46 protein-coding genes and 2 pseudogenes (2 of these 48 cut by a window edge) are annotated in these 57,671 nt (G+C 62.0%); 40 read left to right on the plus strand and 8 right to left on the minus strand.

The annotated features are described in order from the left end of the window. The 4 genes in view from CFE47_RS10145 to CFE47_RS10160 are tightly spaced (at most 13 nt apart) and all read left to right on the plus strand, a layout consistent with a single transcriptional unit that may run on beyond the window. Positions 1–17, plus strand: the 3' portion of a protein-coding gene (locus CFE47_RS10145; protein ID WP_286836664.1) for an amidase. 1,498 nt of this gene lie to the left of the window's left edge; the window shows 17 of its 1,515 coding nt (coding positions 1,499–1,515); the start codon falls outside the window, past its left edge; it ends in the stop codon at positions 15–17. Then, positions 14–1,138 (plus strand): transporter substrate-binding domain-containing protein, encoded by a 1,125-nt coding sequence (locus CFE47_RS10150; protein ID WP_286836666.1) that lies wholly within the window; start codon positions 14–16, stop codon positions 1,136–1,138. Before CFE47_RS10145 ends, CFE47_RS10150 begins: the two co-directional genes overlap by 4 nt. Then, positions 1,135–1,743, plus strand: a complete 609-nt coding sequence (locus CFE47_RS10155) for an ANTAR domain-containing response regulator (RefSeq protein WP_122511183.1) — start codon at positions 1,135–1,137, stop codon at positions 1,741–1,743. The genes CFE47_RS10150 and CFE47_RS10155 overlap by 4 nt, the downstream gene beginning before the upstream one ends. 13 nt (positions 1,744–1,756) lie before the next feature. Beyond that, positions 1,757–2,908, plus strand: coding sequence for an iron-containing alcohol dehydrogenase (locus CFE47_RS10160; protein WP_286836670.1), 1,152 nt, complete (start codon positions 1,757–1,759; stop codon positions 2,906–2,908). A gap of 182 nt (positions 2,909–3,090) precedes the next feature. On the opposite strand, the gene gbdR is transcribed toward CFE47_RS10160, so the two are convergent. Both gbdR and gabP read right to left on the minus strand, forming a co-directional pair. Further along, positions 3,091–4,167, minus strand: coding sequence for a choline metabolism transcriptional regulator GbdR (gene gbdR / locus CFE47_RS10165; protein ID WP_286836672.1), 1,077 nt, complete (start codon positions 4,165–4,167; stop codon positions 3,091–3,093). Further along, positions 4,164–5,573 carry a GABA permease gene (gabP, locus tag CFE47_RS10170; protein ID WP_286836674.1) on the minus strand — a complete coding sequence of 470 codons (1,410 nt, stop codon included), beginning with the start codon at positions 5,571–5,573 and terminating at the stop codon, positions 4,164–4,166. The genes gbdR and gabP overlap by 4 nt, the downstream gene beginning before the upstream one ends. Before the next feature lie 518 nt (positions 5,574–6,091). Between gabP and CFE47_RS10175 the strand changes: the two genes are divergently transcribed. Both CFE47_RS10175 and CFE47_RS10180 read left to right on the plus strand, forming a co-directional pair. Then, on the plus strand, positions 6,092–8,302 hold the full coding sequence (locus CFE47_RS10175) for a TonB-dependent receptor (RefSeq protein ID WP_286836675.1): 2,211 nt from the start codon (positions 6,092–6,094) through the stop codon (positions 8,300–8,302). A gap of 52 nt (positions 8,303–8,354) precedes the next feature. Then, entirely contained in the window at positions 8,355–9,410 is a 1,056-nt protein-coding gene (locus tag CFE47_RS10180; protein ID WP_286836677.1) for an ABC transporter substrate-binding protein, read from the plus strand. A gap of 49 nt (positions 9,411–9,459) precedes the next feature. On the opposite strand, the gene CFE47_RS10185 is transcribed toward CFE47_RS10180, so the two are convergent. Then, entirely contained in the window at positions 9,460–10,194 is a 735-nt protein-coding gene (locus CFE47_RS10185) for a class II aldolase/adducin family protein (protein WP_286836679.1), read from the minus strand. 319 nt (positions 10,195–10,513) lie between these two features. Between CFE47_RS10185 and CFE47_RS10190 the strand changes: the two genes are divergently transcribed. The 13 genes from CFE47_RS10190 (at position 10,514) to CFE47_RS10250 (ending at position 28,593) form a co-directional block, all read left to right on the plus strand. Then, positions 10,514–11,686: an LLM class flavin-dependent oxidoreductase gene (locus CFE47_RS10190; RefSeq protein WP_286836681.1), complete on the plus strand. Its 1,173-nt coding sequence runs from the start codon at positions 10,514–10,516 to the stop codon at positions 11,684–11,686. 110 nt (positions 11,687–11,796) lie between these two features. Further along, entirely contained in the window at positions 11,797–13,578 is a 1,782-nt protein-coding gene (locus tag CFE47_RS10195) for an ABC transporter ATP-binding protein (RefSeq protein ID WP_286836683.1), read from the plus strand. Next, on the plus strand, positions 13,571–15,400 hold the full coding sequence (locus tag CFE47_RS10200; protein ID WP_286836685.1) for an ABC transporter ATP-binding protein: 1,830 nt from the start codon (positions 13,571–13,573) through the stop codon (positions 15,398–15,400). The genes CFE47_RS10195 and CFE47_RS10200 overlap by 8 nt, the downstream gene beginning before the upstream one ends. A 333-nt stretch (positions 15,401–15,733) precedes the next feature. Continuing rightward, on the plus strand, positions 15,734–16,789 hold the full coding sequence (locus tag CFE47_RS10205) for an ABC transporter substrate-binding protein (RefSeq protein ID WP_286836687.1): 1,056 nt from the start codon (positions 15,734–15,736) through the stop codon (positions 16,787–16,789). Between the two features lie 76 nt (positions 16,790–16,865). Further along, positions 16,866–17,912 (plus strand): ABC transporter substrate-binding protein, encoded by a 1,047-nt coding sequence (locus tag CFE47_RS10210; RefSeq protein WP_185710133.1) that lies wholly within the window; start codon positions 16,866–16,868, stop codon positions 17,910–17,912. Beyond that, a complete protein-coding gene (locus CFE47_RS10215; RefSeq protein ID WP_286836690.1) occupies positions 17,912–18,718 on the plus strand; it encodes an ABC transporter permease in 807 nt (268 codons plus the stop codon). The genes CFE47_RS10210 and CFE47_RS10215 overlap by 1 nt, the downstream gene beginning before the upstream one ends. A 9-nt stretch (positions 18,719–18,727) precedes the next feature. Then, positions 18,728–19,498, plus strand: coding sequence for an ABC transporter permease (locus CFE47_RS10220; RefSeq protein WP_286836692.1), 771 nt, complete (start codon positions 18,728–18,730; stop codon positions 19,496–19,498). 14 nt (positions 19,499–19,512) lie between these two features. Then, positions 19,513–20,334, plus strand: coding sequence for an ABC transporter ATP-binding protein (locus CFE47_RS10225; protein WP_286836694.1), 822 nt, complete (start codon positions 19,513–19,515; stop codon positions 20,332–20,334). Positions 20,335–20,444: 110 nt separating this feature from the next. Continuing rightward, a complete protein-coding gene (locus tag CFE47_RS10230) occupies positions 20,445–21,539 on the plus strand; it encodes a sigma-54 interaction domain-containing protein (protein WP_286836696.1) in 1,095 nt (364 codons plus the stop codon). Between the two features lie 517 nt (positions 21,540–22,056). Beyond that, positions 22,057–24,336 carry a TonB-dependent receptor family protein gene (locus CFE47_RS10235; protein WP_286836698.1) on the plus strand — a complete coding sequence of 760 codons (2,280 nt, stop codon included), beginning with the start codon at positions 22,057–22,059 and terminating at the stop codon, positions 24,334–24,336. A gap of 19 nt (positions 24,337–24,355) precedes the next feature. Beyond that, positions 24,356–25,948, plus strand: coding sequence for a GMC family oxidoreductase (locus tag CFE47_RS10240; RefSeq protein WP_286836700.1), 1,593 nt, complete (start codon positions 24,356–24,358; stop codon positions 25,946–25,948). Positions 25,949–25,959: 11 nt separating this feature from the next. Then, a complete protein-coding gene (locus CFE47_RS10245; RefSeq protein WP_286836702.1) occupies positions 25,960–27,369 on the plus strand; it encodes an aldehyde dehydrogenase family protein in 1,410 nt (469 codons plus the stop codon). Positions 27,370–27,402: 33 nt separating this feature from the next. Next, positions 27,403–28,593 carry an MFS transporter gene (locus tag CFE47_RS10250; RefSeq protein WP_286836703.1) on the plus strand — a complete coding sequence of 397 codons (1,191 nt, stop codon included), beginning with the start codon at positions 27,403–27,405 and terminating at the stop codon, positions 28,591–28,593. Positions 28,594–28,699: 106 nt separating this feature from the next. On the opposite strand, the gene CFE47_RS10255 is transcribed toward CFE47_RS10250, so the two are convergent. After that, entirely contained in the window at positions 28,700–30,190 is a 1,491-nt protein-coding gene (locus tag CFE47_RS10255) for an aldehyde dehydrogenase family protein (protein ID WP_286836705.1), read from the minus strand. 244 nt (positions 30,191–30,434) lie between these two features. Between CFE47_RS10255 and CFE47_RS10260 the strand changes: the two genes are divergently transcribed. The 4 genes and pseudogenes from CFE47_RS10260 to tynA all read left to right on the plus strand — a co-directional run bounded on the left by CFE47_RS10260 (position 30,435) and on the right by tynA (position 36,914). Beyond that, complete coding sequence (locus CFE47_RS10260) at positions 30,435–31,757, plus strand: alginate export family protein (protein ID WP_286836707.1); 1,323 nt, start codon at positions 30,435–30,437, stop codon at positions 31,755–31,757. Positions 31,758–32,009: 252 nt separating this feature from the next. Next, a pseudogene (locus CFE47_RS31755) lies at positions 32,010–33,044 on the plus strand (HAMP domain-containing protein); the annotation flags it as partial. Positions 33,045–33,302: 258 nt separating this feature from the next. Further along, positions 33,303–33,899: pseudogene (locus CFE47_RS31760) on the plus strand (methyl-accepting chemotaxis protein); the annotation flags it as partial. A gap of 726 nt (positions 33,900–34,625) precedes the next feature. Continuing rightward, positions 34,626–36,914 carry a primary-amine oxidase gene (gene tynA / locus CFE47_RS10270; RefSeq protein ID WP_286836710.1) on the plus strand — a complete coding sequence of 763 codons (2,289 nt, stop codon included), beginning with the start codon at positions 34,626–34,628 and terminating at the stop codon, positions 36,912–36,914. A gap of 50 nt (positions 36,915–36,964) precedes the next feature. Here the strand turns inward: tynA and feaR are convergent, their stop codons facing one another. The 3 genes from feaR to paaY all read right to left on the minus strand — a co-directional run bounded on the left by feaR (position 36,965) and on the right by paaY (position 39,562). Next, positions 36,965–37,879 (minus strand): transcriptional regulator FeaR, encoded by a 915-nt coding sequence (feaR, locus tag CFE47_RS10275; RefSeq protein ID WP_185710494.1) that lies wholly within the window; start codon positions 37,877–37,879, stop codon positions 36,965–36,967. An 83-nt stretch (positions 37,880–37,962) separates the two neighbouring features. Further along, positions 37,963–38,886 (minus strand): phenylacetic acid degradation operon negative regulatory protein PaaX, encoded by a 924-nt coding sequence (gene paaX, locus CFE47_RS10280; protein ID WP_185710495.1) that lies wholly within the window; start codon positions 38,884–38,886, stop codon positions 37,963–37,965. A 79-nt stretch (positions 38,887–38,965) separates the two neighbouring features. Further along, positions 38,966–39,562, minus strand: coding sequence for a phenylacetic acid degradation protein PaaY (gene paaY, locus CFE47_RS10285; protein ID WP_286836712.1), 597 nt, complete (start codon positions 39,560–39,562; stop codon positions 38,966–38,968). 334 nt (positions 39,563–39,896) lie between these two features. On the opposite strand from paaY, the gene paaG reads away from it, so the two are divergent. The 15 genes from paaG (at position 39,897) to CFE47_RS10360 (ending at position 55,054) form a co-directional block, all read left to right on the plus strand. Beyond that, positions 39,897–40,688, plus strand: coding sequence for a 2-(1,2-epoxy-1,2-dihydrophenyl)acetyl-CoA isomerase PaaG (gene paaG / locus CFE47_RS10290; RefSeq protein WP_286836827.1), 792 nt, complete (start codon positions 39,897–39,899; stop codon positions 40,686–40,688). Positions 40,689–40,691: 3 nt separating this feature from the next. Beyond that, entirely contained in the window at positions 40,692–42,209 is a 1,518-nt protein-coding gene (gene paaH, locus CFE47_RS10295) for a 3-hydroxyacyl-CoA dehydrogenase PaaH (RefSeq protein WP_286836714.1), read from the plus strand. After that, a complete protein-coding gene (gene paaI, locus CFE47_RS10300; RefSeq protein WP_286836716.1) occupies positions 42,202–42,651 on the plus strand; it encodes a hydroxyphenylacetyl-CoA thioesterase PaaI in 450 nt (149 codons plus the stop codon). The genes paaH and paaI overlap by 8 nt, the downstream gene beginning before the upstream one ends. Beyond that, positions 42,644–43,849, plus strand: a complete 1,206-nt coding sequence (gene pcaF / locus CFE47_RS10305) for a 3-oxoadipyl-CoA thiolase (protein WP_286836718.1) — start codon at positions 42,644–42,646, stop codon at positions 43,847–43,849. The genes paaI and pcaF overlap by 8 nt, the downstream gene beginning before the upstream one ends. A 106-nt stretch (positions 43,850–43,955) precedes the next feature. Then, on the plus strand, positions 43,956–45,281 hold the full coding sequence (gene paaK / locus CFE47_RS10310; RefSeq protein ID WP_185710500.1) for a phenylacetate--CoA ligase PaaK: 1,326 nt from the start codon (positions 43,956–43,958) through the stop codon (positions 45,279–45,281). Between the two features lie 176 nt (positions 45,282–45,457). Further along, complete coding sequence (paaA, locus tag CFE47_RS10315; protein ID WP_122486330.1) at positions 45,458–46,447, plus strand: 1,2-phenylacetyl-CoA epoxidase subunit PaaA; 990 nt, start codon at positions 45,458–45,460, stop codon at positions 46,445–46,447. A gap of 15 nt (positions 46,448–46,462) precedes the next feature. Further along, positions 46,463–46,744 carry a 1,2-phenylacetyl-CoA epoxidase subunit PaaB gene (gene paaB / locus CFE47_RS10320; protein WP_007943393.1) on the plus strand — a complete coding sequence of 94 codons (282 nt, stop codon included), beginning with the start codon at positions 46,463–46,465 and terminating at the stop codon, positions 46,742–46,744. A gap of 8 nt (positions 46,745–46,752) precedes the next feature. Next, positions 46,753–47,514: a 1,2-phenylacetyl-CoA epoxidase subunit PaaC gene (paaC, locus tag CFE47_RS10325; RefSeq protein ID WP_286836734.1), complete on the plus strand. Its 762-nt coding sequence runs from the start codon at positions 46,753–46,755 to the stop codon at positions 47,512–47,514. Next, a complete protein-coding gene (gene paaD / locus CFE47_RS10330) occupies positions 47,501–48,025 on the plus strand; it encodes a 1,2-phenylacetyl-CoA epoxidase subunit PaaD (protein ID WP_286836736.1) in 525 nt (174 codons plus the stop codon). Before paaC ends, paaD begins: the two co-directional genes overlap by 14 nt. Positions 48,026–48,058: 33 nt before the next feature. Further along, positions 48,059–49,135 carry a 1,2-phenylacetyl-CoA epoxidase subunit PaaE gene (gene paaE, locus CFE47_RS10335; RefSeq protein ID WP_194938284.1) on the plus strand — a complete coding sequence of 359 codons (1,077 nt, stop codon included), beginning with the start codon at positions 48,059–48,061 and terminating at the stop codon, positions 49,133–49,135. Positions 49,136–49,182: 47 nt separating this feature from the next. Next, entirely contained in the window at positions 49,183–49,491 is a 309-nt protein-coding gene (locus CFE47_RS10340; protein WP_286836741.1) for a DUF485 domain-containing protein, read from the plus strand. Then, complete coding sequence (locus CFE47_RS10345; protein WP_286836743.1) at positions 49,488–51,134, plus strand: cation acetate symporter; 1,647 nt, start codon at positions 49,488–49,490, stop codon at positions 51,132–51,134. The genes CFE47_RS10340 and CFE47_RS10345 overlap by 4 nt, the downstream gene beginning before the upstream one ends. A 31-nt stretch (positions 51,135–51,165) precedes the next feature. Next, positions 51,166–53,220, plus strand: a complete 2,055-nt coding sequence (gene paaZ / locus CFE47_RS10350) for a phenylacetic acid degradation bifunctional protein PaaZ (RefSeq protein ID WP_286836745.1) — start codon at positions 51,166–51,168, stop codon at positions 53,218–53,220. Positions 53,221–53,449: 229 nt separating this feature from the next. Beyond that, complete coding sequence (locus CFE47_RS10355; protein ID WP_286836747.1) at positions 53,450–53,869, plus strand: hypothetical protein; 420 nt, start codon at positions 53,450–53,452, stop codon at positions 53,867–53,869. 6 nt (positions 53,870–53,875) lie between these two features. After that, positions 53,876–55,054, plus strand: a complete 1,179-nt coding sequence (locus tag CFE47_RS10360) for a GGDEF domain-containing protein (protein ID WP_286836749.1) — start codon at positions 53,876–53,878, stop codon at positions 55,052–55,054. Between the two features lie 60 nt (positions 55,055–55,114). On the opposite strand, the gene CFE47_RS10365 is transcribed toward CFE47_RS10360, so the two are convergent. Next, positions 55,115–55,888, minus strand: coding sequence for an NYN domain-containing protein (locus CFE47_RS10365; RefSeq protein WP_286836751.1), 774 nt, complete (start codon positions 55,886–55,888; stop codon positions 55,115–55,117). A gap of 323 nt (positions 55,889–56,211) precedes the next feature. On the opposite strand from CFE47_RS10365, the gene CFE47_RS10370 reads away from it, so the two are divergent. Together CFE47_RS10370 and CFE47_RS10375 are read left to right on the plus strand one after the other, a co-directional pair. Next, positions 56,212–57,300 (plus strand): methyl-accepting chemotaxis protein, encoded by a 1,089-nt coding sequence (locus CFE47_RS10370; protein WP_286836753.1) that lies wholly within the window; start codon positions 56,212–56,214, stop codon positions 57,298–57,300. 43 nt (positions 57,301–57,343) lie between these two features. Then, positions 57,344–57,671 carry the 5' portion of a response regulator gene (locus CFE47_RS10375; RefSeq protein WP_185710514.1) on the plus strand. The gene runs 38 nt beyond the window's last position, so 328 of the gene's 366 nt are visible here — the first part of the coding sequence; it begins with the start codon at positions 57,344–57,346; the stop codon falls past the right edge of the window.

Below are 57,671 nucleotides of genomic sequence, written 5' to 3' on the forward strand. Positions count from 1 at the left end.
AAAGCCTGACGTCATGAGCACCCCTGACTACAAAGTCGGCCTGCTGTTTTCCCAGAGCAGCCTCACCGCTGCCTCGGAAACCACCCAGGCCAATGCCACTCACCTGGCCATCGCCGAGGTCAACGACGCGGGCGGCATCCATGGCCGGTTGCTGGTGCCGGTAGATGGCCACCCCGGCGCCGAGCCTGCGGACTATCGCGACAGCGCCGTGCGCCTGTGTGACGAACACCAGGTGCAAGTGCTGTTCGGTACTCATATGTCGAGCACGCGCAAAACCGTGCTGCCGGTGGTCGAGAGCCGTCGCCGCCTGCTGTTCTACCCCACGCTCTATGAAGGGTTTGAATACTCGCCGTGGTGTTATTACACCGGCTCGGCACCGAACCAGAACTCGGTGCAACTGGCGCGCTATGTACTGGAACACTTCGGCAACCGCGTGCTGTTTGTTGGCGGTTCCTACGTGTACCCGTTCGAGTCCAACCGCATCATGCGCGAGCTGTTCGAACAGGCCGGCGGCGAAGTGGTGGACGAGATCTACCTACCGTTCCACGCCACCGCCGAAGACTTCGAACGGGTGATGCAACAGGCGCGGGCCACGGCACCGGATGCGATCTACTCGACCATCGTCGGCAGCGATATCCCGGCGCTGCACCGGGCCTATCGCCAGGCTGGTTTCGATCCGGCGCGCATGCCCATCGTCAGCCTGGCCACCAACGAGGTGGATGTATTGCGCATGAGCGCTGAAGAAGCCGAAGGGCATGTGTCGGCGGCGCCGTGGTTTTCCACCTTGCAGACGCCCGCCAGCCAAGCCTTCTTGGCGCGTTATCGGGCGCGTTTTGGTGATGAAGCACCGCTGACAGCGGGGGCCGAAGCCGCGTATTTTCAGGTGCATCTGTTCGCCGAAGCAGCGCGGCGCGCAGAGGGTGGGTCTATCGAAGCACTGCGCCAGGCGTTGGCCGGTGCGCAGTTCGACGCGCCCCAGGGCCGCGTGCAGATCGACGCCGACACCCAACACACCTGGCTGTGGCCACGCATTGCCCGCCTGGACCACCAGCGCCGTTTCGAGCTGGTGGTGCACAGCGAGCAACCGGTCAAACCCAGCCCCTATATGGTCGACTACCAACTGGAAGCGCAGCCATGAGCGGCAGCAGCGCACCTTCATTGCTGCGCGAACTCAAGGGCCTGCGCGTGCTGGTGATCCACCCGGTGGACGCCGAAGCCCGCGTGGTGCTGGACCAGTTGCAGCGCATCGGCTGCATCGTCGAGCAATGCTGGCCGGTGCCCGCGCACTTGCCAGAGCACACCGACGTGGTGCTGCTGGCCGTGGAACTCAGCCAGCGCCTGAACACCCAGGCGTTGGTGGAAGGCCTCAGCGAACAGGCGCCGCCGATCATCGCCGTGGTCGGCTATGAGAACCCTTCGATGCTGCAACTGGTACTGGAAACCCAGCCGGCCGCGGTCATCGAGCGCCCACTGCGGCCGTTCGGCCTGTTGACCCAACTGTTGATGGCCCGTGCCGCCTGGCGTGCGCGCATCGACATGCTGGCGCAACTGCGCAAGTTGCAGACCCGGCAACCGGCAGTCTCGAAGATTTCCATGGCCAAGGCCTTACTCATGGCGCGCCACCGCATCGGTGAAAACGACGCCCACCGGCGCCTACAACGGGATGCCATGGCCAGCCGCACCAGCATGGAGGCGGTCGCGCAAACCATCATTGACGCGGGCCTGCCCCCTCAACCTGAATAAGCAGAGGTTTTTCATGCAAGCTTTCAATTTCAGCACCACCGCCCACCTGATCTGCGCCAGCGGCGCTGCCGCCCAACTGGCCGAACATTGCGCTGCGCGTGGCGCGCGCAATGTGCTGCTGGTGACCGACGCCGGCATCCTGCGGCATAAGCTGCTGGATTCGGTGTTGCCCGGCTTTGCCGCTGCCGATATCCATTTGCAGGTGTACAGCGACGTGCTCGCAGACCCCGCCGAAGAACTGGTGCTAGCGGCCACTGAACAAGCGCGGGCCATGGGCGCCGACCTTATCGTCGGTTTCGGCGGCGGCAGCTCCATGGACACCGCCAAGCTGGTCGCTTACCTCGCCCACCCGATGCAGCGCCAGGGCTTGAGCGACATCTACGGCGTCAACCAGGCCAATGGCGCGCGCCTGCCACTGATCCAGGTACCCACCACCGCCGGCACAGGTTCGGAAGTCACGCCGATCTCCATCGTCACCACCGCCACCGGCAAGTCGGGTGTGGTGTCGCAGCAGTTGCTGCCGGACCTGGCGATTCTCGACGCCCAACTGACCGTGGGCCTGCCCGGCCCGGTCACCGCCGCCACCGGCATCGACGCGATGGTGCACGCCATCGAGGCCTACACCAGCAAGTTGCGCAAAAACCCGATCTCCGACCTGCTCGCCCGTGAAGCCCTGCGCCTGCTCAGCGCCAACCTGGAGCTGGCGGTACGCGAGCCACAGAACCTGGCGGCACGCCAAGCCATGCTGCTGGGCGCGTGCCTCGCCGGCCAGGCCTTCGCCAACGCACCAGTGGCGGCGGTGCACGCGCTGGCGTATCCGTTGGGGATTACCTTCCACTTGCCCCATGGGCTGTCCAACGCGCTGGTGCTCAACCCGGTCCTGGCGTTCAACCTGTCCCACGCCAACGCGCTTTACGCGGAACTAGCGCCGTGTGTGCTGAGTGAGCGATTGGAAGAGGGAGATGGCGCGGCGCAGTTCATTGCCGAGATGCAGCGCATCCACGTCGCAGTGGGTTTGCCGCTGCGCTTGAGAGATGCAGGCGTGACCCTGGAAAGCCTGCCAGAGTTGGCCCGCAGTGCGATGCAGCAACAGCGGCTACTGGTGAATAACCCGCGTGAGGTAAGTGAGGAGGATGCTTTGGCGATCTATACGGCGGCGTACTAGACGACCTCGTTTCATTGGCTATGAACACGTTTGAATGTTGGAGCGGGCTTGCTCGCGAATGCAGAGTGTCAGCCAACCTATTCGTCAGCTGACCCACCGCTTTCGCGAGCAAGCCCGCTCCCACAGGGGACTGGCGGTGGCGTTATCCAGTGCCGGGCACAAATCCAATAGGCCGCACGGGTTCAAGACTTCAACCGCTTCACGCTGGCAAACGTCGACTCCCCACGCGCCTGCTCCAAGGGGTTCATCGGCATCGGAACGTGCTGACGATGAATGATTGGCTTCACCACGATGGACCGCTCACTGTCCGTCGCCGAACGCTCATCACTGGGCGGTACGCCGAAGTACTCGCGGTAGCATTTGGAGAAGTGCGGCGTGGACACAAAGCCACACAACACCGCCAATTCGACGATTGAAATGGGCGTCTGCTTGAGCAACTGCCGCGCCCGAATCAGCCGCAGCCGCAGGTAGTAGCGCGAAGGCGAACAGTGCAGGTATTTCTGGAACATGCGCTCCAGCTGCCGGCGCGACAAGGCGACATAGGTGGCCAGTTCGTCCAGGTTGATCGGCTCTTCGAGATTGGCCTCCATCAACGCGACGATTTCCTGCAGCTTGGGCTGCTGGGTGCCCAGCATGTGCTTGAGCGGCACGCGCTGGTGGTCCTGTTCGTTGCGGATGCGCTCGTACACGAACATGTCGGAGATCGCCGCAGACAGTTCATGCCCATGATCACGGCCGATCAGGTGCAGCATCATGTCCAGCGGCGCGGTGCCGCCGGAACTGGTGAGGCGGTCGCGGTCGAGGGTGAACAGGCTGGAACTGACACTCACCCGTGGAAAGGCTTCCTGCATGGCCGCCAACCATTCCCAGTGCACGCTGCACTCAAAACCGTCGAGCAGCCCGGCCCGGGCCAGTACCCAGCTGCCGGTGCAGATGCCGCCCAGGCGCTTGGAATAACGCGCCTGGCTGCGAAGCCACTTGACCAGTTCGCCGGTGACTGTGCCTTGGATACCAATACCACCGCACACAATCACGGTGTCCGCAGACGGCACAGCGGTGATCGAGCCGTCAGGGGTGACCGGCACGCCGTCGCTGGCCCACACCGGGTTACCGTCCAGGCTTGCGGTGTGCCAACGGTACAGTTCCTGGCCCGACAGTTGGTTGGCCATGCGCAACGGCTCCAACGCAGACGCCAGCGAGATCAGGGTGAACTGGTCCAGCAGCAAGAACACCAGGCTGCTGACAGGCCTCGTAGTCATGGCTGCGAGGCTACGGGAACCGACTTGGGTGCGTGCTCGGGTTGCCGCGCGGTGATCAAGCCGATCAACGAAATCATCAAGGCCAGGCCAATGGTCGAGGACACTTCGAAGCGATGCTCGGGTGTCACTAGCATCACCGTCAACGCGGTGCAGATGAAGGCGATGACGACCCAGGTCAGCCACGGAAACAGCCACATCTTGAAGGTCAACTCGACGTTGCGGCGCAGCAGGATCTTGCGCATGCGCAGTTGCGACACGGCGATCACCAGGTACACCAGCAAGGCGATGGCACCAGAACTGGCCAGCAAGAACTGGAACAACCCGGCCGGCATGAAGTAACTCAACAACGTCACCCCTGCCCCAAGAATCGTGCTGGCAATCACCGCCGCCCTCGGCACACTGGCCGCCGAGGTTTTCTTCAGCATCGCCGGGGCGTCGCCGCGCTTGCCCAGGGAGAACAGCATGCGCGAGGCGATGTAGATAGAGGAGTTCATGCAACTGGCAACGGCGATCAATACCACCACGTCCACCAGCAACTTGGCGTGGGGAATGTTCATCAGCTCCAGTGCCCGCTGATAAGAGCCGACCGACGCCAGCAGCGGGTCATCCCATGGCACCACGGAAATCACCACGAAGATCGACAGCACGTAAAACACACCGATGCGCCACATCACGGAGCGCGTGGCACGGGCGATATTCTGCGCCGGGTTGCTGGACTCGGCCGCCGCAATGGTCACAGCCTCAGTGCCGATAAAACTGAACATGATGGTGATGAACGCACCCACCACTGCCGACAACCCATTGGGTGCAAAACCACCATGGTCCTGCATCAACTGGCTGAGCCCACTGGCCTCTCGCTCGGGCACCCAACCCATCAACACCGCGAAGCCCACGCCGATAAAGCCGATGATCGCCACCACCTTGGCCATGGCAAACCAGAACTCGAACTCGCCGTATTTGGAAACGCTGAACAGATTGGTGACCACCAACAAAAAGATCGACAACAAGGCAAACAGCCAAGCGTCGATCTGCGGGAACCACTGGTTGAGGATATGCCCGGCGGCCAGGGCCTCGATGGGAATCACCAGCACCCAGAACCACCAGTACAACCAGCCGATGGTGAACCCGGCCCAGCGACCGATGGCCTGGTCGGCATAGGTCGAGAACGACCCCGTGTCGGGGTTGGCCACCGCCATCTCCCCGAGCATGCGCATCACCAGCACCACCAACAGGCCGGAGAAAAAATACGCCAGCAACACCGCCGGCCCAGCCGCTGCAATCGCATGCCCGGAGCCGACAAACAACCCCGCACCGATGATGCCGGCGATGGACAGCATGGTGACATGGCGCGGCTTGAAGCCCTGCGCCAACTGGGCGTTGGAGTGGTTCGGGGTCGGGCTATTCATTGTTTTCTTATTCTCGGTGATCGACGTAAGGCCTACTGACTGAAGAGTCAGGCGATCATCATTTTTAATGATGGGGTCACCTTACGCGGCCTGCGTCGTCCGAAAATAGCCTGGGAGCGTCATACTTTGGTCTGATATCGTCATCAAAACCGACCAATGCCTGACCGCTATCAACCCATCGCGATGTGTAATGAGCGGGCTTGTCGACTCGTCGCACCGCCCGCCTTGGGGGGCGGTGCGACGATTCGACAAGCCCGCTCACTACAAGCGAGTGCTGCTGTAGCAGCAGCCTCCCAGCAGGTGCTTCCTGGCCAGCAGTCCGTCTTTCGAAAACGATACAGCAGTTCCTCAATCACTATATTTTTTGCATATTTTTCAGATGCTTACGTTTTATTTCGATCATTGTCATTTTCGGTACGTTTGTTGCGATACCCCCTTAAACGGGCTGCCACACAGACCCGACGTTAGCCTTTCGAGAGCTTTTTGATCTCTCTTCAAAAGCAACAATGGGGAGCACTATGTTCAAGCGCACACACGTATCCATGGCCGTGGCCGTCAGCCTGGGGAGTCTTTACCTCGGCACAGCCCAGGCTGAAGAAACCCTCGACACCAGCAACACGTCAACCCTGGAAAAAGTCACCGTCACCGCCCAGAAGCGCGAAGAAACCGTGCAGGAAGTGCCTGCGCCGATCTCGGTGTTGAGCGGCGATAAAATCCGCCAGGCGTCGTTGAATTCCGCCAATGAGATCACCCGCTACATTCCCAACGCCTCGGCGGGCACCACCGATGGCCATGGCCGACCACGCTGGTGGATTCGCGGCTTGGGCACCGGCGACCAGGGCGCCAACACCGTCAGCCCGGTGGGGATCTACATGGACGATGTGTACATCTCCAATATCAGCGCCACCGGCTTCCCCTTGTTCGACCTGGACCGTGTCGAGGTGCTGCGCGGGCCCCAAGGCACCTTGTGGGGCAAGAACACCACGGGCGGCGCGATCAACTTCATTTCAAAAAAACCGACTTTCAAGGAAGACGGCTACTACAAGCTGGACGTGGGCAACTACGCCAACCGCGCCGTAGAAGGTGCGATCGGCGGTGCGCTGGTAGACGACAAGCTCGCCGCTCGGGTGTCGATCCGTCACCAGGCCAACGACGGCTATAACGAGAACAAGGCCAATGGCAACGATCGCGGCGCGCTGGAAGATGATGCGATCCGCCTGCAATTGCTCGCTGTGCTGTCGGATGACCTGGAAGCCAACGTCAACTTCCACAGCCGCCGCTACCACGACACCGGCAGCTCCAGCACCGTGAACTACGGCACCGGGCTGAACGGGAATAACCAGTTCGGCTACCACGTCGACCCCAAGCAAGGCGACGTGTACTACAACGCCAAGAACACCGCGAGCGTCGAGCAGGACGGTGGCAACCTCAACCTGATCTGGCAGCTGGGTGGCCTGCAACTGACCTCCATCACCGCTTTCGAATCGTTCAAGCGCGACGCCCTTGGCGACAGCGACGGCACCCCGCTGGAACTGCAACGTGGCTACAGCTATGCAGACAGCCGCCAGTTTTCCCAGGAGTTTCGCCTGGCCTCCCCCAGCACCGACCGCCTGAACTGGGTAGCTGGCCTGCATTACTTCAACGAAGACCTCGATGCCAAAAACGCCAACGGCACGCTGAACAACACCTACATCAACCGCAGCTACAACCGCACCGCGTACAACCAAAAAACCGAGAGCTACGCGGTATTCGGCAGCGTCACCTACAACTTCACCGACGACTTCAGCCTCACCGGCGGTCTGCGCTGGACCCAGGAGCGTAAGTCCATCGACCTGAACCGAGTCGCCAGCGTGGGACCGGCTACCTTTGGTGCTGGCGACTGGTGGAACCCGGGCACGGTCACCTCGCCGCTGGGCGTCACCGCAGTACAGGACGAGAGCAACACCTGGAGCGACTGGACCTACGACCTCACCCCGCAATACAAGCTGTCGGAAAACGCCCGGGTGTACTTCCGCTACTCCAAGGGTTTCCGCTCCGGCGGCTATAACGCCGGTGTCACCACTCAATCGACGGTGGCCACGGTCAACCCCGAATACCTCACCGCCTACGAATTGGGGTTCAAGTCCGAGTGGTTCAACGGCCGCCTGAACGCCAACGCCAACCTGTTCTACTACGACTACCAGGACATCCAGCTAAACATCGTGACGGCCGTCAACAACCAGACCGTTTCGCGCCTGGCCAACGGTGCGCAAGGCGAAGCCTACGGGGCCGAATTCGAACTGGAGGCGATCCCGCTGGACAACCTGCACGTCAACTTCGGCCTCGGCTTGCTGCACACCGAGTTCACCGACTACACCTCCGGACCCAACGATTACTCGGGCAACAACTTTGTGCGCGCGCCAAACGTATCGGCGGTGCTCGGTGCCGATTACCGCATCCCGCTGAATGTAGGCGGCGCGGTGGTCGTGGGTACCGACTGGGACACCCGTAGCCGCCAGTACTTTTTCACCAACGATCAAACCCAGAACATGCGCAGTGGCGGCTACACCCTTGGCAATGCACGGCTGACCTATGAACTGCCGGGCGATAAAACCGAGATCACCGCCTATGTACACAACCTCACCGACAAGCAGTACCGCAGCCACACCCTGCCGGGCGGTTTCCAAAGCGCGGGCGTGATGTTTGGCGACCCACGCACCTTTGGCCTGTCGCTGACCAGCCGATTCTGATCAACCCTGGTGGCCGACCATCGTCGGCCACTGCCCAATAAGGCGAACCTTCATGAAGCTTTCACGTTTGCTGTCTACTCGGCTGCTGATGCCGGCGTCCTTGGTGCTCGGGCTGCTCGGCAGCCAGTTAAGCCTGGCCGCCGAGCCCTTGAAAACCGTGCGTATCGCCACTGTGGCGTTTTCCAACGCGGGCATAACCACCTTCAACGGCCCCACCTACTTGATGGACAAGGACCCCTGGCTCAAGGAGCAACTGGCCAAACGCGGCATAGAACTGCAATGGGTACCGGCCGCGACCGCGTCGGTGGGTACCTTCGTCAATGAAGAGTTCGCCAACAAGCGCATCGACTTTGCGTTCTATGGCGACTTGCCGACCATCATCCTCAACGCCTCGGGTATTTCGACCAAACTGCTGGCGGCAGGCGGCCTGGGCAACAACGTGTACCTGGTGGTGCCGCCCGACTCCACGGCAACCTCCATCGATGATTTAAAAGGCAAGCGCATCGCCCTGCACCGTGGGCGGCCTTGGGAATTGTCGTTCGCCAAATTGTTGGAATCACGCAAGCTCGGCTTTGATGACTTCCGCATCTTCAACCTCAACCCACAGGCGGGCGGCGCGGCGCTTAGCGCCGGTCGGGTGGATGGCTTTTTCACTTTGAGCGATGCCTATCTGCTGGAAGACAAAAAGGTCGGCAAGATCATCTGGTCCAGCAAAGAGGCACCAGCGGACTGGAAGATGCGCGCCGAACTGTTTGGTGCCAGCGACTTTGTGGCCCAGCAGCCGGAAGTTACCCAACTGGTGGTGGATGCCTATCTCAAAGCGTTGAAATGGGCGTCGGAGGAGCAACACAAGGCTGAATACATCGAGCTGCTGTCGCGCTCTGGACAGCCGCAGAGCGTGCTATTGCGGGAAGTGGAGGGAGATTCCTGGAAAGATCATTTCAGCCCGCTGATCAACGCCTCACTGCGCCAGCATTATCAGGATGGAATCGCCTATAGCCTACAGGCCAAGCTGATCCGCAAGGACGTCAAGGTCGATGACCTGCTCGATAACCGCTTCGTCGAACAGGGCCTCAAGGACTTGAACCTGGAAGGTGAGTGGAAGTAAACCAGCGGCGGTGAGACCCACCCCGCGGGTGGGTCTTGCACCGCGCAATTCAGGCGGCGTTTTCCAGCAGCTTCTTGCCCTGTTCCCACAGGCCGGTCATGTTCCATTGCTGTTCAATCACGCCCGGGCCGAACTCCTTCGAGCCCCCCAGCCCTTCGGCCAGGCCCTGGAACCAGGCGCCTTCTTCGATCAGCAGAATCAGCTTGGCCACCGAGAGGATGTCCGGCCCCCAGAAGGTCGCGCCACCGTTGGCTTCCAGAATCGCCTGCAGGTGCGGGTTGCGCTCAAGGCTCTCGATGATGAACTCCGGTTCCGGCTGACGGCGGTCCACGTAGATCGGCAGTTCACGGGCAAGCGTCACGCGCTGCGACGCGGCATAACGGATCGGCAATACCCGGTGCGCACTGGCCCAGCCGCCCAGCCATGGCGTGTGCACATGGATCACCAGGTTGACCTCCGGACGCTCGGCGAAGACCTTCGCGTAGCGTTTGCCGTTGCCACCGGCTTTCCTGCCACTCAGGGGCGAGCTGCCGGCGATGGATTCGTCCAGGTGCACTTCACCGTCGTAGTCGGCGACCACTGCACGGATCTCCTCGTCGTCAGCCCACGGGCCAGGCGCATGCAAGGCGATCACCAGGCGGGTTTCAGGTACACGCAGGTAAGCCTGGAACGTGTTGGTGGCAGTCAGGGTGCGCGTGTTTTTCAACACGCGGAAAGCCTTGGCAAAATCGCGCTTGGCCTGGTCCAGGTAGGTCAGTTGTTCGGCAGTCAACACGTGAGTCATGGCAAACACTCCAGCTAATCGATTGAGAATGCCGGACCGCAGGCCTGGCATGACATGCGACAGAGCATTTCCTGTGCCACCTGCATAAGCATCTGTTTTAAATGACTTTTTAACGATAAATAACGAAGGCCCGCACAATTTTGCTGCAACACCAGCATGACCTGCTGATCAACTGCTGCTACATCAGCAGTCGCGCCTCTCTGTGCCCTGCAACTCCAGCCCCGCTGGGCTCCAGGCGTTTGGCACAGCCGTTGCAAATGCTCCGATAACGCGGCTCTCGTCCCGACAGGCCCGAGTTTTTTGAACCTGGAGTTTTGCAATGAGTACCGAATTTTTCTGGCGCCTGCCCCTGGGCAGTGACGGGCACCACTTGGCTACCGACAAGAACACCCGTGGCAGCGCGACTCACCGCGCCGGCAATATAGCGCCCGGCCGGCTGCCGAACGGTGAGCCGGATGGCTTCACCTACATCGACTACATCGCCCAAGTGGCCAAGGCTGCCGAAATCGCCGGTTTCGAAGGCGCCCTGCTGCCTACCGGCCCGGAGCCGTGGATTGCCGCCGCAGCCCTGGCGCGTGAGACCCGCCGGATCAAATTCCTGATCGCCTTCCAGGCCACCTGGACCCTGCCCGCCTACGCCGCCCAGCAAGCGGCGATCTTGCAGAACCTGAGTCGTGGGCGCCTGGACTGGAACATCATCACCGGCGGCAACCCGGCGTCACAGCGCGCCAACGGCGACTTTCTGGAACACGACCTGCGCTACCAGCGCACCGGCGAATTCCTCGACATCATCAAGGGCCTGTGGGAGAACGACTCGTTTTCGTACAAAGGCGACATCTATCAACTGGAGAACGGCTCGCTGCCGCGTGGCCTGACCCAGGAGCGCAAACCCAGCGTGTACTTCTCCGGCTTTTCCGACCCGGCACTGGACGTTGCGGCACGGCATGCCGATGTGTATCTGAACTGGGCGGAGCCGATCGACAAGCTCAAGCCGCACATGGAGCGGGTGCGGGAACTGGCGGACAAACAAGGCCGTGAAGTGCGCTTTGGGATTCGCATCGACTTGTTCGCCCGCGAGACCGAAGAGGCTGCGTGGTCGGAGCTGCGGCGCCAGTACGAGCGTATCGATGCCAAGACCAGTGAATTCATCAAGGGTTTTGCCAGTGGCTCGGATTCGGTGGGCGCGGCGCGTCAGACGGCGTATCACCAGAATTCCCAGCGCTTTGAAGACCTGATCATCGGGCCCAACCTTTGGGCAGGGTTCGGCAAGGCCAAGCCTGGACCGACAATTGGGTTGGTGGGCAGCCATGAAAACGTCGCAGAGCGGTTGGTGGAATATCGGGACGCGGGGTTTTCGACCTTCATTCTGGCGGGCAATCCGCACCTGGAAGAAGCGCTGCGTATTGGCCAGGAAGTATTGCCATTGGTTCACCAGCGCCCTGTGGCAAGGGAGTTGGCACCGGTCACGCCCATCAAGCTGAGCAGTGTCTAGCTGACACCCCCTGCGTTCCGCCAGCGTGGTTGGCGGGGCGCCCAGGATCAAAATCAACGCCAGACCAAAAACTCGGCTCCGACGCTTGGCGTCTTTTCAGAAGCGAATCCATGATCAAGCACTACCCGCTGCTACGCAGCCTCCTTATCTATCGCGAAATGCCTGGGCGCTTTGTGTTGACCGGTTTGTTGTTCATCGTCGTCAGCGCAGGCCTGGCGCTCCAGCAGTGGCTGATCGGGCATGCGCTGAATGAAGTCAACAGCGGCCAGGCCGTCACCCGAATCGCCGACGGCAGCCTGGATGCTCACCGCGCCTGGTTCTGGTTGTGGGCGCTGCTCGCCGTGGCGCTGGTACGCGGTGTGGCCCAGTACGCTGGCGGGGTGTTGTCGCTGATTCTCAGCCAGGCGCTGTTGACACGCCTGCGCGAACGCATCCTGGTACAAGTACAGAACCTGCACCTGGGTTATCACTGGGAACATGGCATGGGCGAGATGATCAGCCGCACCACGCGTGATGCCGACAAGCTGCGCGATGCCCTGATCAGCTTCTGGCGCCAGTTGGTGGAAACCCCGCTGATCCTGCTGGCCACTGTCGGCCTGCTGGCTTGGTACGACCCTTGGCTGGCGCTGATGCCATTGTTGCTGACCGGGTTGGGGCTGTGGATTTTCGTGCGCCAGACCGAGCGATTGCTGATCCTGGACCGTGAAGTCGGCGCCGCCTACGACCGCGTCAACCAGAACCTCAGCGAGGGCATTGGCGGTGTGCGGGTGATCAAGTCGTTTGCGCTGGAGGCTGGACGTATTGAGCGGTTCAGCCAGCAAGTGGCGTTTTTTGCCGAACAGGCGCGCCTTGCTTTGGCGTTTGCCAGTTCACGCATTCCGTTACCGCAGGTCATCGTTGCACTCGGCCATGTGTGGATCTTTATCTATGGCGCCACGCTGGTTCGCGACGGGCAGTTGGGTATCGGTGAATGGGTGACCTCGTTGCTGATCGCGACCACTCTGGTGTTTCGCATCGAAGGTATTGGCCGTGTGATGCAGGTGTTCGCCGATGCCCGCGCGTCCGCCGAGCGGATCTGGCAACTGCTCGATACCCAGCCGGCGATCCAGAGCGGCACTCAAGCCCTGTCGCCACGCCCTTTGGGTGTGCGCTTTGAGCAGGTGACCGTCCAGGCACCCGGAGGTGGCCGTAGCATCCTGCGCAATTGCAGTTTCACCCTGGAGCCTGGTGAAGTCGTAGCCTTGGTGGGTTCGACCGGTGCGGGTAAAAGCCTGCTGGCGAGCCTGTTGCCACGCCTGGCCGACGCCCGACGTGGGGCGGTGATGCTCGGCTCCAGCCGCGAGGGCTGGCAGGACGTGCGCTCGCTCGACCTCGACGCGCTGCGCCGCCGCGTGCAGGTGGTGCCGCAGGAGAGCTTCCTGTTTTCCGATACCCTCGCCGCCAACCTGCGCCTGGCCGCACCCGAAGCCAGTGACGAAACCCTGCGCAGGGGCTTGCACCTGGCCTGCGCCGAGGATGTGCTGGAACGCCTCCCCCATGGCCTCGACACCGCACTCGGCGACCGTGGCGTGACGCTGTCCGGCGGCCAGCGCCAACGCATCAACCTGGCCCGAGCCCTGTTGGCGCGCCCCGATATTCTTTGCCTGGATGACGCCACCAGCGCGCTGGACACCCTCACCGAGCGCCGGGTGATCCATAACATTCGCCATCTGCTGCAAGGCGATGGGCATACCACCACCCTATTGATCGTCTCCAGCAAGCTGTCGACCATCAAGTTGGCGGACCGCGTCCTGGTACTCAACGACGGGCACATCGCCGACAGCGGCACCCACGCCGAACTGGTCGAGCGCAATGGCTTCTACCGCGAGCTGCTGGGAGTCGAACATGACTAATCCATTGCCCGGCAAAGCCCTCAGCGACATCGAAATCGAAGAGGCGCTGGCCAAGAAAGGCCTCGATCGCAGCATGTTCAGTCGCCTGCTGCCACTGCTGGGCCCGGTGCGTTCACGCATTTTGGCGGTGATCGCCCTGGAACTGGTGCTGGTGTTCGCCGTGTTCCTACGCCCTTGGTTTGTGCGCGAACTGCTCGACCGTGGCCTGGTTCAACACGGCAACACATGGCTGCTGGATTCGACACTGCTCGGTCTGCTGGGGTTGGGTCTGGCGGCCACCTGGGGCGCACGTTTCGTACTGGCCGGCGTTTCGCAATACATCGCCGGCAGCGCAGCGATTCAGGTGCTGAACGCCCTGCGTGTGCGGGTGTTCAACCATGTACAGGCGCTGAGCATCGGTTACTTCGACCGGACCAAGGCTGGGCGGATCATCTCGCGCGCAGACCGCGACGTCGACAGCCTGGAAGCGTTGCTGATCCAGGGCCCGCCGGAGCTGCTCGGTGCTTTGCTGCGTTGTAGCGTCGCGTCGATCATGTTGTGGCTGATTTCACCGGTGTTCTTCTTCAGTCTCGCAGCCATCGTGCCGCTGTTGTTTTTTGCCACCTGGAGTTTCAAGAAAATCTCCCAGCGCACCTGGGCCAAGGTCGCGGAAAACCGCAGCCGTTTCACCGCGCATCTGGTGGAAACCGTGGCCGGTGCGCGCATGATCCAACAGTGCGTGCAACAGCAACCCAACCGCCTGCGTTATCGACGCCTGCTGGAAGACTTCAACGAGGCATTGATTGGCGGCAACCTGCGCTCCGGTTGGTTTGCACCGTTCACCGGGCTGCTCGCGACACTAGGCATGGCAGTGCTGCTGATGCTCGGGGCCTATGGCCTGGCGCAAGGCCAACTGACGGTCGGGCAAGTCGCCGAAAGCCTGTTCTACGTCATGCTGTTCCTCGGCCCGTTGCAGGAACTGTCGGATCTGTTCGAACGCTATGCCACCGGCTCCGCGTCGGCACAACGGATCTTCCTGCTGCTTGATACGCAGCCGGAAATCCTCGACAGCAGCACCCCGGTCGCCCTGGAAAAAGCCCGTGGCGCGGTGAATTTCGAACACGTGACGTTCGCCTATCAATCGGGCGCAAAGCCTGTGATCGACGATTTCGTGCTGCGCATTCCTGCAGGCGAAGTCCTGGCGATTGTCGGCCCGTCAGGGCATGGCAAAAGCACCTTGGTGCAGTTGCTCACACGGTTCTACGAAGTGCAGCACGGCGCGGTCACGCTGGATGGCATCGACATCCGGCACCTGACCCAGCAGCACCTGCGCCAAAATATCGGTGTGGTGTTGCAGGACAACGTGCTGTTCAGCGGCTCCATCCTCGACAACCTGCGATTGGCCCGCCCAGGAGCCAGCGATGAAGAATTGATCGCGGCGGCCCACGCACTGGGCGCCGATGAAGTACTGGAGCGACTACCCAAGGCCTATCACACCGAGGTCGGCGCGCTCGGCGCTCACCTCAGCCATGGCCAGCGGCAGTTGGTGTGCCTGACCCGCGCCTTCCTCGCCGACCCAGCCGTGCTGGTGCTCGATGAAGCCACCTCGGCCGTCGACATCCATACCGAACGACGCATCCAGAAAGCCCTGCGCCGCCTGTGCGAAGGGCGCACGGCGATCATCATCGCTCACCGCCTGGCCACCATCCGCGACGCCGACCGAATCGCCGTCGTGCGCAATGGGCAACTGATCGAGCTGGGGGACCATGGCACCTTGCTAGACCGCGAAGGGACCTACGCTGCGCTGTATCGCACTTACGAGCATGCGCTTACCCCGGCCTAGGTATCTCTGACATTTGCACTGCTTTTGCTTTTGATCCTGGGCGCCCCGTCAACCGCTCTGGCGCCTGGCACACCGAATTCGCGAGCAAGCCAGCTCCCACATTTTTTGACCGTGGGTTGCCGACATCAATACACCCACAGGCAGCCGATTGCTGCTGACGCCCCAACGCCCTTGCTGATCGATTGCTGCTACAGCAGCAATCGCAGCCGGACACACCCCACAAACATACGTACAAAGCCCCGTAAATCAGGGCCCACAGCCGCGTGGCATGCCCGTTGCAACCAGAGATCAACAGCTGGACCTGTCGACCCTGATTGCTTTGGAGAAAGCCCGATGTCACAACCCCTCGAAACCCTCTGGTATACCCGTTGCCCCGTGCCAACCGGCCTGGGCATTGCTGTACAAAAAGGCTGGCTGGAAGAAGTCCTTGAACAACAAGGCACACGCATCCAGTCGTTGCGTGAGTCCAGTGAGCAATCCGTGCGCGAATCGCACTTTGACCATACCCTGCAAAACTCGGTACGCCACGGCGGCAATATCCCCGCGATCTGGGCCAAGTCCAGCGGACGCAACACACGGGTGATCGGCCTGTCGTGGGCCGATGAGGTCCAGTTGATCCTGAGCCTGCCCGGCAGCAACGTGAAAACCGTCAAGGACCTCAAGGGCCGCAAGTTCGGCCTACCCCATTGGGTCAACGCGCAAATCGACTTCACCCGCGCACAAGCGCTGCGCGGCCTGGAAAACGCCCTGCGGCTCGAAGGCCTGGAGGTCAAGGATGTTGAGCTGGTGGACTACATCCACGGTGGCACGTTCAGCGATGAGGCCACCCAAGTGGTTGATGGCGTGGCCAACTTCGGCGGGCGCCGCAGCGGTGGCCAGAACGCCGAGCTGGTCGGCCTGTTGCGGGGCGAGGTCGACGCAATTTTCCTCAAGGGTGCCCATGCCGCCCAACTGGCCCATCAGTTCGGCCTGCACACGGTGATCGACACCGGCTCGCACCCCGAGCCGCTGATCCGCTCGAACAACGGCACGCCGCGCACGTTGAGTGTCGACAGCAACCTGCTGGACCAGCACTACGACACCGCCGTGGCCATCCTGTCGTCGGTGGTGCGCGCCGAAGAGTGGGCCTGGACTCACCCTCAGGATACTCGCCGTTTCCTCGCCCACGAAACCAACAGCAGCGAATTCTGGGTCACCGCCGCCTATGGCAGCGACGCGCATCAGCGCCTGCGCACCAACCTCGATGAGCGCTCGATCAACGGCGTGCAGGACTTCACGAACTTCCTGCACCGCTGGAATTTCATCCCGGCGACGTTCTCCGTCAACGACTGGATCGACCCGCGGCCGCTGGAAACCCTGCGCAGCCTGGTCGCCACCCGTACCGGCTGACCCATTGCCCCGGGCAGTGGGCTGCGGCCCCTGCCCGTTTCAATTTTTTGCGCCATGACATGTCTGGACTACCTGCATGAGTAAACCTCTCGATACGCTTTGGTACACCCACAGCCCGGTACCCACGGGACTGGGCATCGCCGTTGAATCCGGCCGCCTGGCCGAAGCCTTTCGCCCGTACGGCACCAATATCCAAGGCTTGCGCGAGTCTTCCGACAGGGAGGTACGCGAGGCACATTTCGACCACCACCTCGACAACTCGGTCCGTCACGGCGGCAACACACCGGCCATTTGGGCCAAGGCCAGCGGCAAGAGCACTCGCGTGCTGGGGTTGTCGTGGAGCGACGAAGTACAACTGATCCTGACCACCCAGGAAAGCGGGGTGAAAACCACCCGGGACTTGCGCAACCGGCGTTTCGGCATTCCCAAATGGGCCAACATGCAGATCGATTTCGGCCGCGCCCAGGCCTTGCGCGGCTTGGAAAATGCCCTGCAACTGGAGGGGCTGGATATCGCCGATGTGGAGTTGGTGGACTACCCCTACGGAGGTACCCACAGCGATGAACCCATCCAGCACGTGTTCGGCGCGCAGATCGCACTGAAAAACCGCCGTCGCAACAACGAGCTGATCGGCTTGCTGCGCGGCGATATCGACGCGATCTTCGCCAAGGGTGCCCATGCCGTGCAGTTGGTCTACGAGTTCGGGCTACATGTGGTAGTCGACACCGGCTCGCACCCGGACCCGATCATTCGCAGCAACATCGGCACACCGCGCACCCTGACGGTGGACCAGCACATGCTCGACGAGCATTTCGACGCGGCCGCGTTGATCGTCGAGACCGTGTTGCGCGCCGAACAGTGGGCCTGGAGCCACGCAGATGAGACCCGGCGTTTCCTGGCCCGCGAGTTGAACACCAGTGAGTATTTCGTCGCCGCCGCCTACGGCGAGGACGCCCATCGCCGATTGGTCACTCGCCTTGAAGAAAAGTCCCTGCTCGCCTTGCAGGACCTGACGCATTTTCTGCATCGCCACCACTTTATCGACCATGCTTTTGACGTGCGTGCCTGGGTAGACCCGCGCCCGCTGGAGTCAGTGCTGGACAAGACCAGGCTGGCCATTTGATGAGCAGCCTGCCCACTGCCGTGGTGCTACCACGCCCGTCAAAACACCGCGCCTGGCTACGGCTAAGCCCACTCAGTTGGCTGGTATCACCGTTGCTGGTGTTGCTGGCCTGGACTTGGGTGGCACAGTCGGGCCGCTACTCAGAGCAGCTACTGGTGCCTCCGGCCGTGGTGTGGGACACCTTCAAGGACCTGCTGCGCAGCGGCGAGCTGTGGGAACACATCCAGTACAGCCTGGCGCGCCTGGGTATCGGCTTCGCCTGCGGTGCCGGTGCCGGGCTCATATTCGGGGTGGTCCTGGCCTTGTCGAAAACCGTCGAGGTGTACTGTTCGCCGCTGTTCCACACGATGCGGCAGATCCCGTCTATTGCCTTGATCCCGATGTTCATCCTGGCCTTTGGCGTGGAAGAAACCTTCAAGGTCCTGATCGTCACCAAGGCGGTGTTTTTCCCCGTGGCACTGGCCACCAGCGAAGGGATCAAGGCGATCCCCCGCAGCTACTTCGAAGTGGGCCGTATCTACCGCCTACCGCTGCGCCATTTGCTCCTGGATATCGCATTCCCGGCGGCGGCTCCACCGACCCTCACGGGAATACGCATCGGCTTGAGCCGGGCCTGGATGGTGTTGGTAGCGGCCGAGTTGCTGGCGGCCGACAGTGGCCTGGGACAGATGATCGAGATGGCGCGGCAGATGATGCGCATCGATATCGTGATGGTCGGCGTGGTGGTGATCGGCGTGATCGGTTTCACCCTCGACTACGGCTTCCGGCTGCTGGAAAAGCGCCTGTTCCGTTGGAAAACCCGTTAGGAGGAGCACATGCACACCTTGATTCACCTGCTGCGTCGCGGGCGTGGCCTGTTACTGCCGGTGGTACTGATCGGCCTGTGGGAACTGGCCTCGCGCCAAGGCGCCGCTCAGGCGTATGCATTCGTGCCGCTGGAGACTATCGGCCAGGGCCTGGTAGACCTGGTCGACAGCGGCGCCCTGTTGATCAGCACCCTGGCCAGCCTGCAACGCACCTGCATCGGCCTGCTGCTGGGTGTGGCCCTGGGTATCGTCGTCGGCGCCGGCATGGCGCTGTCACCGCTGGTCGAGCGTGTGTTCGGGCCGCTGTACCACATCATGCGCCAGGTACCGATCCTGGGGCTGATCCCGCTGATCGCGCTGTGGTTCGGCAGTGGTGAGGGGGCCAAGGTACTGATCGTCAGCCTCGCCGCGTTTTACCCGATGACGCTCAACACCTACGAAGGTTTTAGCCATATCGAACCGCGTTACCGCGAAGTCGGCAGGATCTTCGAATTCGGACCCTGGCAGCAACTGACCCAAGTCCTGCTGCCCAGCGCCCTGCCTTCCCTGGCCAACGGCGTGTTGCATGCCCTGGCATTCGCCTGGGTGAGTTCGGTAGGGGCGGAGTTGTTTTTGTCGACCGGTGATGGCCTGGGCAACCTCATGATGAACGCCGAGGCAGGTTCACGCATGGAAGTGGTGGTGATCGGCGTGCTCTGCATTGGCTTGCTGGGTTATGCCATGAACCAATTGTTTTCGCGCCTAAGCCGGCACTTGCTGCGCTGGCGCGATCTTCGTTGAAGGCTGGATCAAACATGAACGCATCACTCAAGCAACAGTGGCTGGATCACACGGTACAGACACCGGGCTCCCTGGAAATCCGTGGGCTGAGCAAGCACTACAGTATCGAAGGCAAGCCCTTGACAGTGCTTCAGGACATCAACCTGTCGGTCAAACCCGGCGAATTCGTGAGCATCGTCGGCGCAAGCGGCTGCGGCAAGTCTTCACTGCTACGGCTGATTGTCGGTCTGGAAGCCGAGTACAGCGGCGATATTTTGCTCGACGGCGAACGTATCGATGCCACCAGCCTGGAGCGCGGCATCGTGTTCCAGGACCACCGATTGTTTCCGTGGAAAACCGTGGAACAGAACATCGCCGTCGCGCTGAAAAACCATCCCCTGGCGAAAAAAGAAAAGGCGCGGCTGGTGGCCGAGCATATCCAACTGGTCAATTTGCAGGGCTTCGAAAACGCCTACCCGCACCAACTGTCCGGTGGCATGGCACAACGTGCGGCGATCGCACGGGCGCTGATCAACAAACCGAAAATACTTCTGCTCGACGAGCCGTTCGGCGCCCTCGATGCATTGACCCGCGTGCACCTGCAACGGGAACTGCAGCGCCTATGGGTGCAACAGCGCAGCACCATGATCATGGTCACCCACGACGTCGAGGAGGCGCTGTACCTGGGCGACCGCGTAATTGTCATGGACGCTCGCCCAGGGCGCATCAAGCACGAGATCCAGGTCGACCTGCCCCACCCTCGCGAACGCCATTCACCGCGCTTGCAGGCCCTCAAGGATGAACTGCTGACGGAACTGGTCGGCAGTGATCACATCGAGGCGCAACAGCCCTTTTAAAGCGCATCGCATATACCTGTTACGCATACCTAAAGACGAATTTAGAATTTTTTAATCTATATGAAAATCGTGCATGATTCTTCAGCGGTCTTAGCGACAGGAACAGCACCATGGCACTGATCACACACCCTCACGCACGCGAGCTGACCAAGTCGGTTCGTGCGACCGTGCTGGTTTTCAAAGACCCCCGTTCGCTGGAGTTGCTTAACCGCATCGAGCGCCTGGCACCCAGTGAAGCCAACGCGCTGATCATGGGCGAAACCGGCACCGGCAAAGAACTGGTGGCGCGACACATCCACAACTTGAGCGAGCGGCGCAACGAGCCCTTCGTCGCAGTCAACTGCGGCGCGTTCGCCGAATCCCTGGTGGAAAGCGAGTTGTTCGGCCACGAGAAAGGCGCTTTCACCGGCGCCACCAGCAGCAAGGCAGGCTGGTTCGAAGCGGCCAAGGGCGGCACGCTGTTCCTCGATGAGATCGGCGACCTGCCGATGAACATGCAGGTCAAACTCCTGCGCGTGCTGCAAGAGCGCGAAGTGGTGCGCCTGGGCTCACGCACCCCGATCCCGATCAACGTACGACTGGTGTCCGCCACCAACGTCAACCTGGCCGATGCAGTGGTGGCCGGCAACTTTCGCGAGGACTTGTTCTACCGCCTGCACGTCGCAACCATCCGCCTGCCGCCCCTGCGCGAACGGCCTGGCGACATCCTGCCACTGGCGGAATTCTTCCTTGAAGAACACTGCCAGCGCCTGGGCTACAACCGCGCAACCCTGAGCCCGGAATGCGAACGAAAATTGCTGGAGCACAGCTGGCCAGGAAACATTCGCGAACTGGAAAACTCCATCCACCACGCGCTGCTGGTCTGCCTCAACAAACGCGTACAACCGGAAGACCTGCACCTGGTCGACATGCGCAACCACGGCTTGCGCGCGCCTACCAGTTCACCGCTGTTGAGCGCCCCCAACCAGACACCCGCCAGCCTGGAAGAATCCCTGGCCAAACTGTTCGAACAGAACCTGCCCAACCTCTACGAACACATCGAAGAAACCGTGTTCCGCGAGGCCTACCGCTTCTGCCACGGCAACCAACTGCAAACCGGCCGAATCCTCGGCATCAGCCGCAACATCGTCCGCGCCCGCCTGGAAAAAATCGGTGTTCTGGCACAGTCCCCACGCAGCGCAAGCCTGGAAGCCGCAAAATCCTGAGAGCAGACGCTTTGCTTTGCTTTGCTTTGCTTTGCACTTGATCTTGATCTCAGTCGCCCCGTCAAACACGCTGGCCGAACGCAGGCTTGAATCCGTGGGTAACCCGGCAGGACGCCGGGTTAGCCGCGCTGGGCCAAGGATGGCCCATCGCGGCGGCCCACGGATTCAAGCCTGCGTTCGGGCATGTCGAGCCTAGGCGAGACACCGAGTGTTGGGGCGTGTACGGGACAACCACATGGGTTACTTTTGGGCCTTTCCAAAAGTGACCCGCTGTAAGAGCGGAACCCTAAGTAGCCATTACCGCAGCAACGGATATGTACACAGACAGCCCGCCATCGCAGCGATGCGGCGATCCAACAAGCCCTGCTGCTACAGCAGCACCCTCCCCGCACTGCTGCTGTACGGTCAACAAAAAACCTCACAGCACCCAATTAAACCATTGATAAATATGCACTTATCTTAATGGCACATCGCTTGCAATCTCCCCCGTATCGCTTACAAACCGGGGAACAGACACATGCACTATCTAAGTCATTTCAAACACACAGGCCTGGCCATATCCGTATCCGCAGCCTTGCTGATATCAACCCACGCCAACGCACAAACCAACGACTCCGTCCTCGACACCGTGGTCGTTCAAGGACAGAACGAAACCACCGACACCTTCGTCGGCGACGCCAAACAAGAGAAAGCCCCCGAATCCAAAGCGACCCTGACCAAGGCCCAGTTGCAGAAATTCGTCGGCCTCGACAGCGCTGTTACCGGCGCCTTGAAATACCTGCCCGGCGTGCACTCAAGCGGCGGTGATTCCAGCGGCGTCACCGAAGGTTCGCTGAACATCCGTGGCTTCTCCCAAGACCAGTTGGGGGTCACCCGCGATGGCATCCCCCTGAACGACCCGCAGTTCCTCACGCCTCACGCCGACTTCCTGGGCGACCCGGAAAACTACGAATCGGTGTCGGTGCTCTACGGCTCCTCCTCGATAAACGCCCCTACCCTCACCGCCAGCGGCGGCAGCATCGAAATCAAATCCGTCGCACCGACCAAGGAAAGCGGCGTGCTGTACAAACAGAGCGTCGGCAGCGACAACCTGTATCGCGAGTTCGTGCGGGTCAACACCGGCGAGTACAAAGGCTTCTCCGCCTGGCTGTCGGCATCGCGCACCACCGCCGACCTGTGGGATGACTCAGACGGCGAGCTGTCGTCCAACCGCTATGAAGGCAACCTTCAATACAAATGGGGCGACGGTAACCAGATCAATGCGTTGTTCTCCAGCTTCCTGATGCGCACCAACAGCTACCTGTCGCCGACCCTGGCGCAGTACCGCGCCAACGATTACGACCACGGCTACCCGAACAAGGCCTACCCCACCCTCGGTGGCACCAACGGGGTGGCCGATATCACCATTCCCGGGGTCAACGCGGCGAACTCACGGGCTGACTTCAAGATCCAGACCTACGGCCTCAATGGCCTGTTCAACCTCTCGGATGGCGTGCAGCTGAAGGTCAATCCGTACTTCATTCGCGTGACCGACGGCACCGCGTCTATCGCCACGGCGGCGGTGAACGAGAACACTCTGGGCGCCGACATCAACCATGACGGCGACAAGATAGACCCGGTGGTACCGGCGTCGTTGCAACTGCTGCCAACCCAGTACCGTATCGGTTCGAGCAATAGCCTCGATCTCACTCTGGCCGACAACAACGTGCTGCAACTGGGGCTGTGGACCGACTACACCCACGCGCGCAACCAGTTCGTCTTTACCCCGATCAAGGGCAACGGCAAACCTGCGAGCATTGACGGCAGCGACCCTATCCGCGATGGCCAGGGCAATGTGGCCTACAACACCAACCAGGCGAACCAGATCACCACGCAGAAGCTCTGGGTACAGGACACCTGGCACATCAACAGCGACCTCGCCCTCACAACTGGGCTTGCGTGGCAGCACAGCGAACTGCAGGGTGCCGACCGCCTCAAGAACTACGACAACACTGAGGATTACAATCGCTTCCTGCCGAGCCTGAGCCTCAGTTATCAACTCGATCAGCAAAACCAGCTCTACTACAACACCACGTCGAACATGCGTGTGCCCGCCATTGCATCGGTATACGGCCGTATCAACGGTGGCGAAAAGCAAAAACCCGAGCTGACCTGGAACCAGGAGTTGGGCTGGCGCTACAGCACCGACAACACGCTGGTCAGTGCCGCAGTGTTCTATGACAAATTCAAGGACCGCCAGGCCGCGTATCAACAGCTGACCGGGGTGACCTCCTACTTCAACGCCGGCAACGTCACCACCAAAGGCCTGGAGCTGGCGGTGAACGGCAAGCTGCCGGCCAACTTCAACTACTTCAGCTCGTTCAGCCTGCTCAGCTCGACCCAGGACTCCGACTACACCGCGGGCGGCCTGACCGCCGACACCAAGGGCAATCAACTGTTCGATGCACCCCGCCGCCTGCTCAGCGCCGGCGTGGGCTACGACAACGAAGCGTTCTACGCCAACTTCCTCGGCCGTTACACCGGCAGCTACTACGGCGACCTGGAGAACAGCCAGAAAATCGGTGGCTACACCGTCTTCGACCTGAACCTGGGTTATCGCTTCAAGGACCTGGTCAGCGGGCTTAAGGAAACCACCGTCAGCCTCAACGCCAACAACCTCTTCGACAAGCAATACCTCTCGGGCGTGAAGTCCGGGACCATCAACGCCGACCCGTCAAACCCCAACTTCTATGGTGCGCCGCAGTACTACAAGGGGCAGCCACGTTCGCTGGTCGCCTCGCTGACCGTTGGTTTTTGAAGCGCTTCCAGGAGCACACATGAGTACTGATCATTACGACTACATCATCGTCGGCGGCGGCAGTGCCGGCAGTGTGTTGGCCAATCGGCTGTCGGCGCAGGCGGACAAGCGCGTGTTGCTGATCGAGGCCGGTGCCGACACGCCTGACCACGATACGCCCGCCGATATTCTCGACGGGCTGCAACCCTGGTTGCCGCGCCAAGCGGGTGAGCGTTACTTCTGGCCAGGCCTGAATATCCTGCGCGCCAGCGAACACCCGGATATCCCTCGCGAACCCCAGCTATATGAGCAGGCGCGCATTCTCGGCGGCGGTTCAAGCGTGAACATGATGGTCGCCAATCGCGGCTTGCCCCGCGACTACGACGAGTGGGCCCGGCTGGGCGCGCAAGGCTGGGACTGGCAAGGCGTGCTGCCGTATTTTCGCAAGCTGGAACGCGACCTCGACTTCGGCCACAGCCACCCAGAACAACACGCGCATGACGGCCCACTGCCAATTGCCCGTGTTGACTCACGGCACTGGGGCAGCTTCACACGTGCCTCGGCGCAAGCCCTGCACGGCGAGGGCTTGAACGATATCGTCGATCAGAACGGCAGGTACGAAGACGGTTACTTTGCGCCAACCGTGGCCATTGAGAACGATCAACGGGTCTCCAGCGCTCGCGCCTATCTCAACGCCCAAGTGCGGGCACGCAGCAACCTGAACGTGTGGGCTGACACCACAGTGCGCCAACTGACCCTCAGCGCCAACCGCGTGACCGGGGTACAAGCGGTACGCGACGGCAAGCAGGTGGCCGTGACGGGCAATGAAGTGATCCTCGCCGCCGGGGCGCTGCAATCACCGGCCTTTCTGTTGCGTGCCGGGATCGGCCCGGCAGATCAACTGCGGGACCTGGGCATAGACGTGATCGCCGACCGCCCAGGGGTTGGGCGCAACTTGTGGGACCACAGTTCCATCGGGCTCAGCGGCACCCTGCACCACCCTCAGGTGCCGAGCGATGAGCCTGGCGCCGCGCACCTCTTGGCGGCGCGGGTTTCGTCCGGCGTAGAGGCCGACGTGCCGGCAGACTTGTACCTGGGTATCGCGCCCAATACAGCGCTCGGCCTGGCCAGCGCGGTGCTGTGGGTCAACAAGCCCAGCTCCAGCGGCCACCTGCGCCTGCGCAGTAAAGACCCCAGCGATTACCCGGCGGTGGAATTCAACCTGCTCTCGGACCGCCGTGACCTTGACCGTTTGCGACAAGGCCTGCGCGTGCTCGCGCGCGTGTTCGCCCACCCGGCCGTGGCGGCCTTCAGTGGCCCGCCTCGCTTGAGCCGCTTCGCCCAGGCCTCCAACGATGGACCGTTGTTATCCGAGCTGCTCGCCAACGACGCGCAACTGGAGCGCTACCTGCGGACCCACGTCGGCGGTGTGTGGCATGCCAGCGGCACCTGCCGCATCGGCCACGCCGATGACCCGCAGGCCGTGGTCGATCACACCGGCCGGGTGCACGGCGTGCAGGGCCTGCGGGTGGCCGATGCGTCGGTGTTCCCGAGCATACCGACGGCCAACACCAACCTGCCGACCCTGATGATCGCCGAGAAAATCGCCGACGCCATTCTTGCCAATGCTTGAGGACTGTGACCATGACCCACTATGCCTTGTTGATCGATGGACAATTGCACACCAGCGAGCATGCCGATGCAGTGCTCGACCCGGCCACTGAGCAAACCATCGGCTATGCCGCCCGCGCCAGCCAGGCCCAGGTCGACACAGCCGTAGAGGCCGCGCAACGTGCGTTTGCCAGCTGGGCGGCCGACCCGCAGGCCCGTCGTAAAGCACTGGCACAGGCCGCCGCCGTGCTGCGGGAAAATACCCAGCCACTCGCCGAGCTGATCAGCCGTGAACAAGGCCGCCCGCTGCGCTTCACCCTCGGTGAGGTGGCGGGCGCTGCCGCCACGTTCGATCACTACGCCGGTTTCGAAGCCCCCGCCGCCGAAGTGCTGCGCGACGACGAGCAGCGTCTGGTACGGCTTGAGCGCCGGCCACTGGGCGTGGTTGCGGCTATCACACCGTGGAACGTGCCGATCATCTTGCTGGTGCTCAAGCTCGCCCCGGCGCTCCACGCCGGCAACACTCTCGTGGCCAAGCCTTCGGAGCACACACCGTTATCCACCCTGCTGCTTGGGCAGCTGTTGAAGGATGTATTTCCCGCCGGCGTGCTGAACGTTATTGCCGGCAATGGCGCGGTGGGCGAGCAGTTGAGCCGCCACCCGCAGGTCCGCCACATCACCTTCACGGGTAGCGTGGTCACCGGCAAACGCCTGTATGCGGGCGCTTCCGATGACCTGAAACGCCTGACCCTTGAGCTGGGTGGCAACGATGCGGCGCTGGTGCTGGCGGACGCGGATATTCCGGCGATTGCCGAGTCGCTGTTCTGGGGCGCGTTCTGGAACAGCGGCCAGGTGTGCTTCGCCATCAAGCGCCTGTACGTGCACCGAAGCCTGTTCGAATCGTTGATTGCAGCACTGGTCGAGCGTGCAAACAGAACCCGCCTGGGCAGCGGTCTCGATCCACAGGCTGAGCTGGGCCCCTTGACCAATCGCCCGCAACTGGAGCGCGTCAAGGCACTGGTGGCCGATGCCCGCGAGCACGGTGCGGTGATTCACACCGGCGGCACACAACCGGACGGCCCGGGTTATTTCTTCGCCCCGACCATCATCAGCGGCATCGGTGCCGGCGTAGCGCTAGTGGATGAAGAGCAGTTCGGCCCGGTACTGCCGGTAATTGCCTTCGACGATGTGGAGGATGCCATCCGCCAGGCCAACGCCAGCCCGTTTGGCCTGGGGGCTTCGGTGTGGACGCGGGATGTCGAACAGGGCGCGGCTATTGTGCGCCGCCTGGAGGCCGGGTTGGCCTGGGTCAACCAGCACCTGGACGTGCACCCCGGCGCGCCGAAAGGCGGCTACAAGTGGAGCGGCCTGGGCTATGAAGGTGGGGCGCGCGGCTATGACGCGTTCAGCGACCTGCAAGTGATCAATATCGCCCGGCACTGAGCCGGGCCTCTCTCTATTCATCAAGGAATTCCTATGCGCCCCGGTAGCTGGCCCTCGATTATTCTGACCCTTGCCTTCGCCGTGATCATCGCGGCGTGCCATGGCAAAACCATCCTGCTGATCGCCGACATTGCCAAGGCTTATTCGGTCAGCCCGTCTCATGCCAGTTGGGTGGTCTCGGCGGTGGCAATCGTCGCCGCCCTCGCCTCACCCGTAGTCAATTGGGGCGTGGCCCGCGTGGGCGAGCGCCGCGCGATTATCGTCGGGCTGATGGTGGCAGCGGTGTGCAGCTACGCCGCGAGCCGCACCGCAGACTTTGCCGTGTTGCTGGCCCTGCGCGTGGTGGAAGGCGCCGGTTATATCAGCGTGGTGTTGGCGGCCTTGGCGCTACTGATCCACACCACCGCCGGCAAACGGCGCACCAGTGCGTTGGCGTTCTGGTCGGTGGCTTCGCCGCTGGGTGGGGCGATTGCGATCTTCGCCGTGTCGCCTTACATCGGCGGCGACCACGAGCAATGGCGCGTGGCATTCAGTGGGCATGCGCTGGTACTGGTCCTGCTGTTGCTGGCCACGCCCCTGCTGCCGTCGATCAACCTGGCCAATCGCGCCGAACGCAAACCTCTGTCCCAGGTGTTCAAGATCTACGCCGACCCGTCCGCGCTACGCCTGGCGGCGGCCGTGGGTGCGCCGCTGACGGTGGCGCTGGGGCTGATCACCATTACCCCGGCGTACCTGATCAATGTGCTGAACGTGGCCCCCGCGACGATTGGGGTGATTTCCACGGTGGGCATCCTGTCCAGTGTGGTCGCCGGTCTGTTTGCCGGTTTCATTCTCAATCTGCGGTTGATCGGACCTTTGAGCGTAGTGGTCAGTGCGTTGATCGGCGTGGCATTGGAAGTGTTGGTGTTCATTCCGGGAGTGAATGCCGAGCTGGCGATTGCCGCGAAGATCGTCCAGGGCTTTTTCACCAGTTTCGTAGTGGCCTGGGTGTTCACCAGCATTCCGAAAATGACCCGCAATGGCGACGTGATGGGCGCCGGCGGGATCGCCGAGCAAGCACTGTACCTGTCGATGTTCCTGGGTCCGGTGCTGCTCTACCCGCTGTTCACGCTGCCTTCGCGGCTTCCGTTTTTTGCGGCGTTGATCGTGGCGAATCTGTTGCCGTTGTTTCTGTTGCCATTGGGTTTCAAGCGCAATGATGAGAGTCGCTTGGTGCCGGCGTGATTCCTCCCAGGCACCTGGTGCCCCCCGCGCGACGGTGTGTCAGGTAAGCCTGAGACGCCTGGTACACCGCCGCGCGGGGCAAGCCCGCTCACTACAAGTGCAGGCGTCAGTGGGCGATGCACACCGACTTCAACTCGGTATACGCCTCAATCACCGCCCGCCCAAACTCACGCCCCATCCCAGACTGCTTGACCCCGCCAAACGGCATCGCCGGGTCGAGCAGTACGTGGGCGTTGATCCACACGGTGCCGGCTTCGATGCGCGGCACCAGGTTCAGGGCCTTGGTCAGGTCGTTGGTCCATAGGCTGGCGGCCAGGCCGTAGGGGTTGTCGTTGGCTTGGGCGATCACCGCGTCTTCGTCGTCGAACGGCAGCACCGCCAGTACCGGGCCGAAGACTTCTTCACGGGCCACGGCCATGTTGTGGTCCACATCGGCCAGGATCGTCGGTTGCACGTAGAAGCCTTCGCCGTCGAGCAACTCGCCACCGCAGACTACCCGCGCACCTTCCTGGCGGGCCTGTTCGATGTGTTTGAGCACGCCCTGTTGCTGCTTGCGTGACACCAGCGGGTTGATCACCGCATCGCCGTCCATGCCGGCGCCAATCGGCATGGCCGACACCGCTGCCGCGAGGCCTTTGACGAAGGCGTCGTGGATCGAGCGATGCACGTAGAAGCGCGACGCCGCCGCGCAGACCTGGCCGTTGTTCAGCAAGCCGCCGAGGATCGCACCCTGGATGGCTTTGTCGATGTCGGCATCGGCGAGCACGATCATCGGGTTCTTGCCGCCCAGTTCCAGGGCGAAGCGGGTCATGTTCTGCATGCACGCCACACCGACGCTTTTGCCCACGGCGGTGGAGCCGGTGAACGAGACTTTGCTCACCAGCGGGTGGGTGGTCAGCACGCCGCCCACCGAGGCGCCGCCACCGGTGACCACGTTGAACACACCGGCCGGGATGCCGGCTTCAATGGCCAGCTCGGCCAGGCGCATGGCGGTCAGTGGGGTTTCCATCGCCGGTTTGATGATCACGGTGCAGCCGGTGGCCAGGGCGGGCATCAGCTTCCAGGCGGCGATCATCAGCGGGAAGTTCCACGGCACGATACCGACTACAACGCCCACGGGCTCGCGCTTGGTGAACGCGGTGAATTTAGCTCCGGGCGGCAGCGGGATCGACACGTCGAAGGTCTGCCCTTCGATCTTGGTGGCCCAACCCGACATGTAGCGCATGAATTCCACGGTGGCGTTCAGGTCAAGGGCCCGTGCCATGTTGATCGACTTGCCCTGGCTCAGGGTTTCGAGCTGGGCCAGTTCTTCGGCGTGCTCTTCTACCAGGCGCGTGAAGTTCAGCAGGATGCGTTCGCGGTCGGCCGGGCGCAGCCCAGACCACACGCCCGCCTTGAACGCGGCATGGGACGACTGCACCGCGCGTTCTACCAGCTCCAGTGGCGCATCCAGGGTTTCGCACAGGGTTTGCCCGGTGGCCGGGTTGAGCACAGCGATGTGTTGGCCTTCGGCGAACACCCACTGGCCGTCGATAAAGCAGCCGTGGCGGCGGTCAAGGAAGGCAGCCACCTGGGGCAGGATTTCAACGTTGCTCATGGTTCACCTTTTGTTCGAATGATTCAGCAGGAGTAGTTCTGCAAGGGTTGACGCGATTGTCGGCGCACCCTCTGCCTGCGGGTTTTCCCTGCGTGCCAGATGCTTTGGCCAGGCTGCCAAATCGCCCCCTCTGGCAAGCACAGTCAAGGCTTTGGCAACCACACACAAGGCAGCAAAAGTTCCGCGCCGTAGTATCGAAAAGGAGCGCAACCCTGCGTTCAAGAACAAGAACGGATGCCTCCCCATGCTCAAGTCCCCCAAGCTTTGTGTGTCGACCCTCGCCCTTTTGGTCGGTGCTGGCCACGCCCAGGCGTACGAACTCTACAGCGATGCCGACAGCCATCTGAACGCCACGCTGGAAGCGGTATTCGGCGCATTCCACAGTCAGGAGCGCTATGCCCCGTCAGGGCGCCTGAACCCGGGCTCGTCCTCATGGCGCGAGGGCTACATCAAATACGGCCTGAGCTTCGACAAGGGCTTGGCCAGCGCGGGCACCGCCTATGGCGCAGCCAACCTGCTGAGCTCGGGCACCTGGGGTGATGGCGATGCCGCCGGCTTCAGCGACGGCTCTGAACGCACCACCAAATTCGAAGACGCCTACCTAGGCTGGCGCTCCGGCACGTTGTTCGAAGCCTTGGGCGACGATGGCGTGGACCTGTCCTTCGGCCGCCAGAACATCGTGGTCGGCGACGGTTTCCTGATCAACGGCGACGCCCTGAACATGGGCAAAGGCATCGGCGAGGGCGACTACAATCGCGGCGGCGCCTACTACCTGGCGGCGCGCAAGGCCTTCGACGAGACCGCCGTGTTGCGCCTGGGCGGCAAGCAAGGCTGGCGCAGCGACCTGATGTGGCTCAAGTCCGACAACCGCGCCCAGGCCAAGACCGAGATGGTCATCGGCACCCTGGAACACGTCGCCGCCGAAGGCACCGTGGGCTTCACCTACATCGACACCACCGACGTGGACAAGCAATACGCCTCCCCCACCCAGCTGGAACGCGATGGCATGAAGACCTACAGCCTGCGTGCCCAAGGCAATGCCGGGGTGACCAACCTGTTCCTGTCCGGTGAATACGCCAAGCAGGACAAACCCCACGCCGCCAGCGAAAACGCCTGGTACCTGGAAGCCGGCTGGACCTTCGCCGACATCGCCTGGGCGCCGAGTGCCAACTACCGCTACAGCCGCTTCTCGAAAGGTTTTGACCCGTTGTTCTACGGCCTCAACCGTGGCTATGGCACCTGGTTCCAAGGCGAAGTGGCCGGCAACTATGCAGGTCCCTTCAACACCAACTCGCGCATTCAATCGATCACCCTCAAAGCCTCGCCGCTGGAGAGCGTCAGCGTTGGCGCGGTGCTGTTTGACTTCGACACGATCGACCGTGGCCTGGGCAATACCGATGGCCACGAGATCGACCTGTTCGCCGAATGGCGGGTCAACGCGCACCTCACGGTGATGCCGCTGATTGGTCTTTACCAACCGGACAAGAGCGCCGAACACGGCGGCACCCAACTGGGCAACAACGACAAGAACGTCTACAGCCAACTGGTCTTCGCCACCACTTTCTAACCCCGGTCGGTGCGGTGGCGCAGGCCATTGCACCGCTGAGACAAGGCTCTTTCCATGCCCTTAAAACCCCTGACGATCCAGAGCAAGATCACCCTGCTTGCCGGCCTCTGCCTGCTGTTGGTGGTGGGCTTGCTGATGGGGCTCTCGCTCTACCAGACCCATCAAAGCCGCAAGCAAGTGGACCAGGCCAGCACCGCGATGCTGGCCAATGCGGCCAAGGAGCATATGCAGGCCCTGGGCAAATTGCAGGCGATGCAGGTGCAGCGCACCTTCACGCAAACCCACGAATATGGCCAAGGCCTGTCGCGTTACCTGCTCTACCTGCGCCAACTGCACGCCAAGGGCAGCCTGACCCGCCAACAACTGCGCGCAGAACTGACTCACCAGATTCACCAAGCCCTGATCGACAAGCCCGACCTGCTCGGGCTTTTCGTCATCTTTGAGCCCGATGCGCTGGACGGTGCCGACAAGGACTTTGCCAACCAGCCGGCACTGGGCAGCAACGAACGCGGGCGTTTTAACCTCTATTGGGTGCAAAGCCAACCCGGCGACTTGCAAGCCGTCATTGGCGACGAGGCCCTGCTCGCCAACACCGCACCCGGCCCCAGCGGCGCGCCCTACAACGCCTTCTACACCTGCGCCCGCGACAGTCGCCAAGCCTGTGTGCTGGAGCCGTATTTCGATGAGTCCTCCGGCAGCCGCAAGCTGGTCACCAGCGTCGCCTTCCCTTTGCTGGAAAACGGCAAGGTCATCGCCGTGGTCGGCCTGGATATCAACCTCGCCGACCTGCAACGCAACAGTGAAGCCAGTGCACGGCAACTGTTCGACGGCCAGGGCCAGATCAACATCGTCAGTCCACTTGGGGTGACAGCTGCCAACAGCCAGGAGATCAGCCGCCTGGGTACGCCCGCCCACGCCGACAGTGTCGACCCGCAGCAGGTCAAAGTCATTGAGCCCTTGCCACCGATTGCTAACGTGGCGCCTTGGAGCGTGGTGGTTAGCGTGCCCCAGGCGGTGCTGCTGGCACCGGTTACCGCGTTGCAACACGAATTGGATACGCAAAGCGCCCACAGCAAACTACTGGAACTGCTGCTGGGGGGCGGTTCGGCGCTGCTCGGCCTGCTGCTGATCGGGTACACCGCGTTTCGCATCACCCGACCGTTGCACGTGCTCACCCGCGTCATGGAAGACATCTCCCTGGGCGAAGGCGACCTGACTCGCCGCCTGCAGGTGCAGTCACGCGATGAACTGGGCCAACTGGCGACGGCGTTCAACCGTTTTGTGGAGCGGATTCACCAGTCGATCCGCGAAGTGTCCTTGGCGGCACTCGGCGTGAATGAAGGGGCCAAGCGTGTGCTGCTGGCGTCCAACTCCTCGCTGCGCAACTCGGACGAACAGGCCCTGCGCACCAACAGTGTGGCCGCTGCCATCAACCAACTGGGCGCTGCCGCTCAGGAAATCGCCAGCAATGCGGCCGTTGCTTCGCAGCAGGCCTCTGCCGCACGGCAACAGGCCAACGACGGTCACGAGGTGGTGGAGCGCACGATCCAGTTGATCAATGAACTGTCCGGCAAGATCAGCGCATCGTGCGCCAACATTGAGGTGCTGAATGACAAGACGGTGAACATCGGGCAGATCCTCGAGGTGATCAAGAGCATCTCCCAGCAGACCAACCTGCTGGCCCTCAACGCCGCCATCGAAGCCGCCCGCGCGGGTGAAGCCGGACGTGGCTTTGCGGTGGTCGCCGACGAAGTGCGCAGCTTGGCCCACCGTACGCAGGAGTCGACCCAGGAGATTCAGCAGATGATCGAAAGCCTGCAAGTGGGGGCGCGGGATTCGGTGACCACCATGACCGAGAGCCAGCAGCACAGTGAGGCCAGTGTGAGCACGGTGAACCTGGCGGGGAAACGGCTGGGTAGCGTGACGCAGCGGATTGGGGAGATCGACAATATGAACCAGTCGGTGGCAGCGGCTACGGAGGAGCAGACGGCGGTGGTTGAGGCGTTGAATGTGGATATTACCGAGATCAATCTGCTGAACAGCCAGGGGGTGGAGAATCTGCAGGCGACGTTGGTGGCGTGTACGGAGCTGGAGGAGCAGGCCGAACGGCTGAAGCAGTTGGTGGGGAGTTTTCGTATTTAGTGTTGGGTAGCCCGCTCACGCGCCACCAGATACATGGAGATCAAAAATGTGGGAGCTGGCTTGCCTGCGATGGCGGCCACTCGGTGTACATATCCGTTATTTAGGTAACGGCTTCGATTGGTTCCGCCCTTACGGCGGCTCACTTTTGGAGAGACCCAAAAGTAAGCAAAAGGTCTTCGCCCCACCACTCGGCACCTCGCCTAGGCTCGGTGTGCCCGAACGAAGGCTTGAATCCGTGGGCCGCCGCCACGCGCCATCCATGGCGCGGGGCGGCTAACCCGGCGTCCTGCCGGGTTACCCACGGATTCAAGCCTGCGTTCGGCCAGCGTGGTTTAACGGGGCGCCTAAGATCAAGATCACAAGCCAAATCAAGAGCCAGAGCCAGAGCCAGGGCAGACCACTGTCTATCTGACAAATGGAGATCCAAATGTGGGAGCGGGCTTGCTCGCGAAGGCGGCGTGTCAGTCGATAAATATACTGGCTGACCCACCGCCTTCGCGAGCAAGCCCGCTCCCACATTTTTTGACCGTGTCCGGCTTCCTGGCGGTTTGAAATCGGCTTTTCTGTGGGTGCCGGTTTACTTCTCACAAACCTCGCCTACCAGTCGCTATGATCCATTCAGGCACGCAGCACAAGGATTTTGGCGAGAATCCAAAAGCATCTCTCTATCCGCTGTAGCAAAGTGCTACCTGACACTGTCCTCGGTTCATCTCAAGGAATTCAGAAATGCTCTCGCCCACCGCTTTGCTCAAAAGAACGCCCCTTGCCCGGCTCGCGCTGGCCATCGCCCTGGGCACCTTCGGCCTGCCTGGCTTGCAGTCCGCTGCGCAGGCCCATGGCGGCGCTGCCGAAATGGTGCCGTTGCAGTCGACTCTTGAAGCGTTCGGCGCTTCGGTCAAATGGGACGACTACGCCAACGTGTTCGTGATTGCCAAGGACGGTGCCTACGTCAAGGTCAAGCCTGACAGCAAGGTGGCCGTGCTCAACGGCAAGCGCATGGAGTTGCCAGTGCCGGTGGTGTTCAAGGGCAAGACGGCCTACATGTCCAAGGACTTTATCAACCAGGTGTTCCAGTCCGGCCTGGACAAGACCTTTGTCATCGAGACCCGCCCCAGCCCGCTCAACCCGCTGAACGCGGATGAGATCAACAGCGCTGTCGAGATCATTAAAAAGTCCGAGCACTACAAACCGGGCTTCCGTTTCACCGAAGTCTCGGTGCACACGCCGCCCAAGGACCAGGTGTGGAACTTCATCTACAGCGGGCAAAAACCCACACAGTCGCGCCAGGCGAATATCGTGGTGCTCGATGGCAAGCATGTGATCGAAGGCCAGGTCGACCTGGACAGCAAGACCCTGCTGTCGTGGAAGCCGATTGAAGGCGCCCACGGCATGGTGCTGCTGGACGACTTCGCCACTGTGCAATCGGTGATCGATACCAGCGCCGAATACGCCCAGGCGTTGGCCAAGCGTGGCATCACCGATATCAAGAAGGTGGTAACGACGCCGCTGACTGTCGGCTACTTCGACGGTAAGGATGGCCTGACCCAGGACAAGCGCCTGCTGAAAATCGTCAGTTACCTCGATGTTGGCGACGGCAACTACTGGGCGCATCCGATTGAAGGCTTGGTGGCCGTGGTCGACCTTGAGCAAAAGAAACTGATCAAGGTCGAGGACGGCGCCGTGGTCCCGGTGCCACTGAAGCCCACCCCTTATGACGGTCGCGGACGCAAGGGTGTGGCGCTCAAGCCGCTGGAGATCATTGAGCCGGAAGGCAAGAACTACACCATCACCGGCAACAGCATCCACTGGCAGAACTGGGACTTCCATGTACGCCTGGACTCGCGCGTCGGTCCGATCCTGTCCACCGTCACCTATGACGACAAGGGCAAGAAACGCAAGATCATGTACGAAGGCAACCTGGGCGGCATGATCGTGCCCTACGGCGACCCGGACGCCGGCTGGTACTTCAAGGCCTACCTGGACTCGGGCGACTACGGCATGGGCACCCTCACCTCGCCGATTGCACGTGGCAAAGACGCCCCGGAAAACGCCGTGCTGCTGGATGCGACCATCGCCGACTACACCGGCGCACCGACCACCATCCCCCACGCCATCGCGGTGTTCGAGCGCTACGCAGGGCCGGAATACAAACACCAGGAAATGGGCCAGCCCAACCTCAGCGCCGAGCGGCGTGAATTGGTGATCCGCTGGATCAGCACCGTGGGCAACTACGACTACATCTTCGACTGGGTCTTCCAGCAGAACGGCACCATCGGCATCGACGCCGGCGCCACCGGGATCGAAGCAGTCAAAGGCGTCAAGACCAAGACCATGCACGAAGCCACCGCCAAGGAAGATACGCGCTACGGCACACTGCTGGACCACAACATCGTCGGCACCACCCACCAGCACATCTACAACTTCCGCCTGGACATGGACATCGACGGCGAAAACAACTCACTGGTGGAAGTGAACCCGGTGATCGCCCCCAACGACCGTGGCGGGCCACGTACCAGCACCATGCAGACCGAGCAGCGGGTGGTCAGCACCGAGCAGCAGGCTGCGCAGAAATTCGACCCGTCCACCGTGCGTCTGCTGACCAACTTCGGTAAGGAAAACAAAGTCGGCAACCCGGTTTCCTACCAGTTGATTCCGTATGCCGGTGGCACGCACCCGGTGGCCAAGGGCGCGAATTTCGGCAAGGACGAATGGCTGTACCACCGCCTGAGCTTCATGGACAAACAGCTGTGGGTGACGCGCTACAACCCGGACGAAAAGTACCCGGAAGGCAAGTACCCGAACCGCTCGCAGAGCGACACTGGCCTGGGGCAGTTCACCAAGGATGACCAGTCCATCGAGAACAGCGACGACGTGGTGTGGCTGACCACCGGCACCACCCACATCGCCCGTGCGGAAGAGTGGCCGATCATGCCGACCGAGTGGGTGCATGTGCTGCTCAAACCGTGGAACTTCTTCGATGAAACGCCGACGCTGAACCTCAACTCACCTAAATAACCCGAGCAGCAAAAAGCCCCTGTCGCCATCGCGACAGGGGCTTTTTTGTGTCAGGCATATTGCTTGCGATACTCACCCGGTGAAATGCCAAACCGCGACTTGAACGCCGTAGAAAAGTAACTCGAATCAGAAAACCCCCACGAATACCCCAACGCCGACAGCTTCTGCTCAGCACGCGATTGGCGCAGCGACTCGGCACACAAATCCAACCGGCGATTCTTGATATAACGTGCCACCACCAGCCCCTTTCGCGCAAACATGCGGTACAGCCCGCGCATCGACACGCCTACCTCCCGTGCCAGCAACTCAGGGCACAGATCTTCCGAACGAATATGCTCGTCAATGTAGCCAAGGGTCTTGCGAAAGATCCGCTCATGCGGGTCGTCGGCGCCTTCGCTCTGGGTGATGGCCGGCCGCAGCAAGCTGACCACGGCATCCAAAGTGGCTTCGCTTTCTTGCTGGCTCAGACTGGCCTGGCGCGTAGCGTCCAGGATCAAATGGTGTGACAACGTGGCGATGGGTGACGTGGCGGCGATCCGGTGACCGCACCGAACCGGGTTGAAGCGCAGGGACTGCTCCACCAGCGGGTAGGGCAGAATCAACGACAACTGCCGGGAGCTCTCGCTGTAGGTGAAGTCGCTGGGCTGCGATGCATCGATCAGGGTGATATCGCCGGCGGACAACGCCACCCGGTTATCGCCCTGGGCCATGCAGGCGGTGCCATCGAGCTGGAACACCGCGAAGTACTTACCGCCCTCGCCCGCCGCGACTTCCCGTGGCGTGCGGTACAGCCGTGCCTGGCAAGCGTCGACAAAACTGAGCTTGAGCGCACCGCTGTGGTATTCGCGGATGCGCCCGGAAAACTGATCGCCCAGGGTTTGTGCGTTGAAGGCGCCACAGATCTGGTTGATCTGATGAATCCATTGGTCGAACCCATCACGCCGGTGTGCAGTTGTAGAAGTCATGTGAGGCCTCACGCAGGCTTATTTTTATTATCTACGTCGATCCACGCTAAAACGGACAGCGATCTTGCTTGATTGATGGCGGGTTATTTAAGCCCGCCAAAGCGTCGATAAAAACTCTCGCCGACATCCGGCAAGGGCCCGTCGGCGGTTTCCAGTGCGCTGTTCAACCACTCTTCGGCCTTGGCGAAGATCAGACGGTAGATATTGCGGCACAGCTGTCGTGCGGCACGGCCTTCCCAGTCGCCAGGCAACAGCTCGTCCGGCAACTGCGGGTCGCGCAGCAGTAATTTGCGGTACTCATGCACTAGCAGAACCCGTGCCAGGAAGCAGTCGGACGGCAGCAGGTTTTCCTGCTCGCGCAGGGCTTGCCAGAGCGGTCGGAACAGCTGGATGAACTCGCTGTAATGGGTCGCCAGTTCCTCGATATTCCAACTCTCGCGCACCTGCAAACGCAGGGCCTTGGAGGCCAGTACGTCCTGGGCGGTGGTTTCGAAGACGATGGTTTCTTCCAGGGCACCCAAGTCCTGCAGGGTGGCATTCACGTCGGCGCGGTCACTGCGCGGGCAGGCCAGCAGTACCGGCGAGAGTGCACCAAAACCTTGCCACTCCAGTTCTTCGCGCACTTGTTTGCGCTTGTCCTGGGCCAGTTGCGTGAGCATCACCAGGCACCAGGAACCGTCCCAGGCCGGCACGGTGGAGCTGTACACGCGCTTGAAGGCTTTATCAAAACGCCGCCGACCGGTGCCGGTCAGGCTGTAGTAACTGCGCCGTCCGACTTTTTCGGCGGTGAGCCAGCCTTCCTTGGTCAGGCGGAAAATCGAGGTGCGGATCAGCCGCTCATTGATCCCAATGGGCTCCAGCAACTGGATCAGGCTACCCAGCCAGACAGTGCCGCCATGGGGCTCGATGGCATCCCCATAGAGGGTGATGATCAGCGAACTGGCGCGAATCGGCGTCTGCTCCTGAAAGCGCGTGATCAGGGAATTCAATGGGGCTAGGGACGACATGGGCGTACCGGACAGGAAAAAAGGCTGAAATATACCCGGCGAGCGGGCCTTGTGACCATCCTGCGCATGCAATGGACGCTCACAGCGTCGCGCCCTTGGGCCGTAGGCCGCTGTCGCTGACCCGTGGCCGGTCGGGCTCGACGGCCTCCAGCGGTGCGCACTCTTGCATCTGTTCCAGGCAACGCTTGGCCAATTGTTGGTACTCGCGGGTGCCGGTCTGCTTCCAGCTCACTTCCTCATCGCTGAGGCGGCGCTTGACGCTGGCCGGCGTGCCCATCACCAGGGATTGCTCGGCGCATTCGAAGCCGGCCTTGACGAACGCCGTGGCAGACACAAACGAGCGCGGGCCAATGCGTGCGCCATCCATGACCACTGCATTCATGCCCACCAGCACGTCTTCGCCAATGCGGCAGCCATGCAGCACCGCGCCATGGCCGATATGACCGTTACGCTCGACCACCGTGTCGCTCTCCGGAAAACCGTGCATCACGCAGGTGTCCTGAATATTGGCGCCCTCCTCCAGCACGATGCGGCCGAAGTCGCCGCGCAGGCTGGCCAGCGGCCCGACATAACAATGCGGGCCGATGATCACGTCGCCAATCAACACGGCCGACGGATGCACATAGGCCGTGGGGTCAACCACCGGCGTCAGGCCATTGAGGCTGTAACACGTCATAGAAAATTCCTTGTTGGCGCAAAGCGATGCGCGAGCAGACTTATTTTGTATCACATCACTTAACACAGACAAAGAACAAAAACCGTATCACTTCACTGCACGGTCCTGAAAACCTCTAACAACGCCATTCACTCCAGTAAACAGGTGCATCAACGCCCTTCAACATGAACACGCTGAAAATCACAAAACACAAATAGGACACGTTAATTCAATTTCATACTTGATTTTGTGTATCGCATTATAGGTATACTCGGGCAAAACCGGCCACCTGTGGCCGATCCAATAATGAGCCGGCACTAAAGCCGTGCGTGCACCGAGGGCAGCCGCCATGCCTATGGCCTTTGAACACATCCTCTTTTCCATCGACGCCGGCGTCGCCCTGCTCAGCCTCAATCGCCCAGACCAACTCAACAGCTTCAACGCGCAGATGCACGGCGAAGTCAAAGAAGCCCTCAAGCAAGTACGCGAGAATCCGGATGTGCGCGTGTTGCTGCTGACCGGCGAAGGCCGCGGCTTCTGTGCCGGCCAAGACCTCGGCGACCGCAACGTGGCGCCGGGCAGCAGCGCGCCGGACCTGGGCGAGTCCATCGAACAGTTCTACAACCCGCTGATCCGCCAACTGCGCGACCTGCCGCTGCCGGTGATTTGTGCGGTCAATGGCGTCGCAGCCGGGGCCGGCGCGAACATTCCGCTGGCCTGCGACCTGGTGCTGGCGGCGCGTTCGGCAAGCTTTATCCAGGCCTTCTGCAAGATCGGCCTGATCCCTGATTCCGGCGGCACCTGGACCTTGCCGCGCTTGGTGGGCATGGCCCGTGCCAAAGCGCTGGCTCTGCTGGGCACCCGCCTGAGCGCCGAGCAGGCCGAACAATGGGGCCTGATCTACCGCTGCGTGGACGACGCCGAACTGCGCAACGAAGCCCTGACCCTGGCGCGCCACCTGGCCACCCAACCGACCTACGGCCTGGCACTGATCAAGCGCAGCCTCAACGCCAGCCTGAGCAATACTTTCGACGAACAACTTGAGCTGGAGAAGGACCTGCAACGCCTGGCCGGGCGCAGCGAGGATTACCGTGAAGGCGTCAGCGCCTTCATGGAAAAACGCACGCCAAGCTTCAAGGGGCGCTGAACCATGACCGCACTGAGCACAACAGCGCGCATCGCCGTGATCGGTGCCGGGGCCATGGGCGCCGGCATCGCCCAGGTCGCAGCCCAGGCCGGCCACCCCGTGTTGCTGCTGGACAACCGCCCAGGCGCCGCCGCCAAGGCTATCGACGGGATCGACCGGCAACTGGGCAAGCGCGTCGAAAAAGGCAAGCTGTCGGACGACGCCCGCAGGGTGACTGTCGCCCGCCTGCAGGCGGTGGAATCCATCGAGGATCTGGCCGATTGTGCGCTGATCATTGAAGCGATCGTCGAGAACCTGGAGATCAAACGCGCACTCTTCCGCCAGCTGGAAAGCATTTGCAACGAGCAGTGCATCCTGGCCAGCAATACTTCTTCGTTGTCGATCACCAGCATTGCCGCCCAACTGGAACGCCCACAACGTTTGCTCGGGCTGCATTTTTTCAACCCGGCGCCGGTCATGGCATTGGTGGAAATCGTCTCCGGCCTGGCCAGCGACCCGGCCCTGGCCGACTGCCTGTACGCCACTGCCAAAGCCTGGGGCAAAAAACCGGTGCACGCCCGTTCGACGCCAGGGTTTATCGTCAACCGTGTGGCCCGCCCGTTCTACGCCGAAAGCCTGCGCCTGTTGCAGGAAAACGTTGCCGATTGCGCGACCCTGGATGCACTGATGCGCGATGCCGGCGGCTTTGCCATGGGCGCTTTCGAACTGACGGACTTGATCGGCCATGACGTCAACTATGCGGTGACCTGTTCGGTGTTCGACGCCTACTACGGCGACAACCGTTTCCAGCCCTCGCTGATCCAGAAAGACTTGGTAGACGCCGGACGCCTGGGACGCAAGAGCGGCCACGGTTTCTACAGCTATGCAGAAGGTATGGAACGCGCTCAGGCCAGGACGACAAGCAGCGAACGCACCGTCGCCACCTGCGTGATCGAGGGTGACCTGGGCATCGCCAACGCACTGGTCCCGCGCCTGCGCGAGCACTCCATCGAAGTCATCAGCCGCGACGGCCAGGGCCTGCTGCGGGTCGGCGATGCGGTGCTGGCCTTGAGCGACGGGCGTATGGCGTGCCAACGCGCGAAGGAAGACGGCCTGCGCAACCTGATCCTGCTGGACCTGGCGTTCGACTACGGCACCGCAAGCCGCCTTGCCATCAGTTGCGCCGCCGGTATTGACCCCGACGCGCTTGAAGACGGCGTGGCCCTGCTGCAACAGGCCGGGTTCAGCGTAAGCCTGCTCAGCGACAGCCCGGCCCTCGCCGTCCTGCGCACCGTGGCGATGCTCGCCAACGAAGCCGCCGACGCTCTGCTGCAAGGCGTGGCCTCGGCCGCCGACATCGACCTGGCGATGCGCGCCGGGGTCAATTACCCAGCCGGCCCACTGGCTTGGGCCGACACCATCGGGCTCGGCCACATCCTGCGCGTGCTGGAAAACCTGCACGCCAGTTATGGCGAAGCACGCTACCGGCCCTCACTGCTGCTGCGTCGCCGCGTAGCCGAAGGGAGCCGCTTCCATGACTAACCACGACGCAATGCGCCTGGCCAGTGCCTGCGCCCAAGCGATGTTCGAACGCGACAGCGCCAGCCAAGGAATGGGCATGCGCCTGCTCTCGGCGGCACCGGGCACCGCCCGCGTGGGCATGAGCGTGCGCGCCGACATGCTCCAGGGCCACGGCACTTGCCATGGCGGCTACCTGTTCGCCCTGGCTGACTCGGCCTTTGCACTGGCCTGCAACAGCTACAACGAAGCCACGGTGGCGATGGGGTGCAGCATCGACTACATCGCCCCGGCGCGCCTGGGCGACACCCTAAATGCCGAATGCATCGAGCAAAGCCGTTCCGGCCGCACCGGCAACTACGACGTGCGTATCGAAAACCAGCAAGGCGAACTGATCGCCCTGTTCCATGGCAAATCCTACAAAGTGCGCGGCCCGGTGCTGGCGCAGGAGACCCCGAATGAATGACGCCCTGATCATCGACGCGGTGCGTACCCCCATCGGCCGCTATGCCGGCGCCCTGAGCAGTGTGCGGGCCGACGACCTCGGCGCGGTGCCGCTGCGTGAGTTGCTGCGTCGCTACCCGAACGTAGACTGGAGCACGGTGGACGATGTGATCTACGGCTGCGCCAACCAGGCCGGCGAAGACAACCGCAACGTGGCGCGCATGTCGGCGCTGCTGGCAGGGTTGCCGGTGAGCGTGCCGGGCACCACGCTTAACCGCCTGTGCGGGTCGGGGCTGGATGCCATTGGCACCGCCGCCCGCGCCATTCGCTGCGGCGAAGCCGGGCTGATGCTGGTGGGTGGCGTGGAATCGATGTCCCGCGCACCGTTGGTGATGGGCAAGGCCGAGCAGGCTTTTTCGCGCCAGGCCGAGATCTACGACACCACCATCGGCTGGCGCTTCGTCAATCCGTTGATGAAGACCACCTACGGCATCGACTCCATGCCGGAGACCGCCGAGAACGTCGCCGCGCAGTTCAATATCTCTCGCGCCGACCAGGATGCGTTTGCCCTGCGCAGCCAGCAACGCGCTGGCGCAGCCCAGGCCAGCGGACGGCTGGCCAAGGAAATCGTCGCGGTGCAAATCCCCCAACGCAAAGGCCCGGCCAAGGTGGTGGAGCACGACGAGCACCCGCGTGGCGACACCACCCTTGAGCAATTGCAAAAGCTCGGCACGCCGTTTCGCGAAGGTGGCAGCATTACCGCCGGCAATGCGTCCGGGGTTAACGACGGCGCCTGTGCGTTGCTGCTGGCCAATGCCGAAACCGCCAAACGCTACGGCTTGAAAGCCCGTGGCCGGGTGGTCGCGATGGCCACGGCGGGCGTGGAGCCACGCATCATGGGCATCGGCCCGGTACCGGCCACGCGCAAGGTGCTGGAACTGGCCAACCTGAGCCTGGCGGACATGGACGTGATCGAGCTCAACGAAGCCTTCGCCGCCCAAGGCCTGGCCGTGCTGCGCGAACTTGGTCTGAGCGACACCGATGCACGGGTCAACCCCAACGGCGGTGCGATTGCCCTCGGCCATCCGCTGGGCATGAGCGGCGCACGCCTGGTGACCACTGCCCTGCACGAGCTGGAGGAACGCCAAGGCCGTTACGCGCTATGCACCATGTGCATCGGCGTCGGCCAGGGCATCGCACTGATCATCGAGCGCCTATAAGACCAAATAATCCGAATTCCCGAGGAACCGAGCGGTATCCTTGGGGCATGCACTCAAAGCCCGGCTGCTGACCGGGCTGGAACACAAAAATAATTCGAGTGAAACCATGAACATGCCAATTGCAAAAACCGTGCTTGAACCTGTGTTGGACCCGTTGGAAACCGCCAGCATCGACGAGCTGCGTCAGCATCAGCTGGAACGCCTGCGCTGGAGCCTCAACCTCGCCTACACCAACGTGCCGCTGTACCGTCAGCGTTTCGACGCGCTGGGCGTGCACCCCAGCGACATCACCTGCCTGGAAGACCTCGCCAAGTTTCCATTCACCACCAAGTCCGACCTGCGCGACAACTACCCGTACGGCATGTTTGCCGTGCCGATGCACGACGTGGTGCGCCTGCATGCGTCCAGCGGCACCACCGGCAAACCTACCGTGGTTGGCTACACCCAGAACGACATCGACACCTGGGCCAACGTGGTCGCGCGCTCGATTCGCGCCGCCGGTGGCCGCCGTGGCGACAAGGTGCACATCTCCTATGGCTACGGCCTGTTCACCGGTGGCCTCGGCGCGCACTACGGCGCCGAACGGCTGGGCTGCACAGTCATTCCGATGTCCGGCGGGCAGACCGAAAAGCAGGTGCAACTGATCAAGGATTTCCAGCCGGACATCATCATGGTCACGCCCTCCTACATGCTCAACATCGCTGACGAGATCGAGCGCCAGGGCCTGGACCCGCACAAACTCGCGCTGCGCCTGGGCATCTTCGGCGCCGAGCCGTGGACCGGCGAGCTGCGCAGCGCTATTGAGAACCGTCTGGGCATCACCGCCCTGGACATCTACGGCCTCTCGGAAATCATGGGCCCAGGCGTGGCCATGGAATGCGCCGAAACCAAGGACGGTCCGACCATTTGGGAAGATCACTTCTACCCGGAAATCATCGACCCGGTGACCGGTGAAGTGCTGCCAGACGGCCAGATGGGCGAACTGGTGTTCACCTCCTTGAGCAAAGAAGCGCTGCCGATGATCCGCTACCGCACCCGCGACCTGACGCGCCTGCTGCCCGGCACTGCCCGGCCGATGCGGCGCATCGACAAGATCACCGGCCGTAGCGACGACATGCTGATTATTCGGGGGGTCAACGTGTTCCCCACCCAGGTCGAGGAACAGGTACTCAAAGTCAAACAGCTGTGCGAGTGCTACGAGATCCATCTGTATCGCAATGGCAACCTGGACAGCGTTGACGTGCATGTGGAGCTCAAGGCCGAACATCAGCACCTGGGCGACGAACAGCAAAAGGCTATTGCCAGCGAACTGAGCCGTCACATCAAGACCTACATTGGTATCAGCACCCGTATCGTGTTGCAGCCGATGCACTCGATCAAGCGCTCCGAAGGCAAAGCCTGCCACGTGATCGACAACCGCCCTAAAGCATGACTGCTGCACCTTATAGCCCCGCTTCGGCGGGGCTTTTTTTTGCCCACAGAAAAAGCTATCCAGCGCAAAGTGATACAAAAACATTAATGACACGTTATTTTGTGTTTGATAAATATTTCTGTATCACTTATAAAGTTCTCCATGCCTTTAAACAGATTCACGGCGGGAGACTCACCATGTACGCACAGCTTGTAGAAACCGGAGTGAAGCGCATCAAGGACCTGTCGGAGATGTCCGAGCAGGAGCGCCACTTCCAGGAAAAGATCGACGCCGAAATCAAGATCGAAGCCAAGAACTGGATGCCCGACGCCTACCGTCAAACCCTGATCCGGCAGATCTCCCAGCACGCCCACTCCGAGATCGTCGGCATGCTGCCCGAAGGCAACTGGGTGACCCGCGCGCCGACCCTCAAGCGAAAGCTGCAACTGATGGCCAAGATCCAGGACGAAGCCGGCCACGGGCTGTACCTGTACAGCGCCATGGAAACCCTGGGCGCCGACCGCGATGAAGAAATTGCCAAGCTGCACAGCGGCAAGGCCAAGTATTCGAGCATTTTCAATTACCCGACCCTGAACTGGGCCGACATGGGCGCCGTGGGCTGGCTGGTGGATGGCGCCGCGATCGTCAACCAGGTGGTGCTGCAACGCACCTCCTACGGCCCCTACTCCCGCGCCATGGTGCGTATTTGCAAGGAAGAGAGTTTCCACCAGCGCCAGGGCTACGAGATCCTGCTGACCATGATGCGTCACGGCACCCAGGCGCAAAAAGACATGGTGCAGGACGCGATCAACCGCCTGTGGTGGCCGTCGCTGATGATGTTCGGCCCCAGCGACGAGCACTCGCCCAACAGCGCCCAGTCCATGGCCTGGAAGATCAAGCGCCAGAGCAACGACGAACTGCGCCAGCGCTTTATCGACCAGACCATCCCGCAACTGGAACTGCTGGGCTGCACCTGCCCCGACCCGGACTTGAAGTGGAACGCCGAACGCGGCCACTACGACTTCGGCGAGATCCAGTGGAACGAGTTCTACGAAGTGCTCAAGGGCAACGGCCCGTGCAACCAGGAACGCGTGGCCACCCGCCGCAAAGCCATCGAAGACGGCGCCTGGGTGCGCGAAGCCGCCGTGGCCCATGCCCGTAAAAAACACAATAAGAACGCTGCCTGATCCGGAGTTGCCGCTATGTCTGAATGGACCCTTTTTGAAGTCTTCGTGCGCAGCAAGCACGGCCTCAACCACAAACACGTGGGCAGCGTGCATGCCGCCGACACCACCATGGCCATCGAGAACGCCCGCGAGCTGTACACCCGTCGCAGCGAAGGCGTAAGCCTGTGGGTGGTGCCCTCGGCCTTGATCACCGCTTCGTCGCCGGATGAAAAAGACCCACTGTTCGACCCGTCTGACGACAAGGTCTACCGCCACGCCAGCTTCTACGAGTTGCCGGCCGAAGTCGGGCACATGTGAGGTCGACCATGAATACTCAAACCGATCTGATCGAATACTTGCTGCGCCTGGGCGACAGCGCCCTGATCCAAGGCCAGCGCCTGTGCCAGTGGTGTGGCCACGCACCAGCGTTGGAAGAGGAACTGGCGCTGATGAACGTCGGCCTCGACCTGGTAGGCCAGGCGCGCAACTGGCTGGAGTACGCCGCCGAGCTGCTGGACGATGGCCGCGATGCCGACGACCTGGCCTTCCGCCGCGATGAGCGCGCCTACCGCAACCTGCTGCTGGTGGAACAACCCAACGGCGACTACGCGGTGACCATTCTCAAGCAATTCCTGTACGACGCCTGGCACTTGCCGGTGCTGGCGGGCCTGAGCCAGTCCAGCGACGAACGCATCGCCGGGATCGCCGCCAAGGCAGTCAAGGAAGTCACCTACCACCTGCGCCGCTCCGGTGAATGGGTGGAACGACTGGGTGACGGCACCGAGGAAAGCCATGCGCGTATGCTCGCGGCGATCCCCGAGGTGTGGCGCTTTACCGTCGAACTGACCAGCGCCGACGACAGCGAGCAGCGCCTGTGCGAAGCCGGTATCACCCCGGACACCGCGCAAGTCGCCGCCGCCTGGCAGCACACCGTGAGCGCAATCTTCGCCAGCGCCACCCTGCCCGTCCCACCGGCACCGAGCTACTTCTACCTGAATGCACGGCGCGGCCTGCACACCGAGCACCTGGGCATCCTGCTGGCCGAGATGCAGTTTTTGCCGCGAGCGTACCCCGATGCGACCTGGTGAACTGATCGCCAGCGACCGGCCCGCGCAGCCCACCGACCTGGCCGCCGCCTGGGCCACCCTCGCCCTGGTGATGGACCCGGAAGTGCCGGTGGTCAGCGTGGTTGACCTGGGCATCGTACGCGACCTCGACTGGCAGGCCGGCCACCTGCATGTGGTGGTCACACCCACCTATTCCGGCTGCCCGGCCACCGAAGTGATCGAGAGCGATATCCGCGATGCGCTGGAGCACGCCGGTTTTCGCGCACCGCACCTGGAGCGCAAGTTGACCCCGGCCTGGTCCACCGACTGGATCACCGAGGATGGCCGCGAGCGCCTGCGCGCCTACGGCATCGCACCGCCCCAGGGCAGCGCCAGCAAGCGCAGCCTGCTCGGTGAAAGCCCGGTGGTGGTGTGCCCGCAGTGTGCAAGCAGGCACACCGAAGTGCTCAGCGAGTTCGGCTCCACCGCCTGCAAGGCGCTGTACCGCTGCCGCGACTGCCTGGAACCGTTCGACTATTTCAAGTGCATCTGAGGGGCCCCGCGCCGTCTCGGTTGGAGAATAACAATGAGTAAATTTCACAGCCTGGTGATCAAGGACGTACGCAGCGAAACCCGTGACGCGGTGTCCATCGCCTTCGAGATCCCCCAGCACCTGCAAGACAGTTTCCACTTCACCCAGGGCCAGCACCTGGTGATGCGCACCCAACTGGACGGCGAAGAAGTGCGCCGCTCCTATTCCATCTGCACCGGCGTGAATGACGGCGAACTGCGCATCGCCATCAAGCGCGTGGCCGGTGGGCGTTTTTCTGCGTTTGCCAATGAGCAGCTCAAGGCCGGGCACAGCCTGGAAGTGATGCCGCCTGCCGGGCATTTCCACGTGGAACTGGACCCTGCACGCCACGGCAACTATTTGGCCGTGGCGGCCGGCAGCGGCATTACGCCGATCCTGTCGATCATCAAGACCACCTTGCAAACCGAACCCCACAGCCGCGTGACACTGCTGTACGGCAACCGTTCCAGCTCCGGCGCGCTGTTTCGCGAGCAGCTGGAAGATTTGAAAAACCGCTATTTGCAGCGCCTGAACCTGATCTTTTTGTTCAGCCGCGAACAGCAGGATGTGGACCTCTACAACGGCCGCATCAACGCCGACAAATGCGAGCAACTGTTCTCCCGCTGGCTGGACGTAAAAACCCTCGACGCCGCCTTCATCTGCGGCCCGCAGGAAATGACCGAAACCGTGCGCGACAGCCTCAAGGCCCGCGGCATGCAGCCCGAGCGCATTCACTTCGAACTGTTCGCCGCCGCCGGTAGCCAGCAGAAACGTGAAGCCCGCGAAGCCGCCCGCGAACTGGACGCCGCCGTCAGCCAGATCACCGTGATCAGCGATGGCCGCGCCTTGGCCTTCGACCTGCCGCGCAACAGCCAGAGCATCCTCGACGCTGGCAACGCCCAGGGCGCCGAGCTGCCGTATTCGTGCAAGGCCGGCGTGTGCTCGACCTGCAAATGCAAGGTCATCGAAGGCGAAGTGGAGATGGACAGCAACCACGCCCTGGAAGACTACGAAGTGGCCGCCGGCTACGTGCTGTCGTGCCAGGCCTTCCCGATCAGCGACAAGGTGGTACTGGACTTCGACCAACTCTGACGCGTGCAGCCACACCCCAACACAACAATAAAAAGGACGACACCGCCATGACCCCCGACGATATCGAACGCATCCGCCAGCACCCCGACTTTATCCAGTTGGTACGGCGCAAACAGAAGCTGTACTGGTCGCTGTCACTGATCATGCTGGTGGTGTATTTCGGCTTTGTGCTGTTGGTGGCGTTCTCCCCCGCCACCCTCGGGCAGTCCCTGAGCGGCGGCGTGACCACGGTGGGCATGCTGGTGGGTGTGGTGATTGTGTTGCTGGCGTTCGCGCTGACCGGCTTTTACGTGCACCGCGCCAACCATGTGATCGACCCGTTGAACGACAAACTCAAGCAGGAGTGCGCAGCATGAGCCGGCTGATTGCGTGGTTCCTGTTGCCCCTTGCGTTGGCCACCGACCTGGCCATCGCTGCCGATGACGTGGCGCGGCCGCTGAACTGGAACGCCATCGGCATGTTCCTGGTGTTTGTGCTGTTCACCTTTGGCGTGACGCGCTGGGCGGCAGCGCGCACCCGTTCGGCGAGTGATTTCTACACCGCCGGCGGCGGCATGACCGGTTTCCAGAACGGCCTGGCGATTGCCGGCGACATGATCTCGGCGGCGTCCTTCCTGGGCATCTCGGCGATGATGTTCCTCAATGGTTACGACGGATTGCTCTACGCCCTGGGCGTATTGGCAGGCTGGCCGATCATCCTGTTCCTGATTGCGGAGCGCCTGCGCAACCTGGGCAAATACACCTTTGCCGACGTGGTGTCGTACCGCCTGGAACAGACCCCAGTGCGCCTCACCTCGGCCTTCGGCACCCTGACCGTGGCGCTGATGTATTTGGTGGCGCAGATGGTCGGCGCCGGCAAGTTGATCGAGCTGCTGTTCGGCATCGACTACCTGTACGCGGTGATGCTGGTGGGCGTGCTGATGGTGTTCTACGTGACGTTTGGCGGCATGCTCGCGACCACCTGGGTGCAGATTATCAAGGCGGTGATGTTGCTGTTCGGCACCTCCTTCATGGCGTTCATGGTGCTCAAGCATTTCGGTTTCAGCACCGAGGCGGTGTTTGCCGGGGCCGCCGCCGTGCATGCCAAGGGCAGCGCGATCATGGCGCCGGGTGGCTTGCTGTCCAACCCCATCGATGCGATTTCCCTGGGGGTGGGCATGATGTTCGGCACCGCCGGGCTGCCGCATATCCTGATGCGTTTCTTCACGGTCAGTGACGCCAAGGAAGCGCGTAAGAGCGTGTTCTACGCCACCGGTTTCATCGGCTACTTCTACCTGCTGCTGATCGTGGTCGGCTTTGGCGCAATCGTCATGGTGGGTACCGACCCGACCTTCCGTGACGCCAACGGCGCGATCATCGGCGGCGGCAACATGATCGCCGTGCACCTGGCCCAAGCGGTGGGCGGCAACCTGTTCCTCGGCTTCATTTCGGCGGTGGCGTTTGCCACGATCCTGGCGGTAGTGGCCGGGCTGGCGCTGTCCGGCGCGTCGGCGGTGTCCCATGACCTGTATGCCTGCGTGATGCGCAAGGGCCAGGCCACCGAGCAGCAGGAGATCCGCGTATCGCGCATCGCCACGCTGTGCATCGGCGTGCTGGCGATCATCCTTGGCTTGCTGTTCGAGTCGCAGAACATTGCGTTCCTGTCCGGCCTGGTGCTGGCGATTGCCGCGTCGGTGAATTTCCCGGTGCTGTTCCTTTCGATGTACTGGAAGGGCCTGACCACCCGTGGCGCCGTGATCGGCAGCCTGGCCGGGCTGGTCTCGGCGATTGTGCTGCTGGTGCTGAGCCCGGCGGTGTGGGTCAACGTGCTGCATCACGACAAGGCGCTGTTCCCCTATTCGAACCCGGCGCTGTTTTCCATGAGCCTGGCGTTTTTCAGCGCCTGGCTGTTTTCCGTCACCGACACCTCACCCCGTGCCGCCCTTGAACGTGGCCGTTATCTGGCGCAGTTCATCCGCTCCATGACCGGCATCGGCGCAGCGGGCGCCAGCAAACACTAATCCCTTTATTTTCTACCCTGGAGGAACCGTGATGTCTCACGCCCCTATCCTGCAAAGTTTTATCGCCGGTCGCTGGATCGGCCAACACGGTGCCCAAGTGCTGCGCAGCGCCATCGACGGCCACGAGCTGGCGCGCACCCATGAAGAACGCCCCGACTTCGCCGAAGCCGTCGCCCACGGCCGCAGCCTGGGCGTCAGCGGCCTGATGGCACTGGACTTCCAGCAACGGGCGCAACGCCTCAAGGCCTTGGCGCTATACCTGAGCGAGCGCAAGGAGCAGCTCTACGCACTCTCCCACCACAGCGGCGCCACCCGCGCCGACAGCTGGATTGATATCGAAGGCGGCAACAGCACTCTGTTCACTTACGCCAGCCTGGGCTCGCGGGAATTACCATCGGGCAATATCGTCCACGAAGGCCCGGCGTTGCCGCTGGGTAAAAAGGGCACGTTTGCCGGCACGCATATCCTGGTGCCACGCGGCGGCCTGGCGGTGCACATCAACGCCTTCAACTTCCCGATCTGGGGCATGCTGGAAAAATTCGCGCCGAGCTTCCTGGCCGGCGTGCCGTGCATCGTCAAGCCGGCCAGCGCCACCAGTTACCTGACCGAAGCCGTGGTGCGCCTGATGGACGAGTCCGGGATTCTGCCGGCGGGCAGCCTGCAACTGATCATCGGCAGCACCGGCGACCTGCTCGACCGCCTGCAAGGCCAGGACGTTGTGACCTTCACCGGCTCTGCCGACACCGCCGCCAAGCTGCGGGTGAACCCGAACCTGATCCGCAACTCGGTACCGTTCAACGCCGAAGCCGACTCGTTGAACTGCGCGATCCTCGCGCCGGACGTTTCGCCGGACGATGAAGAGTTCGAGCTGTTCATCAAGGAAGTCGCCCGCGAAATGACCGTCAAGGCCGGGCAAAAATGCACCGCCATCCGCCGCGCCATCGTGCCGGCCAAGCATATCGATGCAGTCGCCAGCCGCCTGCGAGATCGCCTGGCCAAGGTGGTTATCGGCGACCCATCGGTGGAAGGCGTGCGCATGGGGCCTCTGGCCTCCCACGACCAGCAGAAGGATGTGGCTGAACGCCTGGAAGCCCTGCTGCACAGCAGCGACCTGCTGTTTGGCGCCCGCGATGGTTTTGAGCCGCGTGGTGAAAACGTCAGCCAGGGCGCCTTCTTTGCCCCGACCCTGCTGCAATCGCGCGACCCACACGCCGAAGGCGGAGCGCACGATATCGAGGCATTCGGCCCGGTCAGCACACTGATGGCCTACGACGACCTGGACGAAGCCTTGGCCCTGGCCGCACGCGGCAAAGGCAGCCTGGTGGCGAGCCTGATCACCAAAGATCCGCAGATCGCCGCCAAAGCCATCCCGGTGGCCGCCGCCTGGCACGGCCGTTTGCTGGTACTCGACCGCGAATCCGCCGCCGAATCCACCGGCCACGGCTCGCCGCTGCCGCAACTCAAGCACGGCGGTCCAGGCCGCGCTGGCGGCGGCGAAGAACTCGGCGGCCTGCGTGCGGTAAAACACTACCTGCAACGCGCCGCGGTACAAGGCTCGCCGAGCATGCTCGCAGCGGTCACCGGTGAATACGTACGTGGTGCCAAGGTGATCGAAACCGAAGTGCACCCGTTCCGCCGCTTCTTCCAGGACCTGCAGATCGGCGAATCCCTGCTGACCCACCGCCGCACCGTCACCGAGGCCGACCTGGTGAACTTCGGTTGCCTGTCGGGCGACCACTTCTACATGCACTTCGACGACATCGCCGCCAAGGAATCGCAGTTCGGCAAGCGCATCGCCCACGGCTACTTCGTACTGTCCGCCGCCGCCGGCCTGTTCGTCTCCCCAGCCCCCGGCCCGGTGCTGGCCAACTACGGCCTGGACACCCTACGCTTCATCAACCCAGTGGGCATCGGCGACACCATCCAGGCGCGCCTGACCTGCAAGCGCAAGATCGACCAGGGTAAGGCGAGCCCGCAAGGCATACCGCAAGGGGTGGTGGCTTGGGATGTGGAGGTGACTAACCAATTGGGGGAATTGGTGGCCAGTTATGACATTTTGACGTTGGTGGTGAAGCAGGAGGTGTAAAACGTGTAGTGAGCGGGCTTGCCCCGCGCTGGGTGGCGAAGCCGCCCTAATAGGATCGCCGCGGTGTGCCAGGTAAACTGCGGCGTCTGGTTTTAGGGCGGCTTCGCCACCCAGCGCGGGGCAAGCCCGCTCACTACAAAGGCGATGTCGCACAGGGTGTAGGGCCGTAGAAATAAGTGCCTACCCTCCCTATACTCCGCGGCTATCCCCCCTCAGGAGCAACACCCGCATGGAAGCCGCTCAACCCCAACCCTGGTACAACACCCGCCCCGCCCCCGTCTTCATGATTGCCTTCTATTGCCTGATCGTCTTGATCCAGGCAGGCCTGTGGGTGGTCGGTACAGGGTTTGATCAAGCCCGCCAGGGGGATATTTCGTTCGTGGCATTCTTGAATATCTGTGTGGTTGCGCTGTTGATATTCGTGGGGGGTGTGATGCTGCTCGCCAGGCGCAAAAGCAGCTCGCTGTGCTTTGTGCTGGCCCTTGCCTGCGGCGTGACCTTCTCCCTCAGCCAGGTGGGCAGCGGCTCCATCGTGCACTTGCTGACGCTGCCGATGTTCAAGGAATATGCGCTGATCTTCGGGATTTGGGTCTACAGTCTGCAATTGCGCACAGGCAGTTATTTCGCGCGGCCTGCCATCGCCCGGTGAGACGCCATGATCGCCCATACCCCCACGCTGTTTGGCTGTGTTGCCTTGGTCGCGACGATCATGGCGTTCTGTCTGATCCTGGTCGGGCAGTTCAATCGGCGTGACGGGTTGCTGACCATCGGCTTTGGCCTGTTGGCCCATGCGCTGGCCTATGTTGGCTATACCTTCTACGGGCATGCCCCGTTGTGGTTTACCTACGGCGCCGCCAACTCCCTACTGGCCGTAGCACTGGCGTTTTATGGCGCCAGCCTGTTTCGGATTGTCGAGTTGCCGGTGCCGTGGTCCCGGGTGTTCGCACCGGCGGCGTTGATGCTGGTGTTGATGGTGAGCCTGATCGACACCCTCGAACCACGCATGCTCGCGGCCTCGATTGTGCTGATGGTGCAATGCGCCCTGATCATCTACTGGACCCTGCGCCACATTCCCGCGCTGGGTCGTGCACGCATGCTGTTGATCATTGGCTCCAGTATCAGCCTGATCGGACTGGGCATGCGTGTGGTGGCGATATTCGGCGGTGGCGCCGCCGAGATGCGCTACGACGTCAGCAACCTCAAGCAAACCATCTCGGTCAGCATCGGCACATTCACTGCCATGATGATTTCCCTGGGCCTGGTGCTCTTGGCCAAGGAGCGCAGCGAGTCGCTGCTTAAACACATGGCACTGCGTGATGTGTTGACGGGCATCCTCAACCGCCGCGCCATCCTTGAGCAATTCTCCACCGAACTGGAGCGCGCCCGGCGCGAGCATGCCTGTCTCGGTGTCGCCATGGTCGACATCGACCACTTCAAGCAGATCAACGATGTGCACGGCCACCTGGCGGGTGATGAGGTGATCAGCCACTGCGCGCGCCACCTCAGTCAACGGCTTCGGGCCTCGGACAGCATCGGTCGTTACGGTGGCGAGGAGTTTTTGCTATTGCTGCCTGACACCCGCCCCGAGGGCGTCGCGGCGGTGCTCGATGAACTGCGCACCTCGTTGGCGGAGGCACCGGCGCAGTATGGTGAGTCGAGCATTGCGCTGCGCATCAGCATCGGGGTTTGTTGTGAAGTGCCTGGTGAGGGCGATACGTCTGCGAGCTTGTTGGCCAGGGCGGATGCGGCACTTTATGAGGCCAAGGGGATGGGGCGCGACAGGGTGCGGTTTGCGGCGGGCCGCCTTAGCGAACAAGCCCGCGCCCCGATTTGATTCGAATGACATTCCTTCAGACTTGCTGACCTGTCCGAGCGATATCGCAAGCAAAATCCATCACCCTCCCGCCTGCCTGTGCCGCGCATACAGAATCCCCGCTCCCGCACCGGAAGCCGCCCGCGTCTGTAGCTCAAACGCGTGGGGATAAGCCCGGACCAGATCGCTCAACTTCTTGAAGCCATACGTACGCGGGTCAAAGCCAGGCCTCAACTTGGTGATGTTGTTACCCAGCGAGCCCAACGGTGCCCAGCCGTCTTCTTCGGCAATGTCATCCATGATTTTCGCAATGAAGTCGACGGGGGCCTTGGGGTATTTCCTGGACGCGGGGGCCGGTTCGGTTTTTTCCGAAGGGACGGTCGCCGGCGTGTTGCTGCTCACCACGATCGCGTCTTCACGCAGGAGTTCGGTATAGATGAATTTATCGCAGGCCGACACAAAGGGTTGTGGGGTTTTCTCTTCGCCGAATCCGTAGACCGTCAGCCCCTCCTCACGTAACCGCGACGCCAAACGCGTGAAATCGCTGTCGCTGGACACCAGGCAGAAACCATCAAAACGCCGGGTATAGAGCAAGTCCATGGCATCGATGATGAGGGAGCTGTCGGTGGCATTCTTGCCCTTGGTGTAGGCAAATTGCTGGATCGGCTGAATCGAGTGATCCAGCAGTACCTTCTTCCAGCCCCCCAGTTGTGGGCCGGTCCAGTCGCCGTAGATGCGCTTGACGTTCGCAACGCCGTATTTGGCGATCTCTTCGAACAGGCCTTCGACGATAGCCGCCGGTGCGTTATCGGCGTCGATCAGTACGGCAAGGTGTTTTTGGGTGTGATTGGCCATGGTTCGTCCTTGAAGTGGTGCTTCAACATACCCTCAAAGCTCCGGCAGTGCATTATCGATCAGGCATGCCGCCAGCGCACCAGCACCCTTAAGCCGAAACCTTACTCCCCTACCCGTTCCTGCAGCAGCCAGGCAGCACGCGATCGGCCACTCAGGTCGCAGGGTGCAATCATCCTCGGCTAACCGATCGGTCAACTCTTGCCGAACCGAAACCACCCAGTTCCTTTATGACCAAAAATACGGATTAAGGGTTGCCCTTATACTGACATCATTACGCCATCGCTATCATCCGCCGACCTACCACCCTGCAACGGAAGCTGGAGATGCGGATTTATCTTGGGGCCTGGCTAGGCCTGGCATTGGCGGCCATCGGATTGGTTGTGCCCGATTACCTGTTAACCCCTGCGGGACTTTTACTCAGTTGTCTCGCCCTGCTCGCCCTACGCCCATCAAAACCTGCCAAAACCTCCAGCAGTGGCGACATCCAGATAGCTATCGAAACGCCTCACGCCAACACACGCGACTGGCAATTGATCGATGCCGTCGCCCCCAGCTGGCGTGACAGCCTGGGGCAGAGTCGCGAGTTGCTGCAAAGCAATATCGGCGAATTGTTCCAACGTTTTCACAACATCGCACAACGCCTTGAGCAGAGCCTGGCCAACTCCAACGATGTGCTCGGCAATGGCGGTGTCGGCGAAAGCCTGCGCGATGCCAATGAGCGTCTGCACGAAGTCACTGAATCCTTTCGCGCCAGCAGCCAGCGCCAGCATGAACTACTCGACACCATCAGCCACCTGGACGACTACGCCAGCCAGTTGCAGCACATGGCCAAGCGGGTTCAGGAGATTGCCAAGCAAACCAACCTGCTGGCGCTGAATGCTGCGATCGAAGCCGCGCGGGCCGGTGAATATGGACGGGGCTTTTCGGTAGTGGCCGATGAAGTGCGCAAGCTCTCCACCCTATCGGCAGAGACGGGCTTGGCCATGGACGACAAGGTCAATGAGATCACCCACGCCATCGCGTCCACCATTGCGGCAGCCGCCGAGTTGGGCACCAGTGAACAGAGCAACCTGGACTTCCTCAACCAGTCGGTGACCAATGTGATGGGCCGTCTGGGCGACAACCTGAACCAGTTGTCCGACGCGTCCCACGCCCTGCAGCACGATGCCCGCGAAACCCAGCACGACATCCAGGCAATCATGGTCAGCCTGCAGTTCCAGGACCGCACCGACCAGATGCTCGAACACGTACAGACCGACCTGCAGAACCTGCTCGACGCCATCGTCGCAAACGACCCGAGCCTGCACGACGCCCAGGCCTGGCTGGCTCGTCTGCGTCAGCGCTTTACCACGGATGAAGAGCGCCATGGCCAGCCCAAGACCCAATCCAGCGCCGAAGTGACGTTTTTCTGAGGCCGCGACTTTCCAGGTAATTTCACTTTCGAGGGAGCCGAACATGGCCAAGACCATTCTGATCGTCGATGACTCACAGTCCATGCGCCAACTGGTAAAAATGACGCTCACCGGCGCCGGTCACCAGGTGATTGAGGCCTGTGACGGGCGCGATGCCCTGACCAAGCTGACCGGGCAAAAGATCAACCTGATCATCAGCGACGTGAACATGCCGAACCTCGACGGCATCGGCTTGGTAAAAGCGGTCAAGGCGCGTAACGAGTACCGCTTTACGCCCATCATCATGCTCACCACCGAAAGCGAGCAGTCGAAGAAAGCCGAAGGCCAAGCGGCCGGTGCCAGGGCCTGGATCGTCAAGCCGTTCCTGCCGC

The sequence above is a fragment of the Pseudomonas sp. PGPPP1 genome (assembly GCF_002255865.1).
Taxonomy (GTDB): domain Bacteria; phylum Pseudomonadota; class Gammaproteobacteria; order Pseudomonadales; family Pseudomonadaceae; genus Aquipseudomonas; species Aquipseudomonas cremoris.

What these genes read in the sequence shown, in the direction of transcription:
- gbdR (WP_286836672.1), bottom strand. Translation starts at nt 4,167, where the DNA reads ATGACTACGAGGCCTGTCAGCAGCCTGGTGTTCTTGCTGCTGGACCAG.
- paaD (WP_286836736.1), top strand. Translation starts at nt 47,501, where the DNA reads ATGCGACCTGGTGAACTGATCGCCAGCGACCGGCCCGCGCAGCCCACC.
- CFE47_RS10340 (WP_286836741.1), top strand. Translation starts at nt 49,183, where the DNA reads ATGACCCCCGACGATATCGAACGCATCCGCCAGCACCCCGACTTTATC.
- CFE47_RS10245 (WP_286836702.1), top strand. Translation starts at nt 25,960, where the DNA reads ATGACCCACTATGCCTTGTTGATCGATGGACAATTGCACACCAGCGAG.
- CFE47_RS10220 (WP_286836692.1), top strand. Translation starts at nt 18,728, where the DNA reads ATGCACACCTTGATTCACCTGCTGCGTCGCGGGCGTGGCCTGTTACTG.
- CFE47_RS10205 (WP_286836687.1), top strand. Translation starts at nt 15,734, where the DNA reads ATGTCACAACCCCTCGAAACCCTCTGGTATACCCGTTGCCCCGTGCCA.
- pcaF (WP_286836718.1), top strand. Translation starts at nt 42,644, where the DNA reads ATGAATGACGCCCTGATCATCGACGCGGTGCGTACCCCCATCGGCCGC.
- CFE47_RS10230 (WP_286836696.1), top strand. Translation starts at nt 20,445, where the DNA reads ATGGCACTGATCACACACCCTCACGCACGCGAGCTGACCAAGTCGGTT.
- CFE47_RS10195 (WP_286836683.1), top strand. Translation starts at nt 11,797, where the DNA reads ATGATCAAGCACTACCCGCTGCTACGCAGCCTCCTTATCTATCGCGAA.
- paaE (WP_194938284.1), top strand. Translation starts at nt 48,059, where the DNA reads ATGAGTAAATTTCACAGCCTGGTGATCAAGGACGTACGCAGCGAAACC.
- gabP (WP_286836674.1), bottom strand. Translation starts at nt 5,573, where the DNA reads ATGAATAGCCCGACCCCGAACCACTCCAACGCCCAGTTGGCGCAGGGC.
- paaA (WP_122486330.1), top strand. Translation starts at nt 45,458, where the DNA reads ATGTACGCACAGCTTGTAGAAACCGGAGTGAAGCGCATCAAGGACCTG.
- CFE47_RS10175 (WP_286836675.1), top strand. Translation starts at nt 6,092, where the DNA reads ATGTTCAAGCGCACACACGTATCCATGGCCGTGGCCGTCAGCCTGGGG.
- CFE47_RS10190 (WP_286836681.1), top strand. Translation starts at nt 10,514, where the DNA reads ATGAGTACCGAATTTTTCTGGCGCCTGCCCCTGGGCAGTGACGGGCAC.
- CFE47_RS10370 (WP_286836753.1), top strand. Translation starts at nt 56,212, where the DNA reads ATGCGGATTTATCTTGGGGCCTGGCTAGGCCTGGCATTGGCGGCCATC.
- CFE47_RS10215 (WP_286836690.1), top strand. Translation starts at nt 17,912, where the DNA reads ATGAGCAGCCTGCCCACTGCCGTGGTGCTACCACGCCCGTCAAAACAC.
- paaY (WP_286836712.1), bottom strand. Translation starts at nt 39,562, where the DNA reads ATGACGTGTTACAGCCTCAATGGCCTGACGCCGGTGGTTGACCCCACG.
- CFE47_RS10255 (WP_286836705.1), bottom strand. Translation starts at nt 30,190, where the DNA reads ATGAGCAACGTTGAAATCCTGCCCCAGGTGGCTGCCTTCCTTGACCGC.
- CFE47_RS10185 (WP_286836679.1), bottom strand. Translation starts at nt 10,194, where the DNA reads ATGACTCACGTGTTGACTGCCGAACAACTGACCTACCTGGACCAGGCC.
- CFE47_RS10225 (WP_286836694.1), top strand. Translation starts at nt 19,513, where the DNA reads ATGAACGCATCACTCAAGCAACAGTGGCTGGATCACACGGTACAGACA.
- CFE47_RS10360 (WP_286836749.1), top strand. Translation starts at nt 53,876, where the DNA reads ATGATCGCCCATACCCCCACGCTGTTTGGCTGTGTTGCCTTGGTCGCG.
- CFE47_RS10365 (WP_286836751.1), bottom strand. Translation starts at nt 55,888, where the DNA reads ATGGCCAATCACACCCAAAAACACCTTGCCGTACTGATCGACGCCGAT.
- tynA (WP_286836710.1), top strand. Translation starts at nt 34,626, where the DNA reads ATGCTCTCGCCCACCGCTTTGCTCAAAAGAACGCCCCTTGCCCGGCTC.
- paaX (WP_185710495.1), bottom strand. Translation starts at nt 38,886, where the DNA reads ATGTCGTCCCTAGCCCCATTGAATTCCCTGATCACGCGCTTTCAGGAG.
- CFE47_RS10200 (WP_286836685.1), top strand. Translation starts at nt 13,571, where the DNA reads ATGACTAATCCATTGCCCGGCAAAGCCCTCAGCGACATCGAAATCGAA.
- CFE47_RS10180 (WP_286836677.1), top strand. Translation starts at nt 8,355, where the DNA reads ATGAAGCTTTCACGTTTGCTGTCTACTCGGCTGCTGATGCCGGCGTCC.
- CFE47_RS10355 (WP_286836747.1), top strand. Translation starts at nt 53,450, where the DNA reads ATGGAAGCCGCTCAACCCCAACCCTGGTACAACACCCGCCCCGCCCCC.
- CFE47_RS10250 (WP_286836703.1), top strand. Translation starts at nt 27,403, where the DNA reads ATGCGCCCCGGTAGCTGGCCCTCGATTATTCTGACCCTTGCCTTCGCC.
- feaR (WP_185710494.1), bottom strand. Translation starts at nt 37,879, where the DNA reads ATGACTTCTACAACTGCACACCGGCGTGATGGGTTCGACCAATGGATT.
- CFE47_RS10160 (WP_286836670.1), top strand. Translation starts at nt 1,757, where the DNA reads ATGCAAGCTTTCAATTTCAGCACCACCGCCCACCTGATCTGCGCCAGC.
- paaK (WP_185710500.1), top strand. Translation starts at nt 43,956, where the DNA reads ATGAACATGCCAATTGCAAAAACCGTGCTTGAACCTGTGTTGGACCCG.
- CFE47_RS10240 (WP_286836700.1), top strand. Translation starts at nt 24,356, where the DNA reads ATGAGTACTGATCATTACGACTACATCATCGTCGGCGGCGGCAGTGCC.
- CFE47_RS10260 (WP_286836707.1), top strand. Translation starts at nt 30,435, where the DNA reads ATGCTCAAGTCCCCCAAGCTTTGTGTGTCGACCCTCGCCCTTTTGGTC.
- paaG (WP_286836827.1), top strand. Translation starts at nt 39,897, where the DNA reads ATGGCCTTTGAACACATCCTCTTTTCCATCGACGCCGGCGTCGCCCTG.
- CFE47_RS10155 (WP_122511183.1), top strand. Translation starts at nt 1,135, where the DNA reads ATGAGCGGCAGCAGCGCACCTTCATTGCTGCGCGAACTCAAGGGCCTG.
- CFE47_RS10345 (WP_286836743.1), top strand. Translation starts at nt 49,488, where the DNA reads ATGAGCCGGCTGATTGCGTGGTTCCTGTTGCCCCTTGCGTTGGCCACC.
- CFE47_RS10150 (WP_286836666.1), top strand. Translation starts at nt 14, where the DNA reads ATGAGCACCCCTGACTACAAAGTCGGCCTGCTGTTTTCCCAGAGCAGC.
- paaB (WP_007943393.1), top strand. Translation starts at nt 46,463, where the DNA reads ATGTCTGAATGGACCCTTTTTGAAGTCTTCGTGCGCAGCAAGCACGGC.
- paaH (WP_286836714.1), top strand. Translation starts at nt 40,692, where the DNA reads ATGACCGCACTGAGCACAACAGCGCGCATCGCCGTGATCGGTGCCGGG.
- CFE47_RS10210 (WP_185710133.1), top strand. Translation starts at nt 16,866, where the DNA reads ATGAGTAAACCTCTCGATACGCTTTGGTACACCCACAGCCCGGTACCC.
- CFE47_RS10235 (WP_286836698.1), top strand. Translation starts at nt 22,057, where the DNA reads ATGCACTATCTAAGTCATTTCAAACACACAGGCCTGGCCATATCCGTA.
- paaZ (WP_286836745.1), top strand. Translation starts at nt 51,166, where the DNA reads ATGTCTCACGCCCCTATCCTGCAAAGTTTTATCGCCGGTCGCTGGATC.
- paaI (WP_286836716.1), top strand. Translation starts at nt 42,202, where the DNA reads ATGACTAACCACGACGCAATGCGCCTGGCCAGTGCCTGCGCCCAAGCG.
- paaC (WP_286836734.1), top strand. Translation starts at nt 46,753, where the DNA reads ATGAATACTCAAACCGATCTGATCGAATACTTGCTGCGCCTGGGCGAC.